Raw genomic sequence first — 49519 nt, 5'->3', positions numbered from 1 at the left:
CATGCATTCTGGTTTATGGAAGAGCTGTTTAGCGCGCCGTTGCACTGGGGCTTTGTGATACTGGGCTGGGCTGGACTGTTCTCGGGTGGTATAGCTGCGCAGATCATTACGCGCTACTCTAACCTGACGGACGTTATCTGGAACAACCAAAGCAAGGAAATCCTTAACAACCGGATTGTTCCCTGAAGCTGATCAGTTATTGATCATTTAATTCCCCCCACTCCCCGCTATTGACAAGGTTCAATAGCGGGGATATTCGTTAAGAAATACATTCTGGAAACGATTTATATTCCTGAAATCCGCAAGACCGGTTTTACAATTTACAAACCATAGCTGGCTTTTTTACAGTTTCTGCGAAAGCACGTTTTTGTACTGACACTTTTCACTGATTCCTCAACATTCAAATTACTCAATCAAGCTGTGAAATTTTTGACAAAGGTCATACTTTTCAGTCATTGATGATATGATCTTAATTGAAAAACGAACAGCAGGAGGTTATATGAGCAACCCAGATTCGAATCATCACCAGTCAACCGATCCGAATTCAAATAATACTGAAGCGAAAAATACTGAAGAAAACACCATGAAATCAAGTACCAATACCAGTCTTGTCATGCCTGTTGCACTACTGCTGGTTTTATTGGTGATTCCGTTTTCGATTAACTCCTTTATGCACATGCTGGCAAACAAAAACCAGTTCGTTCATCCGGTCATCATGAAGATTCCACTCGCCAGCAGTGTTATAACCGCTCCAAAAGAAGCGCAGCAATATCAGAACATTGAAGTCAAGTTACGTGTCGATACGGATCAACTTGCAAAATTCATCAACGAACTTGTTTCCATTTCTTCGGCCGGCACATCGATACAGGGCATTACCGGCTATGTCTCACCTCAAATGCAGGCGGAAATTGCAGGTGAAAATTTCCGTATCGAGAATCCGGGACCGCAACGGCAAATGTATATCCTAAACGACGCAACAGAATGGACCTGGCAAGTTGCACCGCAATCATCCGGTACACAAAAAATAATTTTTAAAATGCATGTTACCTCGACCGAGCGAGACCAGCAAAAAACTCACGAAATCGAGCTTGCTGAAGCCAACATAATCGTTGAATCGAATCCACTTATGTGGATGGTTTACAATTGGTGGATTTTTGCTTTAATAGGGTTGATATTGTTTGGTGGCTGGAAAGCGTTGCGACGCTACAACGTATAGAAAAGACAACAAAGTCCTCCCGAATGACATATTGCTGATGATAACCGGGTTTACCATCAAGTATGCCTTAATCAATCCAGGCAATATAAAAAATGATGGTCACAAAAGTTTCGATACAAGGCAGCATATCAGGTCATCTATAGGAAAGGCGCAAGCTTAATCACATATGGCCACAGACTATTCCGTGTGGCCTGCCCTGCCTTGCGAGCTTATCGATTTTTCTTTTTTTCTGATATCCAGTTACTTCCAGCAAAACTGACTTATCGCCAGTTATTGTAGACAAGAAGGTTTCTTCTTGTGAACCGTATTTTCATCTAAGGTATACAACGCGAAGTGGGCAAGCAAAAGTGAATGAACAACAACTTATTCGTTCGGCTGTGAATCTATGACTTCATAATCATGTGTAATATTCACGGTAGTCTTAAGCATGATAGAAGCTGAGCAATACTTTTCCGCGGACAGATTAATCGCACGTTCGACCTGATGACGATTAAGCCTGTTTCCAGTGAGAATGAAATGTAAATGTATTTGTGTAAACACTTTGGGATCGGTTTCCGCACGCTGAGCCTCGATCTCCACAACACAATCCGTTACGTCCTGACGCGCTTTTTTTAATATGAAAATGACATCAAATGTTGTACATCCACCCAGGCCCATCAATATCATTTCCATTGGGCGCGGACCCTGGTTTTGCCCCCCGGCCTCTGGCGCTCCGTCCATCAGGACCTGGTGACCGCTGCCCGATTCAGCAAGAAAACTGACGTTCCCTTTCCATCGAATACGTGTTCTCATGGTATCTTGTCAAAGAAAAATCGCATGATAGCAATAAAAAAGCCGACGTTGAAACGTCGGCTTGTTAGCACTCGAACTCAGTTTACTTGAGTGACAAAATGAAATCTGCCAGCACTTTGGCATTTTCATCGCTAACCATTGCGTTTGGTGGCATAGGAACCGGTCCCCAGACACCGTTGCTGCCATTTTTGATTTTATCAACCAGATATTCCGAAGCATTCTCTTGCCCGGCATATTTTGCAGCAATCTCTTTCAACGATGGACCGACAAGTTTAGTATCGACATTATGGCAATTCAGACAACCGCTGTTTTTAGCCAGATCTGCATCAGCGTGTACGCCAGTTGCCAACAACAGTGCTGAAGCGGCAGCCATACTAATCAAAATTCCTTTCATCTTTCTTTCTTCCTTATTAAAAATTATACAGGAAACACTATTCTACCCTGAACTTCACAGATATGCAGCAACTCTGTAGATTGGAAATCAGTGGACAAGCGAATATTCTCCTTGCAAATCCATGTAGCAACTGCGCTAACCGAATCTTCTGCTTACAGGGCTCTGTTTATGACATACGGATAATTCAACAAGTTCCACAGTATGGTCTGAAGTTTATTTCCACAAGAAGAATACCCGGCTAACCGGGTGACCTGTCGATACGCGCATACAAATCGTGCGCATCCGATTTCTCCACCAGAACATCCACAAAATCACCGACTTGCAGGGTATCGGGTAAATTGTTGATATATACGAGACCATCAATTTCGGGAGCATCAGCGCTGCTCCTTGCAATCGCCTCTCCTTCCTGGATGGAATCAATCATGACGTTGATTCTGCGCCCGATTTTGCTGGCCAGACGTTGACGGCTGATGCCTTCCTGAAGCTGCATGAATCGGGCGTAACGTTCTTCCTTGACTTCTTCAGCAACAGGATCAGGCAAAGCGTTTGCTGCGGCGCCTTCAACCGGCGAATATTTAAAACAGCCTACCCGGTCAAGCTGAGCATCCTGTAAAAACTGCAGCAATTCCTCAAATTCAGCTTCCGTTTCACCTGGGAAACCGACAATAAACGTACTGCGCAGCGTAATATCCGGACAAATATGTCGCCACTGCTGGATGCGTGCCAGATTGTTCTCGGCACTCGCCGGTCGCTTCATGGCCTTCAGAACCCGCGAATTGGCATGCTGCAGCGGCACATCGAGATAAGGCAGTATTTTTCCCTCGGCCATCAGCGGAATAATCTCATCGACATGCGGATACGGATAGACATAATGCAGCCGCACCCAGACACCGAGTTCCCCCAGCGCACTTGCCAGTTCCGTCAGGCGCGTTTTGACCGGCCTGCCCTGCCAGAATCCCATGCGGTATTTCTTATCGACGCCATAGGCGCTGGTGTCTTGGGAGATGACCAATAATTCTCTGGTACCGGCATTCACCAGATTCTCCGCTTCCTGCATCACCTGATGTATCGGGCGGCTGACCAGATCGCCACGCATCGATGGAATAATGCAAAAAGTGCAGCGGTGGTTACAGCCTTCGGATATTTTGATATACGCATAATGCTTCGGTGTCAGCCGGATGCCCTGGGGAGGAATCAGGCTGGTAAACGGATCATGCGGCTGCGGCAAATGAGTATGAATGGCCGCCATCACTTCTGGCATTGCGTGCGGACCGGTAACAGCGAGCACCTGTGGATGTGCCTCACGGATAATATTACCATCCTTCTTGGCGCCCAGACATCCTGTGACAATGACTTTGCCATTTTCAGCCAGCGCTTCACCAATTGCGTCGAGTGATTCTTCCACAGCGCTGTCGATAAACCCGCATGTATTGACGACAACCAGATCGGCGGCCTCGTAAGAAGCTGAGATCTCGTAACCTTCCGCCCTAAGTTGCGTCAGGATATGCTCGGAATCAACCAGGGCTTTGGGGCAGCCCAGTGAAATAAACCCGACTTTGGGTGATGATTGCGATTGTTTAGGTAGCGACATGAAAATGATGAAGATAAAATACGTGAAGATAAGATGATGGAATTTTAACCGATTCGACTGACTAACTTTACAGAATCTCGCAAAAAAATCTTACGGGTCTAAACTATGCGTCGATACAAATTTGTCACTGGTGTCAGTGTTTTCTTGCTGCTATGGTCGTTGTCTGCCAATCCTACCCATGCACAGATTGACTGTGGAACACTGCAGCAATGGATCACGGTAGACAGCAAGCTTTCGATCAATCAGAAACATGTATTTTGCGGCGAGTGGGATCGCAATCGTCCGAAAGGATTACACTCCAGACCAAACGGTATCAACCCCGATACCGTAGCGGTGTTTACGATACAGGATAAAGCCAACGGGGCCGGCATCTATACGGGGCGCTGGTCACACAAGGATAATCCCAAAAAAAACAAATTTTCTTCCATGTTTCCTGATAACTGCTCGGCCACACAGGTTTTAAATTCGATCGCTCATGCAGTTACGGATACATTCCGATGCCCCGCAGGCGCGCCCGACTGGACACAATGCGGCTTTAATAAACCCCAAATGACAGAATCTGCTGTAGATAATAATGATAAATACTGCAGTCGGAACGACAAATTGTTTACCATTGGCTTTGCACCACCGAGAGACGGTCGGGTCAACACAGCATTTCCACTTTTCGAATGAGACAGGACAACTGCAACTGGCCGGGACGAATAGCGGACGATCCCGCACATGATCTTATTGCCGCGTATTTAACACTGGATATTCAAAAGAGCCCGGCATGGGTCGATGAACTGGTGCAAAAAATCAATGAAATACAATCAGGACGGCTGGCCTCATGGGAACGCACCGGCAATGCCTACTGCCTGTCGGTTTACCCGCAGCATGTCGAAATTGAAGCAAACTACGCTGAAGGAGCAGTCAAAACCCAGCGTATCCCCCTGACAATGTTTGCCGAGGCGGTAAAGGCCTGGCAGGCGATGATTTATCAGCATAACACGGGAAATTAATGCGCAGCCTTTCGCTCCAAAAATTATCGCAAAGGAAAAAACTCCGGTGTTTTGGGTGGTTGCATGGCGGGCTGGTTTACCGTACAGACATCTCCAACCCACTGTGCCCGGGTCTGCGCTGTCGCAAAAACAGGGGCACCCATCACTAAACTGTCGAACTCTGTATGACCTGAAAACTGTTCAGGACTGGTAAAAACTCCTTCTGCAATCCCATCTCCCTGAAACTGCGGGTTGTCGCAAGCCAGTTCCAGCTGAAAACGATCTCCGCTACGGCTGGCATTCTTAACCGAACAGCCTGACTGGCTGTCATAGAAATAGACGGGGATTTCCTGCTTGGCCATAGCAGGCGTGATACATATCTGTGAGACAGCCGCATTATCTTTGATTTCCGGCAATATCAGTCCATATTGTCCGGCCAGGTCGGTAATCTGGCGCATTTGTCCGGATGGAATATGCGGCACTAGCGACAGCAAGTCCGATGTAGTCATGACTTCCCATAATCCGGGGCGAACAGGGTATTGCTCCGCTGCCGCGGGCATCACCGTAAAAACAAAACAAAAGATAAAGAAAAACACTCTACGCATGGCTGATAAAATCCGCATAAGTAAATTCACAGTATCTGAATTTTACGCCGAAAATTTACGGACAGTTACATGAAACTGACATTCTAGACACAGGAACAGGAAATTTCAGGAAATAAATGAAAAAGTTTTTATTGATGCTAATCATGGCCGGATTATCCGGATGTGAAACAGTTCCAGACAAGTATCAACAATCACACACGGATAACAGGCTTGTCGGCACCTGGACAGGTGAATACGTTGAACAAGACGGCTCTGTAAGAAGCTGGACACAAACGCGCAAAGTGGACGGTACCTATTCGATTGAGTTCCTTTTCATGGAACCGGATGGCACTATTGAGCGACAGACTGAAACGGGACGATGGTGGACACAGGACGAATTGTTTCATGAAATTACACCACCGGGGATGAAACAGCCAGACAGCTACCAGTACCGCTTTAAAGACAATCGTTGCATTGAGTTCCTGCTCGTAGCCAGCGATGACGCTTCTGAGGAAATCGGTCAGTACCGGTTTGTCGAATGTCTTTCGAATAAAGTACCATTAGCAGCGTTGATAAACTGATTATTTCCAGAACAATAATTTTTATGCCCAAACTCCATCAGGCTGTTGTCCAAATACACCAGAAAACCGGCCACAAAACGCTTTCATCCGAGCAAAAGAAATTCAATCGCCTCATTAAAAAAATCAATAAGGAAAAAGAACGCCTGCTGCAATGGCAAACGCTGACGCCGGATTTCCAAAAAAAGGTACTGGAAGAATATCAACCGTTGATAGCCTCAGCAGCCAAACTGCAAACCACAATGGTGGTTCGCCTGGATGCGTTTTACAACCGGCGCAGCTTGACGTCTTCTGAGCGAAACAAAATCTCCTACGTCATTTGCGAAATATGTTCGGCGCTGTTTACGCATTCGGATCCGGACAAACTCAAAATGATTTTCAAAAAACACAGCGGTATCGAATCTGATGCCGAACTTCAAGAGTCGGACGATATCATGGCCGATCTGATGGAAGAGATTTTTGAAGCGCAGTTCGGTGACTTGGGTGACGAATTCGATCATACCGACCCGCAGGCATTTGCCCAGCGTATCGCCGATAAAATGAATGAGTCTCATGATGAACCTGGCCAGTCCGCTCATGAAGCACGCCACATCGCAGCGCATAAGGCTGAGCAGGCGCAAATCAGCCAGTCGATTAAAACAATTTACCGTCAGTTGAGCACGGCTGCGCATCCGGATCGCGAAACCGATCCCGACGAACGGGTGCGCAAGACAGAAATCATGAAGCGCGTAAACGCAGCATATAAAAACAAGGATTTATTAAAACTTCTGGCGCTGCAACTTGAATTGGAACAAATAGATCAGGACCATATCAATACCATTGCTGAAGATCGTTTAAAAGCGTACAACAAAATCCTGCAAAACCAGCTTGACCAGCTGCAGATAGAAATCGATCAAGCCGAATTGCCGTACCGCATGTCGGCCAACGCAGCACCGCATGAATCGATTAATCCAAAAAAAATGATTCAACAGTTGGATACGGATATCCGGGCATTGCAACAGAGCATCCATCAGCTTGAAAAAGAGCTCGCATTTTTAACCACGGTCAAGCATATGAAAATCTGGCTAAAACACTATGGAATGCCTGAAAACACCGTTTTGTCGGATAGTCTGTTTGATGACGATCTGGATGATTTTGATTTCCGCTGATGTTTTACCTAAAACGTTCTCTATCACCGATTTGAAGCAGTAGCGCACGCCTGCAAATAATTCCAGGTTATCCTGCTGACATAGGGATCGCCCTTGATTGCGGCATGATTTGAAACGTGATCGGCCTGTTTGATTGTCAGCACAAACCCGTAGCCGTACCTGGGTTTCCCGATCTCCTGCACATCGTTCAGGACCTCCGGTCCCGAGCCAGTGTAGTCGCGAATGGCGTCCGGATTCTGTGGTGAATTGCTGGCGTAAATATAAGGCAGGAATCTTGTGTCGTATGCGAAAATCTGTGTGGCCGTGATGTCCGGATAAATCTGGAGTCGATAGTGATAAAGCTGCATGGATGGCCGGGTTTCCGCATTGAGTGCACGCATCACACAACGCGCCAGTGTGAGAGGATCACCTGCAATCACTGCCTGGTAACGTAACGGTTTGTCCCCTGAAGTAATCAACCCTGCGCATGCGCTAAGCAGCAATGTCATCACCGCAACTGCGGCAAGATAGTTTCTCATGAATGTCCACACTCCAATCTAAATGCTTATCTTAACAGCATGATCCGCAAACAACAGCCGCACCGGACACTATCAAATAAAGTCATGGTGCCGGGCGATCCATCCGTCAATCAGGCTGCGCAAAACATCAGGATGCGCCGCTGGTATCCAGTGTTCAGACTCCATCTCAACAAACTCAATGGCAGGCAGCGCGCCGAACAAATTCCTGGTTTTTTCCGGGTCGGTCATGCTTGTTCCACTGGACTGTATGATCAGACCCGGACAGCGTATCATGGTAACAGGCAGCGGACGCAACAGCGCTATAAAATTCTTGACATATTGCGAAACCGGCGTGACTTTCAAATTCTGCCAGACCGAACCGTGGCGTGACAGCGCCTGTCTTCGCGATTCTACACTGGCCTGGTGTACCGGATAATCCAGTTCCCTGAGATCAACAATTTTAAATTTTCTTCGGCGGAATCCTGCGCGCTCAATGAGATTAAACATGCATACAATGCAATGCAGCAGCCAGGTAATGGATTTCAGCCTTGCCAGTATGCCGGTTACCGCATCCGACGCCATCGGTTCAATCAGAATCAATCCAGTGCTCTGATCTGGATAATGTGCGGCAAAATGCAGCGCAATATTGGCGCCAAGACAATGCCCAACGAGAATGGCTTCCTCGCGCTGCTCATGATCAAGCATTGCAGCAAGATCCTTGGTCCAGTGCTGAATATCGGCCGTTCCACGCCACATGGATTCTCCATTACCACGCAAATCCGGGCGCAATATCGTCCTGTTCCGGGTAAGTTGCGTATGCTCGATAAAATGCCACCAGCGGGTGGAATTACTGGCCGCCCCATGCAGCAACACAATCGGGGCCTTTTTTTGAGGCTCCACGGGCTGCCATCGCCGGTACATTAATGTAACGCCGTCATAGCTGCGGAAGTAGTGTTTCTCGTCCATGCATTTTTAGCCACACCCTTATCTTTGTAATTAATTGCACATGATTTTATAAATCAAGCGTGTCGAAATCACAAGCATTCTATTCATAGAAACAAAATGATGCTGACATTTTCAAGCATCGGCATCCCTAATAAACCGAATACGAATTGACCTGCCATTTTTTGGAGGCTATTCTTTAGTAATGACTTACTAAATTCTCATATAACCAAGAATATACTACCGAGCAGGAAGATACGACAAATATCAACAACAGATTGCAACATCATTAACATTAGTTCTCATCAGCTTTTGGAGTGAAGCCTCATGAAGAATCAGTATTTAATATATTTATATCAATTGATTGTTGCGGCAACTTTCCTGGTCGGAAATTCAATTATAATGGCCGGAGATATTCAACCGCATTGCGCGTACCTGCCGATCGATATCGGTAAGTATGGCAAACAGCCATTCCAGAATCCGCCGGAAATCCGGGCGGAAAACGGCAAACTCGATACCACTTTTTCCGTTCAGTATACCGACGCAAAAACCACCACGCTGGGCGGATGTCCGCTGAAACTGAGAACTTACAACGGCGAGTTAACCGGGCCGACTTTACGTGTCAGCCAGGGTGATGTGATTAACCTGATGCTGAAGAACCGCCTGCCAAAGGAAACGCCCGACCAGATCCAGACCCAGTTTGAACAGGAAAACCTGAACGCCTATCTCGACACCACGCCGGCTTCGTACAATACCACCAACGTACATTACCACGGCATGCATGTATCTCCCGTCGGCAACAGCGACAACGTGCTGCTGGCGATTCCACCGCAAAGCGACTTCGGTTATGAAGTAAAAGTACCGGACGATCACCCGATCGGTTCGTACTGGTACCATGCGCATGCGCATGGTTCGACGGCGATTCAGGTGGGCAGCGGCATGGCGGGAGCACTGATCGTCGAAGACGATCCCAAGACGATACCTGCGGCGCTGAAAGCGGCAAACGCCAACGAGAAGATTTTTGTGTTGCAGACGATCCTGTACGACCAGCAGGGCGAGCTCAACAACATCACCAGCCTGTTTCCCGGTCCGTCGAATCCCACGCCGGAAAACTGCAACGATCAGGGTGAAATGGATACCTGGCACTGCTCGCGCCGCCATATCACCATCAACGGCCAGATCGTTCCGGTGATTACCATGAAACGCGGCGAAGTGCAGCGCTGGCGGCTGATCGACACCGCGTTCCGCGAATCGATTTTCTTTGCTGTCGAAGGCCATGATCTGCACGAGATCGCGCTGGACGGCAATTACCTCGGGCGTGTCGATACCTGGAAAGCAGGCACACCGATTGAACTGCAATCGGGTTACCGCAGCGATGTGCTGATCAAGGCCAACATGAAATCCGGCGATTACCGTATTATTGACCAAACGGCTTCCAGCAAAAAATCGCTGCGCCAGATCAACGAGCCGGAGAATCTGCTCGCCATTCTGAGAATTACCGAAGAAACGGATAACATGGCGCTGCCGACCAGCAAGGAAATGGCGCCGCTCGCACCGTTTGGCGATATCGATCTGCGCAAGGAAGCCGTGGGCGTGCAGGAAGTCGTATTTAAACTCGGTCAGGACGCGAAAGGCGAGAAAAATTACTTCCAGGTCAATTACCGCGCGTTCAACCCGGATCATGTGCGCCAGCTTGAACTCGGTTCTGTTGACATGTGGTCGTTGACGACTGTCGGCGACCCGGCCGCCATTCCCAACGCCATACCGCCGACGCCGCATGTTTTTCACATCCATGTCAACCCTTTCCAGTGGGAGCGAAACGGCCCTGACGGAAAACCGCAGTTGGTCTGGAAAGATACGCTGCTGGTGCAGGGGCCGGCGGTGACCAACATCTACACAAAATACCGCGATTACATCGGGAAGTTCGTCATACATTGCCATATCCTCGATCACGAAGATCTGGGCATGATGGAAGTGCAGGAAGTCGTCAATACGCCGGTTGCACAGGCACATTGATACCGTTTTAGATCTCACTGAAGCGCGCATCGCTACGTTAAAATCGCGCTTAAAATGTTCACATACTTTGTGTATGCTCCGCTTTTCGCTCAATTTCGCCTGGCGCTGTATCTCTTGATCGAGATCTTGAAGGGGCTTATAAATACTGCTCACAATCAACAAACCGCGGTTGGCGACCGATTAAGGCTATTCGAGGTGAGTTATGCGTAACAGAAAAAAATTGTCGCGTTATCAGCGCGTCCAGCAGATCCTGGATCAATCGCAGGGGCCGTGCATCCCGGATTATCAGGGGCTTGGAGCTTTCTGGCGGGACTTGAATACATTTAAAACAGCTGAATTGTATGGTCAGCGTCTGATCGCGCCCGAACCGGATGAATCCGACCATCAGCCGGACAGTCTCAGCGGTAAAAGCTGTTGCGGTGAAGGCGACGGTATGGTTGATTCTCTTGCCGCCAGTGAATCGGCATTGAATCAGGCGCTGGTTCCTGGTGGCAGCGATGCGACTGTGGGCGAATGCTGGCCGACCGGCGGCAAAAATCCGGCCCAGCAGACCGCCAGCAGTCTTGCCAGTAGTACTGACCGAAACGCTGATCAGGGCTATCAGACGCGCAGCGATCGATCAGCCCTGATCAAAGGCCTGCGCAAACAGTTTCCTTTCGACGGCAGCCAGTTTCCGCCCTTACTCTGGCAGGCGGAAAACGCAGTCAGTCCTTCGGATATTGACTTTATCGCAGCGTGGATCGATGACGGCTGCCTCGAATCGGACGACCTTCAAGACAATCCTGAGGAAAGTACCGGCCCTCAAATGCGTTTCGGGCTCACACAGTCCGGCGCGTCAATACTTGCCCTGGCCAAGGGCGATGCGTTGCATACGGTTTCCACCAAGCATTGCAACGCAATCAGCGATGATGTGCAGGGCTTGAAAATCAGAAAAGAGGTGAGCACGCTGTCTGCAAATGAGCTGTCGCTGCTGCGTGAAGCACTGGCCTGTATGTACACCTATGATCCACATATATTTGATGAACGCAGTTTTAACTACTGGGCGCGCATCCATACCGATTCATGTCAGCATGGCTGGGAACAGTTTCTGCCGTGGCACCGGCTTTATCTGTATTTCTTCGAACAAACGCTGCAGGATTACGATGCATGTATCACGCTGCCCTATTGGTCGTGGAGCGATTATGCCGACGTCAACCGTGCTACGTATAATACTGAGCAACTCGATATGGGTGTACTTCCCGAAGCGTACGGCTGCTTTCTCGATGCCGCAGGCCTTGCAGCGCTGAAGGACAGTGGACTGTTCAACGACGGTGAATTGGCTATTCTCGCCAGACTGCAGAAAAAAGGAACAATCTATAATTCCGGCCTACGCTTTCTCAAAGCGGCCAAAATTGATTACACCTTGAAGCTCAGCGTCGGCAAGGTGATGTGGTCGGATAAAGTCAACGCGATTTATGCCCAACTGCGCCGCGCCAATCCACTGTGGTTTCCGAATCGCTGGCCAGGTTCGCTGGGCATTGCAACGCATTATCCCACTGCTGCGGATGTGCAGGGTATTCTGTCGTCAAACAACTGGAACCAGTTCGGCGGCGGCCCTGTGTACGATCATCATTTTGGCTGGCTGGAAGAAATGCATAACGGCATGCATAATTTCTCGGGCGGACAGAATCCCGCGTTTTTATCAGCCGCCAGAGCCATCGGCGTGGATAATCCCGACCCGCAAAACAGTTTCAATCCGAACTACGGCTACATGACGGATAATCGTGTCACCGCTTTTGATCCTATTTTCTGGGCACATCATTCGAATGTCGACCGGCTATGGGCTGTCTGGCAGGAGGCGCATCCCGGTCTTAATCCTGAAGACCTGGACGGCATACTGCCACCCTGGTCGATGAATGTAGGCGATACGCTCAGCACGCGGAAACTGGGTTACGAATATATGCGTGACAGCTACCACTACCCAGTGAGCGGACAGCAGGGATTGCTGCGATTCAACGCTGAAAAAGCCGGCGTTAAACCACAGGTGCTCGATACGTTCCGTAAAGCCGAGATACGCCTGCACCGCATGCATGTCGCCAATCTGTTCAATGCCGTCATTCGCGTATTCCTCAACGCCCCTGACGCCACGGTCGCGACGTCGGTAGACAATAATCCGCATTTTGTCGGCCAGGTCACCACGTTTCACGGTTCGTGTTACGGCGGCCCCGGGCACTGCGATAAACCGCTGCCCAAAACGCGCAGGTTTGATCAACGTCCTTTGCACCATCATGAACCGCGCAACTTCCGTATTGACGCAACCGAGGCGGTGCAGCGCATGCTGGCGAACGGCGAGACTGATATCAGCGTACATCTGGTCGTCATGGGGCTCGATGGCAAACCCATCGATGACGCAGTGTTTATTAACGGTGTTTCTCTTAATTTCATGGACTAGACCTGGAGAAAATAAACATGCAAACGTTTAAAATTCACCCGGCCATCGGCTGCGCGCGCATCGGCAACAGCGACGAATTTTACCTCGCACCCGAGCAGACTGGCGCGCTACCGATCGAATGCGATGAACAGGGACGTGAAATTGTCGATGATAAAGGGCTGCCTGTTCGCGTCAGCCAGTTTAAAGAAACGGGTAACCTTGGCTGCATCAAACGTCAGGCTGCGCGTTTTCGTATTTTTGTATACGAAGAAAACCAGCTGGACAGCGACCGGGAATTGAAAATCGGCGATAAATTCCAGTTTCCGCTAGATACCTCAACGACCGGACCGCAAATGGTGGAAGGCACGGTTGTCGATATCGAATGGACCGCGCATCTGGCCAACAAAAAGGCATCATGGTATGCATTCAGCGAAAATGACGGCAAACATGGCTACAGGCCCGATCATCCCCTGCGCAATCCGCAGGTGACGCAACCTGACCAGCGGCGTCAGTTGATTATCGATCCCGGACCGCGCACAGTTTCCGGCGATAACGGCAAGGCATCATTCTCTCAGAACGACGGCAGCGCTTACCCGCAGCGTTTTCCGCCGCCGGATATTCAACCGTACAGTATCAATTCTCTGGGCGAAATGATGGTCAATGAAGATAGCGATCATCACCGGCGCCTGATCGTGCTGGGCGGTTATGGCCGCTCCGGTTTCAAAGGCGCTGACGGCAGTACGATACCGATCATCAGCAATTACGCCAACAATGACGGCTGGTATGACGATGTCTCCGACGGTCCGGTGCGGGCGAAAATCAGGTACAGCTATATCCATCGCTATACCGACGCACAGGGCAAACCAATCAAAGAAAAGAAATTTTCAACAGTTGACGTGAACGCGCCAGCCTGGCTGCTGGTAGGCTATCCATCGTATGCGCCTGAAATCGAAGACATGATCACCATGGATGAAGCGATTTATGATTTATCGGTGCGCCATTTTGCTTACGAACCAGCGGTGTATGGCGTAGCGCCCTTCGACCGGCAGAGCAATCAACCGCAGACAGCGGAACAATGGGTTGTATGGCGCAGTAATGCCGCATACAATCCGGAATACTACCCCCATTTTTTCAGGGATATCTGGCCTATCTTCAACCGGCCGGACAATTACAGCTTTACATATGATTTTGATCCTTTTGGAGGCGGTGTGCCGCATAACCGCGGCACCGGCGGCAATCTGGATAAAGCGGCCTTGTCGCAGCCGCCTAAAAACGGGCACGATCCTAACCGGCAGCATCGCGAATTTATTTATGCGATTATGCGCAAGCAGGGACAGGAAAATCTTTATACCGTCCCCGACGATCTGAGCCAGCGATACGTTGCATCATTTTCCAACTCGGCTTCAAAGCCGCGCCTGATGCCAATGCTAAACGGTGATAATCCTATCAGCAATACGGTGACGGATAAATTTCTGCGCATGACTGATACACAGTTGTTTTTCCTGAAACAATGGATGGAAGGCAAGTTTATCAATGAATGCGATGAATGGGGAGAAACCAATGCTGCCTGCGAGAATCCCTGGGCCACCCCACCCAGGACCGGCAGCGCGATCGACCGCGGTGTGCTGGGCAACGTTCTGGGCGGTGCGTTCTGCCCTGGTGCCGAAGTCGGATGGATCATGCTCAATCCGGCTATTTACAGCAGCGCATATCGTATCCATCAGGCTGCATACATTGCTGGCGGTCTCAGTATTCCGGCTCCGGTAGCCATCAAAGACGGCAGCCAGGCCGACGACATAGCCAGGGGAATGGAGCCGGGCGATCTGACCAAGTATATGGGGCTGCCATGGCAGGCGGATTTTCACGAATGCACCGATCAGAACATCAATGTCACTTATGAAATGTGGAATGACATTTATCCTGGCAGCACCGGCGATCCGGTGAAACAGAATCTAGCATACAACATACCCTGGTGGCCTGGACACCGGCCAATGGTTATTCAGAAAACGGATGGCGGGCAATACTACTGGTCATCAGGTATTCCGGATAACAATGCCGGGAGTGTGCAGATGGTGCGTGACTGGATCAATCTCGGCTTTATCAAATTTGATTCCAATGACGGCAACCCCGGCTATTATCAGGTAGAACGAAATGACCGGGCACTTGGACTGCAGTTGAAACCTGGAGAACGAACATTGGGCGGTGATATAAAGGCAAGCAAGGGAGATCCTGACAATGAGTAATGTCTCAGCATACGTACCACCTATTCTGGTCGGCACATGGACTTACCGGAGCTTTCTGAGCAATCCCGATGTAAATGCCGGTTTTGATACACTTGAGTTCGGCCGCGGCACTATCCGTATCGATTCGGGGCCGATGCAGACATTCGCCGGTTTGATTTTTGGCCCCGGTTGGGAGCTGAAACTGAAAGGATCAATCGGTTACGGCAATCCATTCAACGTGCAGTTTCAGGGGGTCGGCATCGTGAACGGCGCACAGTGGATATACGATTATCTGGGATATCTGGTTCCTGAATGGCCCAACGGCATTGATCAGCGGCCTGCGCTGGCAGGTTCAATTGTACGCGCAATACCGCACCCTACCGGTCCGAACGGAAAATCAACCGCACCGGCCGGGGTAGTAGCACAATGGATCGCAGTTAAAGAGGACAGCGACAATTAGCGCCAGGCATTTATACGCAGATGTCGTCATTATCGGAGCGGGGGTAGCGGGTTGCGCTGCGGCAATCGCATTACGGCAACAGTTGCCTGATCTGACAGTTCTGCTGCTCGATCGTAAAAATCGGTCGGCGCAATCCTTCACCATTGGCGAAACACTGCCTCCGCAAACAATGCCGCTATTGCAACAACTGGGAATATCAGAAAATTTTGTAGCGCGCTGCGATCTGGTCGCTCTTGGCACCCGGTCCATCTGGGGCAGCGAGCAAATCAATGAGTACCCGTTCTGGTATTCCAGTTATGGCCATGGCTGGCATATTGATCGGGCATCATTTGACGACTGGCTAGTACGACAAGCTGAAAATGCAGGTGCAACTACGCTATTTGGAGTAACTGTGAGCGGCACGCCGGAATATCATCATGGCTGGCATTTGACGGCAAACCATGCCACCGCGCCAGCGTTCACCATTCAATCATCGCTGGTAGTCGACGCAAGTGGAAGCAGCAGTTCTTTCTGCCGCAGGATGGGAATCAGGGCGGACAAACTCGATCAGCTGACAGGAAGTTTTTGTTTTTTTCAGGCCGAGGCGAATGATACCGTGCACGGCGTTGACAGCTTCACGCTGGTTGAAAGCACCGAGATTGGCTGGTGGTATTCAGCCCCCTTACCACAAGGGCTGTGGGTTGCAGCACTGATGACCGACAGCGATCTCGCCCGTGATGAGAATGTATTTGATGAAGCTGGATGGTCCAAGGCCCTGGCACATACCCGTCTTACGCGCACCCGGTTTGATAACAAAAAGCCGTCAATGCCTCTACGGGTTAAACCGGCACGCAGTCAACGCCAGCAACAATTCTGTGGACAGGGCTGGTATGCAGTGGGTGATGCGGCATCCGTCTTCGATCCTCTGTCGTCGCTTGGTATATTCAAAGCGCTACGTCATGGTCTGCTGGTTTCATATGCAATCAGGGATGAATTACAGGACAAACCGAACGCAACACAAAAATATCAGTGGCTGCTTGAATCGGAATTCAGGCGCTATCAGCACATGCACCAGCAGTATTATCAGCTTGAAAAACGTTTTATGCAGGCACCATTCTGGTTGCGGCGGCAGCGACAGGAGTTTGCCAGGCATGCATAGTCATGGCTGAATTCGCTGTAGGCCGCCCCGTAATCAACCGGTTTTAGGGCTCAGCCGAGCGTGAATGCCAGGGCGCCACTTCACCCGCGCTGATCAGCCTGTGCTTACTGATTTTGAAATTATCGAAATTTGCCTGTTCAAGCGCACTAATCAGGTATTCACCGGCCGCGACATGTAACTTGATCTGTCCCTGCCCTACCGAAACAATATGATCGCCGTTTTTCTGCATACGCACACTGAAGCGCGTGCCAAGATCTTCAATAAGTGCCTCACCGACTTTTATACGAAAATCATTTGCCTGCTTTTTCTTGATATCAAAATAAGCACTTCCTTTAAACAACTCTATGCGCAGCGGCTCAAAATCGGTAACAGCGCAAGAACTGCCATGATCGAGCGACACATCTATCTCCGGTGTCAGGGAAACAGTAAGATATTCATGGGCCCCAGTTTCATGAAAACGGATGCTTTGCGGTCTGGACAAATACCAGGAAAACAGTCCCAGCAATACGCAAAGACAGAGAAGCGCAAAATGAAACAGCATCTGCTTCCAGCTGAGTTTAACGGCTTTTGATTTAGAATCGGATTCTTTTTGTTCAGGCATGTTACAAACTAGCTTAAAAACCAAACGATAATTATAACGGGCACGTATTGGCAATTCCAGCTATTCAATCCGGCCTCATCATGCACCATGTACTCATATGACCTCATGTTTACTGTATCAGACCGTTAATGGCTAGATTTCAAATTTTGTGCGTTTGACTGATATATAGTCTGGATCTGATAAGTTGCATGGCATGCAACGCACTTTTTCATTGTTTTACTTAACTGTCCCAGCGTATACTTGGGGTCTTTCAGCGATTCAGCATCCATCGCAATCTGATCAAAATCACGATGAACTGACATTCCAAGTTGCATAAACTCGCTGGGTAACACGCCATTTAGCTGACCCTCGGTTTTGTGAGCCATACGGGTGCCAAGTGACTGTGCATGTTGTGCGACAGCTGTCATATTCTCTTCGGAGAGCGAGTGAAGAATTTTCTGTGTTCCAGACAACAAGGCGCGCATTTCCACAAGAATATGCATACGCTGCATTGCGTTCACTTCAAGAATCTGGCGTTTGTCCAATTCATTGGCTTGAGCGACAACGGCAACCATACTGAAAAAACACGCTATTACAATTTTCATATTATTCCGTAAAGATAAAGTATTTTATTGCGGCTGTATGCAGGCTGACCAATAAACCCCGCAGTCTCTTCGTAAACGCGTTTGCACGATTTGCTAATCATCTTCAAACTCGACCAGTGTGCCGTCCTCCTCCACTTTAATTTCCACTTTATCGCCGCCGGGGTTTGTTATCGTTGCTTCATAAACAGTTATGGTTTTTTTCTTTGATTTTTTCTCGATTTCTTCTATTTTTCCACCTTGCAAATGCGCCGCGATTGTATGCTGGACTCTAGCCGGCACCTTGGCCCACTCAATTTTTTCCTCACTGAATAAACTGGCAGAACCATTTGATGAGAAAAACAGAATTGTTACCGAAACAAATACAAACACGCTAATTTTCATTTTAATTTTCCTTAATAATTACGTTAAATTCGGTATTTTTAGAAAACTCAAAGACAGTCGGACGACAGACAAATAACTGCTGACGCTCTTTCTGTAAATTACACAACAAATTGATTTGATAGCTCGATTTATCTAATGAAAAGATCAGTCAACTGGTATCCAAAACATCGTCGACTGACACCCTGTCCTATGATCGTGTAAACATAAAATAATTATAATTTCACTGATGCTGCTCAGCTTCTGCCGAAAGCCAGTCCTCCAGTTCGTGTCCCGGTTCAAAGCCGCGAGCCTGCGCCTTATAATAAGCGGATACGGCAATTCGGGCGTTTCGGTCTGTTTCGGCCGACGCAGTCAATTCGATTTCTGGCGTGCTGTCATTGATGACAAATAATTTTTTGTTGGTGTTTCTGGTGCGCTTGAGTTGCTTTTTATCTGATTCCATTTCAACTCCTTGCTAAAAACTAAGCCAATCTAATAGTGAACAAAAAAACGCATGCATAACAGTGATAGCGTTTTGATAAAACGGCCGCCAAAAAGCAGTTTTCAGTATACTGCGGGGCAAATAAACGGCCCGTACAAAATAACAGGCGGCAACACCTGCTTTACAACGATGACATCGAAAATGCTTTTTAACAGCCTGTTTGGCGTAAAGCGTGGACGATTACGCCGAGAAAACCTGAGTTCCTTGTAATATGGTTTAACGCGATAGTGAAATAGCCACTACCTTTTAGTACCCAGGTTATTAATTACCGGGCTCACTCGATCCATTTTCACGCTCATCCAGAATATTCTGGCTAGGTGGGTACTGGCCAGGCTTTGGTTCACCACATGCAACTAATAATAGTCCTGCAACAATTGCAACAAACACTGCGTTTTTCATGGTTCCGGTTCCTGTTGATGGAGTTTTAAACAATTAACGTCAATATTGCAAATAGAGGCGTAGAGCCGCGCAACGCGTTGAATACATCAAGCGCACCAGCAATCGAACAAAACATCCAGCTCAGAATCGAACTTACTGATTTTTCGACAATTCGAACTGTAGCTGTATTGTTCTGCAAGCCCGGTTTGAGCAGATGCACAAGCACTCGTTATCAAACGGAAAATCAGCAAAATAAAAAAAGACAAAACCATTATGCATTATTCCTTAATAAGAGCTGCACCACCAAAATAATAAATTGCTCGCAAACACTCTAGGTCAGTCAAAGAAATAAATATATTAGGGAAACCATTATTCTCTTCTAAGTTTAACCATTAGACAGGTCTTCATGCGCCGACCGAATGATCGATACGATACTATTGCTTCCTTTAATTGATTTCGAATAGCAAAGCAGGATTTCACACTATATGAAGTAAGCAGGCCGGGACAATAAAACCGCGCTTGGCACACCCGCCAGCACAAGTGGTTGCCCGAATTGTGGTGGTCTCGGATACAGTTAAAACAGCGTTTCCTGACCGCTCATCGTTTCGACCCGCCGTGCCGCGCCAGTATCTGCTCGCCAAACAGGCTGGCCGTCATTTCGACGGCGATTTCTGCAGTCTGGTTGCGAATATCCAGTGCCGGATTGATTTCCACGAGGTCCAGGGAGCCGAACAGGCCTGTGTCGTAGATCATCTCCATGCATAATTGTGCTTCACGGTAATCGGGACCACCTTTGACCTGCGTGCCGGTACCCGGTGCGATCAACGGATCGAGAAAATCGATATCAAAACTGACATGCAAGTGCCCGCCCCGCGCTTTGACTTTGTCCAGAACCTCATCCATAACCGCACGCATGCCGGTTTCATCAATTCGACGCATATCGTAAATTTCGAGCCCTGCGGTCAGAACAGCCTGTTTTTCAATACGATCGATAGAGCGCACACCAATCAGCTGAAAACTGTCCACGGCAACAGCGGCATTGCCCGGCCCCATGGTGCGCAGCATTTCCGAATCAGGGTCAGTCAGTAGCGCCACGGGCATGCCGTGAAGATTGCCCGAGGGTGAAGTGGCCGGTGTATTGAAGTCTGCATGCGCATCAAGCCAGAGTATTGTCAGCGGAATGTCGCGCTCACGACAATACCGCGCAACACCGGAAACCGACCCGATTGCTATGGAGTGATCGCCACCCAGCACAACAGGGCACTGCCCTGCCGAGAGGGTTTCGTAAACCCTCTCAGACAATGTGCGGAACCATGCCACCGCCGTATCGAAATGACGATAGCCGTTACTGTATACTTCTCCTGCCACTTTTGGCCCTTTAATATCACCCATGTCCACTCCCCGCCCGCACAAACGCTGCAGTACTGTGTGAATACCGGCCACGCGCAAAGCTTCAGGCCCCATGGAACAACCTCGGCGACTGGCCCCCAGATCAGTTGGCATGCCGATCAATGCGGGAATTGTTTTAGCCATCAGACGACAACTCAGGAATGATACGTTCCAGCGCCCAGTCCACCTCGGTTTCCGTGATAATCAGCGGAGGAGCAAAACGGATGGTGGATTCATGTGTTTCTTTAACCAGAATCCCCCGCTGCTTCAACGCATCGCAGAAAGCTCTGACATTACCAGCCTCTGGATGAAAATCCACCGCCATCATTAGTCCACGGCCGCGAATTTCCCGGATGAACGGATTCCGAATGGCTTCAAGTCCATTCATAAAACGTTTTCCCATTTGTTCGGCATTTTCAATCATACCTTCTTCAATCAACACTTTTAGCGCCATTCTCGCCACCGCGCATGCAACCGGATTTCCACCGAATGTGCTGCCATGCTGCCCGGGCTGGAGAACGCCCAGCGTTTCACTGTCGGACAGCACGGCGGAAACCGGATACATACCACCCGACAAAGCCTTTCCAATCAGCGTGATATCCGCCTCAACGTGCTCATGTTCTTCTGCCAGCAGTTTACCGGTTCGCCCCAGTCCGGTCTGTATCTCATCCAGTATCAGAACGACCCGATTGCGGCTGCAGATTTCACGCACCTGCTTCAGATAACCGTCGGGCGGAAGAATGACCCCGGCCTCCCCTTGTATCGGCTCAACCAAAAATCCTGCAGTATTTGGTGTTATGGCCTGTTCCAGGGCTTGCGCGTCACCAAAAGGTATTATCTTGAAACCAGATGTAAACGGACCAAAGTGACGCCGCGAATTATCATCTGTACTGAACCCGACCAGGGTAATCGTGCGGCCATGAAAGTTATTCTCGCATACAATGATTTCAGCCTGGTCTGGAGGAATACCCTTGACTTCATATCCCCATTTACGTACCACCTTCAGGGCGCTCTCAACGGCCTCTGCACCACTGTTCATCGGCAGTACTTTGTGCGCACCTGTCAATGCGCAAATATCCTCATAAAAACCAGCCAGCTGATCATTATGAAAGGCCCGTGAAGTCAACGTCAGTCGTTGAGACTGCTCAACCAGCGCCTTATAAATACGCGGGTGGCAATGCCCCTGATTCAGAGCCGAATACGCAGACAGGCAATCCAAATATTTGCGTCCCTCAATATCCCATACCCACACCCCGGCACCGCGTGACAGTATTACATCCAGCGGCGCATAGTTATGAGCGCCAAGCTCGTTTTCCACGGCCAGCATCTGCTCATGGGATTGTTGACGCGAATAGCTCACCGGCATTTCCATTTCCTTTAAATAAATGGTTATTGTACAGACAGCTACTATCGATTGATGCCTGAAAAGCTTATCACACCCTGTTCAGAAAAGGGATGATACAGATAGCATTTGTAGCGCCATTCGGCACGCACAAGGCTCATACGCGACAAAATGTCACATTGTTTCGATACACTTTGAATGTGATAATCAGGTTGCAAAGGTAAATTCATCGCTCTACCAAAGTTTTTACTGTTTAAGGTTACCCTGCAATCCTGCCTTGACCGGCATTTCACCGGGAACGGACTATTGAGGCGTAATATAAGATACAGAGAACAGAATTCACTACAGCAGAAAAACAGCTGATTGATTGTCTGATAAATTTTATATATACAGGATACGTGTTTGCCCGTATTTAATTTAACAGACATTTCCGATATTTTATTGTTCTCGGCTTTATTAATCGAAACCCCTGAATCTGGTTTTGCGCCAGGCTAATATTGAAGGCACATATGATTATCAAAAATAGCCTGTTACGCTAAAATCGTTGCACCCGGTTTTTTTTGCTGCAACGGCTTATAATGAAAACGACAGATAATAGTTTTAATACGTTTTGACAATCAATTGTGGAGGTCATATGAAACTGATTTTAATACTTGCTTTTTTTATGTGCGCACAGGCGTATGCGTCTGAGGATACGCGCGACCATCCTGATGCTGAAAGCGAAAGTGTACAGGAACATAAAAGTAAAAAACATGACAATGGCAAACGTGGTGACGACCCTGAACATGATGGTATGAAACATGGCAAAGACAGCCACGATGGTGGTCATGGTCACGGACATGGTGGTGACAAACATGGCGACCACGATGACGATCACGGTCATGGTGGCGGCCATGGGAGCAAGGGCATGAAACATGACGGCGACGACCATAGCGGAGGGCATGGCCACGGACATGGTGGTGACAAACACGGCGACCATGGTGACGATCACGGCCATGGCGGCGGCCACGGGCACAAGGGCATGAAACATGACAGCGACGACCATAGCGGAGGGCATGGTCACGGACATGGTGGCGACAAGCACGGTGACGATCACGGCCATGGCGGCGGCCATGGACATGGTCATGGCGGCAAACTGGATGAAACCCGCCTCAAACAATTTTTTGAACCACTGCCTGAGTCCATAATCGATGAGCAGAAAAATGCTGCACTGATCAAGCTTGGAAAAAAACTTTATATGGATCCACGATTATCTGTAAATGACAAGATTTCGTGCAATTCATGTCACAGCCTCAGCAATTTTGGCGTGGATAATGAGCCGACATCTCCGGGCCATGAAGGCAAGCGTGGCGATAGAAATTCCCCAACAACCATGAATGCAGCGCTTCATATTGCTCAGTTCTGGGACGGCCGTGCCGCGGATGTCGAGGAGCAGGCACTGGGACCGATATTGAACCCGGTTGAAATGGGCATGCCCAGCGAAGAAGCCGTTGTCAATAAACTGAAAGGCATCGCCGAATATAAAGCGTTGTTCGCCGAAGCATTTAACAATGAAAAAGATCCGCTGAAATACAAAAACATCGGGGTTGCGATCGGTGCTTTTGAACGGACGTTACTAACGCCGTCACGGTTTGATGATTTTCTCAGGGGTGACAAAGACGCACTCAGTAAAAATGAAAAAAGAGGTTTGAAGAAATTCATTAACATGGGCTGCGTCAATTGTCATAATGGTGCGGTCATTGGTGGCAACTCCTACAAAAAAATCGGCTTGGTAGTGCCCTATGAAACTTCAGATATGGGTCGATATGAAGTCACCGGGCTTGAAAACGACAAAAAAGTTTTTAAGGTGCCGAGTCTGAGAAACATTACCAAAACAGCGCCGTATTTTCATGATGGCTCAGTCGAGACACTGGATGAAGCGATTGAGCTCATGGCTAAACATCAGCTTGGGCGCGACCATGTCGGCCATGGCATGATCAGAGATATCAAAGCCTTTCTGGGCTCTCTGGCCGCCAAAAACGCCGAGTAACCGCTAACTACTCCGAAAGGTGCGCGCTACTGAATAATGTACCACTTCAGCCGTGCGCGCGCCTTATCTTATGTTCGAATCAGTAACGTGTCCGATACCCCAAAAGTACAATAACTTAGTCATTCCTCCTGCGCGATACTTTTTATGATGTACCCGCCTGACTTCTCATCGTGTTCCAGCTCCAACAGGTTGCTGTCCTGTGCCGCCTCGAGGAGCTTTCCAAAAGTTCGAAATCCGTGATAAGTTTCATTGAAGCCCGGTTTACGCCGCTTTAGCGTCTGCTTGACCATTGATCCCCAGACTTTTTCTTCGGCACCGCGTTCCTCGAATAAGTCCTCAACCGTTTCCATAACCATATCCAGCGCTTCCTGCTTTTTGTCTTCTTCGGATTGCGTATTTGCCTGCGGTGAAGCTTTCTTGGCTGTGGATTTGCGCTTTGCCTTGCGCTGTTTCTCTGTTTCGCGAATCAGATCGTCGTAATAAATGAATTCGTCGCAATTGGAAATCAACAGATCGGATGTGGATTTTTTAACACCGACACCGATGACTACCTTATTGTTTTCACGCAATTTGCTAACCAGCGCCGAGAAATCGGAATCACCACTGATGATAACAAAGGTATCAACGTGCGCCTTGGTATAACAAAGATCGAGTGCATCGACAACCATGCGAATGTCTGCCGAATTTTTGCCCGATTGACGCACGTGTGGAATTTCTATCAGTTCAAAGGCCGCTTCATGCATGGCCGCCTTGAATTCTTTGTAACGTTCCCAGTCGCAATATGCTTTTTTTACAACGATATTACCCTTGAGCAATAGCCGCTCAAGCACTTTTTTAATATCGAAAGCAGCATACTTGGCATCCCGCACACCCAGCGCGATGTTTTCGAAATCACAAAACAATGCCATGTTTTGCGTCTTGGGGTCTGCGGCCATATTATCTCCGGTTATTAGACGTACGCGCTGAAGCGTAACACATACTGGTCACTGGTCAAACCACCAGCCGTTGTCGATAACGCTAGACGACTTTCTCCAGTGCAGGCCGGTATTTTTCTCTGGCATTCCCAATCACCGGATCACCGTGGCCCGGAAGGACATGATTGAACTCATAATTCAGCAGATCACTGACTTCCCCGCTATCGACACCGGAATACTTGAGCCAGCCGGGTCCAATATGATAAGGGTGAAAAAACCCCATGGTCTTCATCATTACTTTGGCCAGCCAGTTATGATACTCATCCGGATGGGGTGTATTCTGCAGTGAATCCGCAGTTATCAGGATACCGCCGTTTTGTTCGAGTCTCAAAACGGCTTCGGGCGGCCGAGCTGATTGAAACCAGATCAGCGATGCATTGGTTACGGGTAACCGATCACCAACATCCAGCACGACATCCGCCTGCATGTAACCCGTTTCGGAATCATCAGGAAGATTACTGATTTTGTGTGTATAAACATGGCCTTTCAGCGCATAAACAGTTGCATGATACTGCGATTTGTAAAAAGCATCGTCTCTACCGTGAAATCCGCCAATTCTGATTACAGTGCTTATTTTTCCAAGACTCTCCAGTGCCAGCATTCCCGATTCAGATAACCGTATCGGATTAATCAGGATCAGTTCGTCGTTTTCTTTGATAACTGTCATAGACCGCGAGATATGCATGGGCAAAAACATGGCCATTTTGAGTTGCCCTTTCACAAACCAGACATTTTCAAACAACTGCACGATGCTGCCATGAATTGATGGTGGATGGATGACACATCTTTCCTTTTTCATAATAACCCTGCCAATTGCTTTTTGGGCTCTTCAGTAGAGACACTAGTGTATGTGATGAGTACCTGATGCTGAGCGTATCATTGTAAACGATCCGGTTTGCAAAAAAACCCAATCTCCGTATCCACCAGGTTTTGGACTGTCATGTGGTTATTGTTTATTCAGGCAACGATGCTGTAAAATATCGCGGCGTTCGAACACGAATCGAGGCATGAGGTGTAAACCAAACCAAAAAAACGAAAACAAGTTCATTCCTTGATTAATTGCCTGACCCACTTTTGCTCACACTGATTCCTATTGCCAGTTTGCGTGATCTTCACCAAAACCGGTCCTGGTGATTGATATTCACCGCGAATCAGACTGTTTTTACAGAACATGCATTCCAACCATTTCTGGTTGAATAATAACCGGATGATGCTGGCCATTATCAAGACAGTCCAAGCACAAGTGGTCAATTTGATACAGAATCGTTGAATATAACATGCCAACATAGTTAATTGATCAGAAAAACATGAATAATCAGTTGCACCTGCATATCACACGCATCGTCACGCTGGCTGCCATTCTGTTTGTCATCATTGTTTCGACCGCGTTCCTGTTTTACACGCGAACCGTTCAGCAGAATTTTATGGAAAAATCGATTGAACAGTTGTTTCTGGCAATCAGCAATCCGGCAAAGGTTGCAGCATTTCTCGGAAATAAAGAACTTGCGACTGAAATTGTTGAAAGTTTGTCTAAAAACGATTTCATTTCCACTGCTATATTGACCAGCGTATCTGGCCTGAATATATCATCAAGTGAGCCATTACCCGGCTCCGATAACATTCTGTTTTTTTCACTTCACAACCCGTTTGATTCAACCGAGCGCGTTGGCGAAATTCGAATACACCCCAATCAGCAAATGCTGAACCAGTACGTCAAAAATTCAACACTGGAACAAGTTTTCATTCTGCTTGCTTTGGTTCTGCTTGTCGCAGTACTGATGCTGAATCTGATGCACCGCGTCTTGACCACTCCGATTCAATCAATAGCCGCCAGCCTGCACAGGATTAAACCCGGCGAAACAGGCCAGCTGATTTGTCCCCAGGGACATGAGCATAATGAAATCGGAAAACTGGTAGCCGACATCAACAAACTGCTGACATCAACCCGCTGCACAATCAATCAGGAACGGAAATTACGCAGTCAAGTGGAAAATATGGAAAAGCATTTCAGACTCATATTTGAACGCGCCAGCGCCGGTATTTTCCTGCTTGATAACGGGTTTTATCTGACATCATCGAATCAGGCTTTTCAGAAAATAGCGGGCATTGTCGAAGATGAGCGCAGGAAAAATATGAAACAAATTTATCTTCCTGATTTATTTTATGATTCAAAAATTGTGCATGAAATGCTTCGGGGTATCCAGAAAACAGGGCGGCAAACCGCCTGCGATCTCAGACTCGATGCGACGGTCAATGGTGAAGAGCGCTGGTTGCACTGTTTGTTCTCCACCGTACAAAACGACCTGTCAGAAACAATGATTGAGGGACTCGTCATCGACGTGACGGAAAGAACATTCCAAATGGAGCGTATACTGTATGAATCCGAACATGATCCACTGACCAGGTTGTTCAACAGGCGTGCGGGCATGCAATTATTGGAAATCATGTTGTCCAAGGCAAGAAAGAGCGGTCACCTGTTCATACTGATGCTCATTGATCTGGATGGCTTTAAAGCAGTCAATGACAACTTTGGGCATGATGTCGGAGACAGCGTACTGGTTGAAATCGCCAACAGAATGCAAATGACCATCCGTAAAGAAGACGTCCTGATTCGAATGGGTGGAGACGAATTCATCATCGCGTTTGCCATAAAAAGTTTTGTTCGTGACGAAATCGATCTTTTCATTGATAAACTGCAGAGCCGCTTCAAAATGGATATTCAGGTCAACAATTTTCAAAAGGTCACGATAGGGTCCAGCATCGGAATTGCCGTCTTTCCCCATGACGGCGATAATATTGAAACTTTAATCACCAATGCCGATTCGGCCATGTATCAATCCAAGCGCAGTGGCAAAAACTGCGCATCCTATTATCTGGCGGCATGAAAACCCTGTTCAAATTGGTTCTGTCCCTGTTATTGTCCGGACTCACTGGTTTTTATATTCAAACAGTATTGCTTATTACCACTGATCTGTCTGGCTGGGAATGTCTGGTTTTGTCGCTGTCCTGTGCGGTATGGGTTGGATGGCATTCATGGAAACTGCTTGCGGGCGCACTAATTCATGTCAGCGTTGCCGTATTGACCGGCGCTCTCATTTTTGGTGCATTCGCATTCATTTTCAGTTTTTTCGGAACAATGCTGGTAATGACAGACTCCCGGGAAACGGCGTTCACAGGCATTATAATAATCAGCTTCCTGGGTCTGTTACTCGGCGCCGTCAGTGGATATTTTTATGCAAACAGTCAGAAACGTAATTAAAGCAGTCTTTTTACGCTGCAATCAATTATTCGGGATTTGGTTTTCCATGCCCCCGGGTCAGATAATCTTCTGACTGCATTTCAACCAGCCGTGACACCGTCCGATCAAATTCAAAGCCTGATTGCCCCGACTTAAAAAGTAATTCAGGAGGTGCGTCAGCCGAACACAAAAGTTTAACGCCATGCTCATACAACGCATCAATAAAGTGAATGAAGCGCGTTGCTTCACTGGCATTTTCATGGGTAAATTGCGGAATCGCGACTACAATAACGGTGTGATAGGCCCTGGCAATTGCCAGATAATCTGCCGTTCCCAGTGGACTGGCACAAAGCCGTTTAAATGAAAATACCGCAACACCACGTGCCGACTTCGGTACGAACAGTCTGCGCCCCTGCACGATTAGCTCGCCGCTTGGAACTTTGTGCCGATCTTCCACGCTGCGGTCCGTCAAACGAAAAAAGGCTGCGGACAACGCATTAGTAGTCTCTTCATTGACGGGATAAAAATATGTCTCGACACCTTTAAGCCGGTCGTAACGATAATCCACAGGACCATTCAGTGCGATAATTTCCATTTCCGCTTTGACACGATCGATAAAAGGAACAAACCGGTGCCGGTTCAGCCCGTTTTTATACAAGTCATCCGGCGGTCTGTTTGAGGTGGCCACTACAACAACACCTTGTCTGAATAATTCATCAAATAACCGTGCAACAACCATGGCATCAGCAATATCGGTTATCTGAAGCTCGTCAAAGCATAATAACACGGCATTTCTGGCAATCTGCTGTCCAACGGCAGGCATGGGATCGTCCAGATCAATCTTTCTGCCTTGTTTACTTTGTAACTCAGTGACTGCCTGTTTGCGCTGTTGCGAGGAAAGACCGTGCCAGGCTTTCAGGTGATGCTGAACTTCGAGCATGAATTCGTGAAAATGCACGCGCCGTTTGATCATCACTGGTGCAACGCTATAAAACAAATCCATCAGCATGGATTTGCCGCGACCGACGCCGCCATGCAGGTAAATGCCTCTGGGCGATTCCAGTAAACCATGGTGCCTGCGAAAAAAACGGGCAAACCAGCCTTTTTTCAGGATTCCCGCTGGTGCATAGCCAGAGAGCTCATGATGCAGTCGTTCCAATGCCTCAACAGCACTGGCCTGGTCCGCGTCCGGTCTCAGTTCACCGTCCTGCATCAGTTGCCGGTATTCCGACGCGGGCGTCCTGATTGTGCCTGACTGTTCAGTATGTTTCACGAAGTGACAACAGGCACGGATTTATCCTGCTTAAGTAACCGCATCAGCTGTCAATCCGGTGATAAGCGAAATACTCATGGTACACATGCTCGAATTGATACGGCAGTTATCTTGGTCGATCATAGGCCGCTCGAATATTTTCGAGTATCTGTGTAACGATTTTTCGGGATGCGCCGATATTCAGACGCATGAACCCGCTACCTTGTTTGCCAAACAATATGCCTGGGCTCAAACCAACACCGGCCTGCGCAATGAAAAACTGTTTCAGCGAAGCGTCAGTCATTTTCATTGCTTTACAATCCAGCCACAGCAGGTATGTACCTTCGGACGGTGTAAGACGAATATCAGACAGATGCCTGTCCAGAAATGCCGTGACACAGTCACGTGTTTTACCCAGATAATCGCGCAACGCATCCAGCCATTCGTCCCCTTCCCGGTACGCGATTTCAAAAGCAACGTTACTGAACGGATTGGAAGCGCTGACGTGCCAGGTCTCGAAAATCGAGACAACAGCTTTACGAATTGTTTGATCCGGAATGATTAGCATGGACAGATTCAGGCCAGGAATATTAAATGTTTTGCTCGGCGCCATTGCTGTAATTACGCGTCTTTCACTGCCTGGAAGAGTGGCCAGCACAGTGTGCCTGCATTCCGGATAAACCAGATCGGCGTGGATTTCATCGGACAGAATCATCAGATCATGCTTTTCAGCAATTTGCAATAATCGCGCCAGTTCTTGCGACGTCCAGACTCGCCCGACGGGATTATGCGGAGAACACAGCAACAGCAATTTCGCTTTCTGCGCGCAATACTCAAGGTGATCAAAATCAAACGTATAATGGCCGCGTTCGAATTTCAACGGATTCTCGATAAGCTTTCTACCCGCTCGGGTAACAGCCGAGAAAAACGGAAAATAAACCGGTGGCTGGATAATCACAGATTCACCGGGCTGGGTAAATGTCATGACAGCCGCATTTAGCGAAGGCACGACACCGGGACACATGACAATCCAGTCGCGCTCAATCGCCCAGCCATGGCGCCGCTGCATCCAGTCAATCGCTGCCTGGTAAAGACTGTCAGAAAACAGCGTATAGCCATAAATCGGATGCCCGGCGCGTTCGATTAGTGCCTGCGTAACCGCAGGTGGCGCGGCAAAATCCATGTCTGCCACCCAGGCCGGTATCACATCCGGCTGGCCGAACATGGCCCCGCGACCATCGTATTTGGTGCTGCCGGTACCAGTACGATCAATATTTCGATCAAAAAAATCCGGGCCGATACCGGTACTCAAAGCATCCGCTCCCAGACAGTCACCTCTGACAAGGTATGCTGATGTTTATGGCTTGTTTCGCGGATTACAAACGGAACCGATTGCGGCCCCTGAATCAGTCTAAAATGCCCACCAAGAATTTCTTTCAATCCGTCCAGCGTGGTGAAATTTTCACCGTCACGTTTGTAACCGCCAATCCAGTGCTCTTTCTTGGTATGTTCTGTCAGCCAGGTATAGGGTGAAGCAATCATTAGCAATCCGCCCATATTGATACGCGTATGAATGGTACTGAGCAGCTTGGCCGGCTCATACAGTCGATCAATCAGATTGGCGGCCAGAATCAGGTCGTATTCCGTATAAAGCGGTTTCAAGTTACATGCATCACCCTGATAAAAGTCCACCTTATTTTTAACGCTCTCCAATCCCAAACCGCTCAGGGTGCGTTCCTTGTAGAAAACCAGATCGCCTTCGTCAGTCAGTGTATAACGCAACACGCCCTGCTGTGCCAGTTGCACGCCCTGACCGATAAAGCGTGCGGAAAAATCGATACCGGTAACATGATCGAAATGGCGCGCAAGTTCAAATGTCGATCGCCCAGATGCGCAACCGAGATCAAGTGCCTTATGCGCAGAACGGTCTCCCATCGCCGCAATCGCCAGGTCTGCCAGTGCCTTGGGAAAATTGGGCACGTCAAAATACGTATCGCCATAGTGAAATTCTGCGTATTCCGACAGCAGTTTGTCGGTTTCATAATTCGAGGTTTGAATCACGGCCGGGGCGTCTGAAACAACATAACGAAACCCGGCATGCTGGTAGAAATGCCGGCGAAAGGCGTATCGCGAACTCCGCAACGTCTCGTTGCCGCAGGAAATCCACGATCCGCCTTTGATGAGGTTGTGCTGATTGTCAAAAGTCGGTGTAGTAAAATCATCATACAACGGATGCACATCAAAACCTTCGAACGGATAAGTCGGTGTCTCCGTCCACTGCCAGACATTACCGACAATATCGTAAAACTCGCCCTGCTGAAATTCATTGACCGGACAACTCGAAGCGTAATAATCCAGATGCAGATTACCAGTTGCGGGTTTACCGTGCGGAACTTCAGAAAGACCGGCAACATCGTATAAGCGGTACCACTCATCTTCAGTTGGCAGCCTGAACGGCTTTCCGGTAGTCTTGGCCTTCCAGTTACAGAACGCTTTTGCTTCATGGTAATTGACGTCGACCGGCCAGTCCCAAGGCATTGGTATTTCATCAGTCATGGTACGCATAAACCAGTGCTCTCCCTTTTTGACCCAGAAAGCGGGATGTGTCGCTTTACAAAAATTGCGCCACGAAAGACCTTCTTCTTCCCAGTAATCATCGGTCTGGTATCCATTTGCTTCGACAAAGGACCGATATTCCTGATTGCTGACAAGATACCTGCTGGCCTGAAATGCAGTGATGTCGGCACTATGGTGACCATACTCATTATCCCAGCCGTAGTGCATATGTGAGGATTTACTCTTTCCGGTTTCGATCGTACCGGCCGGTACCGAAACAAGCTCGTTGGCTGGTGCAACGCCGGTTTTTTGGCAAGGACGCCACTGCTCGTGCGGCTGAACATAATCTATGGCATGCTGCCTGATCAGCACAGACGATGTTTCCAGATGAATCTGTTCATGCTCGATACCCATCAGAATCGGCCAGAAAGGGCTTTCCCAGCTAATCGGCAATGTCAGTGGCAGGTCGCTGATCAATTTGTCAACCATTTCGCGCATTCTGCGCCGGTATGCTGTGACTTCCTCGACCGCAGGCCAGTCGTAATGTGTATTGTCCAGGTCATCCCAGCTCATTTCATCCACGCCGACTGCAAACATCGATTCAAACTTGGGATTGATCCGTTCAGTAATCAGGCCTGCCAACATCAGCTTATTGACGAAAAAGGTCGCTGTATGTCCGTAATAAAAAATTAACGGATGGCGCAACGAAATTGATTTTTTGTAATACGCCTCATCATTACGTAACGTCCTAAAAAGTTGTTCATAACAATCGAGCGTAGCATGAAAATACGTGCGAATCTCTTCGCGTTTGGTATTGGCTTCTTCGCCATTGAGCAAAGGCGTTCTCTGAATCAGTTGTGTTGACATATAGTGTTGTAATCATCAAATTATTCAAAATCTGGGCGTTATTATAACCTCTCGAAAAATGGTAATCACTCTCATCCGAAAATTTAGGTCACCAGCAACATTCTGGATTTTTTGCAGCGCGACATATTTCTGCCCGCATAAGGAATTCGGGTGATTATACCGAACCCATCGAAAACGAGAGTATATGGAGGGGTGCTGGAGGAGGTTGGCAATTCGAACTATAATGCACGGAGCAGTTGTAAATTTTCCGCCAGCGCGAGGACATATTATGAATTACCTTTATGTTTTGATTAAGTTTATATGCATACCTGCTGTATTCCTGACAGTAATGCATATATCGCTTGCAAGCGAATCTCCCGGCGTTCAATGTGACACGCAATCTGAAACCAATCACCCGTGTCCATTTGAACTACCCGCTGACACGATATCCAAACTCAAAATTGATGCTGGTTTTGGCTGGGGAATCTTCAATGGCAGCATCTACAATGGCAATAGCGAATACACTGTCACCCAACTCGACATCAGTATGGAGCCTGTCCACGATCACCATACGATGGAGATGACACACGCTAAACACGCTGGATCACATGAACCCAGAATGAAGCAGATCAAAATGAACCTTCAGCCGCTAACCAAGGGCGCTATTTCATTGGCTTTGGACGATGATGTAGTGCATGTACATGACTTCAAATGGAAAGTAGTCAGGATCTATGGCTATAAAGCGCAGAAAGGAAAAAAAACGCAATAGATACGTCATGACACATTTTATCTGTCACGCCCAGAGTGAAGTTCATGCAACAATCTATTAAAAATATCCGCAACATCCTGATTTACACCGCCAGTGTTTCCCTGATTTCCCTGGTTTATTTCATTTACGCTTATTCCAGTTATCCTGTTCCCGAAGAACGCGAAACTTTTCTCTCTGAAGTGGGTGAATTTTTCGGCAAAACAGGCCTGGGTCTGCTTGGGTTCATTTATTTACGTACGGTTTTGAAGTTGATGCTGGGTCAAGGCAAGCTGGCACAGCGATTGCTGCCCGATTATCAGCCGCCTGTTCATTCCTCAGCCCTGGAGCAGCTGCTTGCCTGGATGAACCGTACCCATGTTTATTTCGGTATCGCGGCCATAGCTGTTATGCTGCTGCATATCTCCTTGATGGACATTTCACGCTATAGTCATATTTTATTTTTTCCGGCATTACTCGTACTGATCGTCTGGCAGGGGTTATTTGGTATGTTTCTGGCCTGGCGTTACTCACCTGCCGAATTGAAAAAATTCTCCCATGTGGTGCATGCGCAATTCATTACCGGCATTGCGATTGGGATTTTTGCCTTTTTCGGGCATATTCTCATCGACGACTGATCACTATTAGCAAACAGATGTTTGCAACTGTAGTCATTGCAGTATCGGCGCAACGCATCATGCGAAGAAGTCAGCTGTTGCTGCTATAACGACTTCTGCAACACAGTATCACGCGCCTGCGACAGTAATGCCGGATAATCCCTGCTGTAATGTAATCCACGACTTTCGTGCCTGAGCATCGCGCTACGCACGATCAGGTCGGCAGTGTCGACCAGGTTGCGCAATTCAAGCAAGTCGCTTGACACACGAAAGTGGGTATAAAACTCATTGATCTCTTCGCGCAACAGATCGATTCTGTGCTGCGCGCGCTGCAAACGCTTGGTAGTACGAACAATGCCGACATAACTCCACATACAACGACGCAATTCATCCCAGTTATGCGATATGACAATTTCTTCATCGGCATCGGTGACACGGCTTTCGTCCCAGTCAGGTATCTCGGGCATTGCTGTCGAAGTTTGGCCGTTGATATCCTGCGCGGCAGCACGGGCAACAACCAGACATTCAAGCAACGAGTTGCTGGCGAGCCGGTTTGCGCCGTGTAACCCGGTATGGGCTGTTTCACCTATCGCGTATAAATTTTTCAAATCCGAACGCCCTGCCCGGTCTGTCAAAATACCGCCACAGGTATAGTGCGCCGCCGGCACAACTGGAATTGGCTCCTGTGTCAGGTCTATACCCAGTTTCAGGCAATGCGCGTAAATAGTCGGGAAATGCTGTTGCAGAAAATTTGCCGGCTTGTGCGAGATATCAAGATAAACGCAATCCAGGCCCCGTTTTTTCATCTCAAAATCGATTGCTCGCGCCACAATATCACGTGGCGCCAATTCTGCACGTTGATCATGGGCGGCCATAAAGCATTCACCATTCGGCAATTTGAGCAGGCCACCCTCGCCGCGAACCGCTTCACTAATCAGAAACGATTTGGCGTGCGGATGATAAAGACAGGTCGGATGAAACTGTATAAATTCCATATTGGCAACACTGCAGCCCGCTCGCCACCCCATTGCGATCCCATCGCCCGTCGCCGTATCAGGATTGGTGGTATACAGATAAACCTTGCTTGCGCCGCCAGTGGCTAGCACAGTATTTTGCGCTTTAAACGTACGTACATGTCCGCTGCCGCGGTCCAGTACATACGCCCCCAGGCAGCGCCTGCCAGCAGGATTCTTATTCGTATTGCCGCGGATTTTATCGCTGGTGATCAAATCAATGGCGATATGCTGTTCCAGAATCACGATATTCGAACAGTTGCGCACCTTTTCGATCAATGCTTGCTGAACCGCCTTGCCCGTTGCGTCCCCGCTGTGAATAATGCGCCGCGTACTATGACCGCCTTCCTTCGTCAGATGATAGCCGGTATCGTGATTATCGTCTTTACTAAATTCGACACCCTGCTCTACCAGCCACTTGATAGCTTCTGGCGCATGCTCGGCAACAAACCGGACTGTTGATCCATCACATAAACCGGCACCGGCAATCAGCGTATCCTGCACGTGTTTTTCTGGTGTATCTTCATCGGATAAAGATGCAGCGATACCGCCTTGCGCCCATCCGCTCGCACTGTCATTAAGAGTCAGTTTTGTAACAACACCCACCCGCTGAGTACCCGCCAGATTCAAAGCAAGCGTGAAGCCGGCCAAACCGCTGCCTATAATTAAAGTATCAAAATATAAATTATGCATTCACGCTGATAAAGCATACCTGGTTATTATTCGTATTATGTAAATGCTATCATAGCAGAGTGCACAACCTGCATGCGAAATCTGTAAATTTACAACCGCGACAAACCCTAGTACTCTGGCAATATCATATTGATAGAGTACGAGCCTAGCTGTATTGATCTTTCATGACAAATTGTAGTTATTCGCACGATACTAAATCGATAGTGCCCTGCTGATAGATACCAAAAACATCGTTTTCACCATCTCTCTTTACAAATTCTATAACATTCCATGTTCCACTTAGGGTTGAAGGATTCAGTTTGGCTGCAAACGTTTCTGTCCAGAACTCTATACCTTCCTCACGGTCAGCACTCACTATGGTAAGTTTCACGCTGTCACCAAGCAAAATTGCATTGCCGTGCGCTGCGGACAGTGTGTTTTCATAATCAACCGAGCCAAATAATGCAAAATGGCCGCCTTCTTTTTCGTAAACACCAAACTTGTATTTCCAGTACGGTTCGCCATTTTGGCTAAATACCTGCCAGCAAAATTCGCCACGGAATGTTTCCGCAATAGAGTTAGATACACCCGTCAACATAACAATGACGGATAAAGTCCCGATTATGCGTTTAATTATCATTCTCCTCTCCATAATTTAACAATGTTGCCCTGTTTACCCATCAACAAAACCATCCCATTCAATACGATAGTTCATTTAACAAAGACAAACTCACAGAAAATATTAAAGTATCTGAATTTACAAGGGAATACACCCTATCAGATGACGAAACCAGGCTATATTCATCCGCACATCAATACGGTAAAATCCGCTTTCGGCATTGATTCTGATCATGGGTTATTACCCGCTGTTCGAGACTTCTTGCCTAATCTGGTGCACATATCGCAATAGCTTTGACTGTTGCATATGTCAACATGTTCAACATTTACAAATGCAAATCAAGAAAAGGAATTTTATGACAACCAATATCCCCGGATATACATACGGCAGCGCAGAAGTAGCACGATCTCCGTTATCAATGGACGATTTTGCCAATTTAAAACAGGCAACTTTATTTGGCGACGAAGATGTCCGCTACCTGAAAATGTCGCACGATATTCTGAAAGACCAGGTTGAACAAATTCTCGATGTCTGGTATGGCTTCGTAGGTTCTACGCCGTTTCTGCTTCACTATTTCACCAACAAGTCTGATAATCAGCCAAATACGGATTATCTTGGCGCGGTACGCAAACGATTTGGCCAGTGGATTCTGGATACCGCAAATGCCAATTATGATCAGGACTGGCTGAACTACCAGTATGAAATCGGTCTTCGTCATCACACTACCAAGAAAAATAAAACCGACGGCGTTGATGCTCAACCGATTATCCATCTGCGTTATGTGCTGGCGCTGCAGGTACCCATCACGACAACGCTGCGACCATTCCTGGAAAAAGGCGGTCATTCCAGTGAAGATGTTGACAAGATGCAGGATGCCTGGCGCAAATCCGTGCTCATGCAAGTGATTTTATGGTCGCAACCGTATATTCACGAAGGTCAGTTCTAATCCGAAAGATTCGGGGCAGCATTATTGCTGCTCCCGGGCTCCAGACAACCACTTCAATACTTGAAGCTCTGATTCAATTTCAGCCCTGCAGCATCGGCATTGATGACAAAACCGGAACTGATCTGCAATCTCACCGGCTCTGATGGTGTGTTACATATCCCCCATGCCCGGGATTAACAGGACTAGCGGCCTAAATAGCGCCAGTTCGGTCTGGATGCAAGCACTTTAAAGGAATTGAAATGACTGGTACATCGATATGCCGGCAACTTTGAAAAAGGGTACAATTGGTCTGTTTTGACTACTGTGAATACGTTTTTTTTCGATGCAACGTCTCCGATATACATTGAATTATCTGAGACTGTAGACTAAATAAAATAATAAACCAAAAAAATCCACCATTATGAAATTTCAGACCGATGATTTGCGCATTATTGGTATGCACGAACTTCGTCCACCAGTAGAGCTGCACACCGATTATCCATTGACGGAAACTGCAACAGAAACGGTCTACGCCGCACGGCAGGATGCCCACCGCATTTTACAGGGCAACGATGACCGCTTGCTGGTTGTGACAGGCCCCTGCTCCATCCATGATACCGACGCCGCACTGGAATATGCTGTTCGTTTGAAACATTTGCGCGAAGTTTTCAAGAATCACTTGCATATCATCATGCGCGTCTACTTTGAGAAACCCCGCACAACAATCGGGTGGAAGGGCTTGATTAACGATCCTGATCTGGACAACAGTTTCCATATCAATAAAGGATTGCGAACAGCACGCAAACTACTTCTGGACCTGAACAGCCTGGGTATGCCCGCAGCAACGGAATATCTGGATTTGATCAGCCCTCAATACCTTTCCGACTTAATAAGCTGGGCAGCGATTGGCGCGCGTACGACCGAAAGCCAGGCACACCGCGAGCTGGCTTCTGGAGTATCCTGTCCAATCGGTTTCAAGAATGGCACATACGGCAACTTGAACATTGCCATTGATGCCATAGCTGCCGCCTCGCGTCCACACCATTTTCTTTCAGTCACCAAAGAGGGACGTACTGCAATTTTCGCGACCAAAGGCAATGAAGATTGTCACATCATTTTACGCGGCGGTCGCAAACCCAACTATGATGCGGAAAGCGTAGCCTCGGCCATCGAGGCATTGAACAAAGCCAGGTTACCGGCTTATCTCATGATTGATTTCAGTCACGCGAACAGTCACAAGGATTACCGTCGCCAGACAGAAGTGGCGGCCGACGTTGCATCTCAAATAGCGGCAGGCAATCACGCGATTTGCGGCGTCATGATCGAAAGTCATTTAATCGAAGGTAATCAGAAAATTGACGGCAAGAAACGCGAGGAGCTTGTATACGGGCAAAGCATCACCGATGGTTGCATCAGCTTTGAAACTACCGAACAGGTACTGCAACAGCTCTCTGATGCCGTGGAGGAGCGCCGGGGGTAAAACAATAATACAGAGACTGGAAGGCAATGAGAACCCAACCAGAATAAATTGCCATATCTTCTGAATGCTCCACAGAAATAATTGTTTCTGTACGGTCACTGTTTTGCCGACACAGGCACTCTTCTCTGCAGCATTCTCACGATCAACCAGATCGCCCATGCCGCAAGCAAATGTTTTACAGTGTGTCCGCTAACGATCCCGATCAGATTGTAAATCTCGTGATCGAAAGTTTCTGCCAGTTTGGCCAGCGCATAGAATCCGATTACTCGAATTATTTCATTGCCATGGGTATAACGGGAAGGCAAAAGTATACTTAACAGCACTATCAACAATAGCGAGTAAAACTGAATCACAATATAAAAATTCAGATTCCCGATTCCGCGGAGTTCTCCCAGGTACCAGTAAATCACGCTGGCCATCCCCATAAGCGCAAGTATCGGCAAAAAACCTGTTCCCAGCTTCGGATGAATCCGTTCCGACAATACAGCTGCCAGCAAAGCGGTAACACCTAATGCGATTGGCAGCCTGTCCCAGAGTAGACTGGCATTATCTGGCTCCCAGTGATAATAAGCAGAACCCGGCACTACCATGACAGCACTGACAAACACAAGCAGGTAGGGGAAGTATTCGGCAGTTGTCAAAAAACACTGCTGCTGGCACTCGTTCAATCTCCTGTATGAACGCCAGAGAAACAATAAACCCGCCGATCCACTTAGCAGAATCGCGAGATTTGAAATTACATTCATGAAATTCGGAATGCCGAACAGTAAACGCTGATCGGCAAACTGATGGTAGGCTTGCGGTTGCGAGGTTGGCGGCATAGATACAGCCAGCAACACAACTGCGAATGAAAATATCAACAACAATATTAATCGTCTGCGCGTTGATTGATTGAAAGTACCGGCAGGAATCATACAGCGTATCAACGGTTACTCATACATCTGTGCCACCGCCTCGCCTATCCTGGCGACAGCCAGTACCTCAATACCGGACACCGGTTGTTTGGTTTTGTTGGCCAATGGAATAATTGCGCGCGTAAAACCAAGCTTGGCTGCTTCTTTCAGTCGCTCCTGTCCACGCTGAACAGGACGCACCTCCCCTGCCAGACCAATTTCACCAATTACCACCATTTTTTTTGCCAGCGGTTTGTTTTTTAACGACGAGACAATGGCCAGCAACACCGCAAGATCTGCGCCTGGTTCAGTAATTTTTACGCCTCCGACCGCATTTACGAAAACATCCTGATCAAAACACGGAATTCCGGCATGACGGTGCAAGACCGCCAGCAACATCGCCAACCGATTCTGCTCCAGGCCAACGCTCAGTCGCTTGGGATGTGATGCACGGGCATCATCGACCAGTGCCTGTATTTCAACCAATAGCGGACGCGTACCTTCCTGTGTCACCATAATGCAGGAGCCCGCCACCTGTCCGTCATGATGTGACAGAAATAATGCCGAGGGATTTCTGACTTCACGCAGCCCCTTCTCGCTCATGGCAAATACACCCAGTTCGTTCACTGCACCGAAACGGTTTTTGAATGCACGCACCATACGAAAACTGGAATGCATGTCACCTTCAAAATACAATACGGTGTCGACCATGTGTTCCAGTACACGCGGCCCGGCCAGTGCGCCTTCCTTGGTAACATGTCCAATCAATATCAGCGCAATACCGCTTGCTTTGGCCATCCTGGTCAGTTGAGCTGCGCATTCCCGCACTTGCGCCACCGAACCTGGCGCGGATTGCAGCGTTTCAGAGTATATTGTCTGAATAGAATCAACAACAGCAATATCAAGCTGATTCCCACTCAATACCGTCTGAATTCTGTCCAGTTGAATTTCTGCAAAAAGCGGCACTGACTGCACATTCAAGGCAAGACGTCTGGCACGTAACGCAACCTGTTGAGCTGATTCCTCGCCGCTGATATACAGAACCTGATGTTCAGTCGACAAATGCGCCAATGCTTGCAGCAATAATGTAGATTTGCCAATACCGGGATCCCCACCCAGCAGCACAACACCACCTCGCACCAGACCGCCGCCGAGTACCCGGTCAAGCTCGGAGATACCGGTCGAATATCGAGACTCCTCCTGCACCTCGACATCACTCAGGTTTTCCATTCTGTCAATTTTCGATATCGGACTAAATCGCGTTACCTGTTTTTCGGCTACTGTTTCGACCAGTGTGTTCCATGACTGACAGTGTGTGCACTGCCCTTGCCATTTCAACATCTGCCCGCCGCATTCCGTACAAACATAAATTGATTTCTGCTTTGCCATTGCGCTATCTGGTTTTTTTTACAAAGCTTCGTAAACCTCTGCTGCTTTGAGCGACAGCCCTTGCATGTCCTTTTCAGAAAGAATCGGTTCTCCATCGATAGGCCAGTCAATACTCAGCACAGGATCCTTCCAGAGAATACAGCGCTCATGTTGCGGCGCCCAGTAATCGGTTGTCTGGTACAGAAAATCAGCGTATTCAGACAGCACGACGAAACCGTGCGCAAACCCGGCAGGCACCCAGAGTTGTCTTTTGTTTTCAGCGCTCAGAATCTCGCCAACCCAGTGTCCAAAAGTCGGCGACTTACGGCGCAAATCAACAGCTACGTCGTAAACTTCACCTGCAACCACTCGAACCAATTTGCCCTGTGGCTGCCTGATCTGGTAATGCAGTCCGCGTAGCACCTGTCTGGCTGAACGGGAATGGTTTGCCTGCACAAAGGACACATACTCACCGATCACGTGTTGAAACTCTCGCAAATTAAAACTTTCGAAAAAAAAACCGCGTGCATCACCAAATACTTTCGGTTGTATCAAAAAAACATCGGGTATATCCAGTTGTGTTGCTATCATCGGTCAAGACTCAAATTTTCCGTTTCGGTAGCTGTTGCAGGAAGCATCCTGTAGCTATTCCCTGCCTGTCGAATGGGTGCTTAAGAATGGTACAGATCATATCCGAGGAATTATCATCACTTAAAAAACCGTAGCGGGTTATCGTAGCAAATATACGGTTCGCCAGTCAGAAAAACATTGGTCATCCTGAGATTACTGACAAAAAAACAAACCACAGGCTTTCGGGTAATGATCGTACCAAAAACGCGTAAAACAATCGGTCAATCACGTGCTGAACCAGAAAACATTGTACTATATTACTCCTGATCACATAAAACCCAAGCAAATGCTTCTAGCTTAAAATACTGGCTGTCGTTCATATAAACAGACCCAGACGCACACGTTTTATCGCTGGAAACCACGTAATACCAACTTCATACATATATGATTCACACACAATATTACAAGCGCCTTGCAGAAAAAATGGCATGCTGTCGTAAAACGCTCTTTGTTGCATTGCTGGTAATATTAATTATCGCATCCACGCTGTCAGCTATACCCTTTTACATTCAGAAGATACTGCACGCCGCATTTATTGAAAAAAACACATATGCCATACAGGCAGGGTTTCTGGCAGTGATGCTATTGCTGATCATCCGCAGTCTCGCCGATTATGGCAACAAATACCTGTCGGAAAAGGCGAACAATTGTCTTCTCAAACAACTGAACGCTGATTTATTCAACACAATTCTCAATCTGCCCATATGCCGTTATCAGCAGCTGGACAAACATCTGTCGACGATAAAAGCGCTTACCAGCATCGAAGAAATTTCCCGGTTTACAGTTCATATAATCACCGTACTTGTGCGCGACATACTGATCCTTTTCGGTCTGGTCGCATACCTGATCTGGCTTGATCAGGATTTTGCGCTTTTTATTGCTTTACTGATCCCTTTTGCCATTCTTATGCTGCAAGTCATGAAGGGACAACGCAATGCTTTCCTTCATGCAGAGAAACCGTTGTTTACCGAGCTGGTTAGTCATCTACGGCGTTCAATCGACAATTTTCGACATATACGGTTGTACCACGGCCAACAACAAGAATACCGCCTTTTAAAACAGGCATCGCACTCATTACAAAAAACGATCATGCAGCAGGCCAACTATAGTGCATTTATCCAGACATTGTGCCAACTTGTTCTTGCTTTGATTATTGTTGCCATATCGTATCTGATGATGCAACAGGCGGTCAGAAGCCAATTTTCAATTGATCTACTTGGAGCCTATGTCGCAGCTATATTGTTAATGATGGCACCCATTAGTCGACTGGCGGATTTACCTCGAATATCACGAAACGCACAAAAAGATCTCGATCAGATTTTCTTGTTACTCGACCAACACACCGTTGATCGTCATGATAAACCGGCAATTCCAGCCACAAAAGGCGGTCTTTCATTTGAATCAGCCAGCTTTTACAGCTCGGTACCGGAAAGAAGTTTACAGTACACGATTGATCTAAAAATCAAACCTGGCGAGATCGTGGCATTAGTGTGTCAATCCAGACCAGAACGCGCTTTGCTGATTGATATATTACTCGGCTTCAAGAAACCTTCGACGGGAAAAATATTGCTAGATAATATTCCATATGAAGCCATGGAACACGCTGATCTGCTCGCACATTTTGCCATGGTGTCAAACAAGCCTGTCATCCTGAACAGTACTGTAGCCAATAATATTGCGTACGGATTGACAGAATGCGCCAACGAAGCCAGCATCACTGCCGTTGCCCACATCGCGCGAGCCTCACGCTTTGTTCGTGAAATGCCCGACGGACTGCAAACCCGGGTTGACGAAAACGGTGCAAGCATGACTCGACATCAGTGGCAGAAAGTTGAAGTCGCCCGAGCACTGCTGAAAAACTCTCCGGTTGTGATTATAGATAATCTGTGGTTGCAACCGAATCGACCGCTTTTGAATGAAGCGCTTATGACCTTGATACAGAACCGTACCGTGATTGTACTCCTGCAAACTATACCTGCAACAGAAGAGCATATCGATCGAATTTTTTTACTGAATAACGGCGCTGTAACAGAAAAATAATCAGTGCACTGTTTCGCCATTCGGCGCATACTCAGGAACCCAGCCCGCAAGTTCGATTCGCACCTCCGCATCGTTAAGTGATTTGATTTTTTCAAACCGGGCGACAAACGCCACCAGCCATTGCTCATTGACCTCAGGCGCTTGTGCAATTCGGAGTTTTGTGTGCGGTGTCGGCACGGTGTTTTCATTTGCGGACAATAATTCTTCGTGCAGTTTTTCACCGGGCCTCAACCCGGTATAAACTATGCGAATATCGTCTTCACCCAGACCGGACAGGCGAATCATGTCACTGGCAAGGTCTTTGATTTTTACGGGATCGCCCATATCCATCACGAAAATCTCCCCACCGCCTTTCAACCCTCCCATCAAACCTGCCTGCAAAACCAGCTGTGCAGCTTCGGGAATCGACATGAAATAACGCGTCATTTCCGGGTGAGTGACTGTTATTGGTCCACCACTTGCAATCTGTTTGCGAAATTTGGGTATAACACTACCCGCGCTGCCCAGAACATTGCCAAATCGCACCATTACAAAGCAGGTTAACTGATTGTGATTCCTGGTCGATTGCTGCATTGCCTGGCATACCATTTCTGCCAGCCGTTTGCTGGCACCCATGATATTCACCGGATTGACTGCTTTATCGGTTGATACCAGAACAAACTTCTTTACCTGATAACGGATCGCCGTACTGGCCAAAACATAAGTACCCATCACATTATTCATAACGGCCTGCCAGGCATTTTCATGCTCCATCAATGGCACATGCTTGTAAGCAGCGGCATGGAAAACGACGGTTGGACGGAACTGCCGAAACAACTGATCCATACGCGCACCGTCCTTGACGTCTCCGATCGCAAACGACATTTTAGTATCAGGAAACTTCTTTGCAAATTCCTCCTGCACGCAATACAATGCATATTCGTTACGTTCCAGCAATACCAGATATTCAGGCCGGAATGCAATAATCTGACGACACAGTTCAGCACCGATTGAACCACCCGCGCCGGTAACCATGATAACCTTGTCTGTCAGAAACCCATGCAGCCCCTCATCGTCCAGCACGACAGGCGCACGTCCCAGCAGGTCGTCCAATTGAATTTCACGAATCTGAGAAATAGTTGTCTTGCCATTAATAAGATCCTGATAAGATGGAACAATCATCGCTTTGACGCCCATTTCAGAACACATTTCCAATATATGGCGGCGCAACCGGTGCGAGAGTGAAGGCATGGCAATGATGACATGCCCTACATTTAACTTCTGCACCCAATGCGGTAAATTGTCAATCACTCCCAGCACTCGCACACCATGCAGACGGGTACCCAGCTTTCTGGGATCATCGTCCAATAAACCAACGACATGCCAGTCGTGACTGCTTGCCAGATCCTTGACGAGATTAACTGCTGTACTTCCTGCACCCAATATCAGCACCAGCTTGCCATCATAGTTTTCAAGGCTGTATAAGCGACGCTCTTTCCAGGCACGGTAGATCAGCCGACTGCCACCCATAATCATCAAGAGCAAAACCGGTGCCAGTACACTGACTGAAAGTGGCACCACCTCCAGGAGCCCGCGTTGCCAGATAATAATTGAAACAAAAACAGCGCTTAACAATACCGCAACAGTAATACGCTTCAAATCCGGCAGGCTGGCGTAACGCCACAGCCCTCTATACAAACCGAGCCACAGAAAAGTAACTGCCTGAACCGGCAGTATCCAGGACATTAAATCGAAAAATAACGCAAACGGTAAAACTGAAATTCTAAAATCCAGGTAAAACAGAAAGGCAAGTAACCAGGCTGCTGCAACCGCAAACAAATCATGGGAGAACGCGATAACTGAACGTATACCGAATTTGTTTCCCAGCATTTTAACGCTCACCTGCGTAGGGTTTCTTACTCAGATCTGCCATCAATATCAAGCCCAGATAGATCGTTCCCCATATGAGAACGACAGCTAATTGAATATTTGCAGCCTGACCATTCATCCAGACGGCACTCGCACCTGCCAACAACATCAACCCATATCCAAGCAATGCCGTATTTTTATGCCCCAGACCGCTTTGTACCATTCGTTGATAGTAATGTTCTCGATGCGCCTGCCAGATTTTCTCACCTCGCAGCAATCGTTTTGTTAAGGTCACCGTTGTATCCACAATAAATGGCGAAAAAATTAATAATGGCACCCATAACGACCATAACCCATTCATCCATCCAATCAAACCCATGACGGCTGCCAGAAAACCTGACGGAATCGCACCCACATCGCCAAGAAAAATCCGTGCCGGATGAAAATTATGAAGTAAAAATCCAAGCGATGCTGCCGCCACCGATAAATTGGTTACAGCAAAACCGATATCACCGGATAAAAAAGCCATCAACCCGTAAAAACCGAATCCGAACAATATCATGCCACCAGCAAGACCATCAGAGCCATCCATAAAATTAAACAGATTGCACATCCACAGCACAGCCAGCGTAATGCCTACTACCAACGGCCATTCATGCAAATCGAGCATAAGAGAAAAGCAGCATCCCAGCGCAACCAGAAAATGTACACATAAACGATAGCCGACTGGTACATTCCGGATGTCGTCAACAATCGATATCCCGGCCAATATGCCAATACCCAGCCAGACAGGTACAGGAAGCTGTGCCGATACAGCCAGCCATGCCAAGATCACGCCGGCCAGCAAACCTATGCCGCCGATACGCGGCACAGGTCTGGTGTGCAGTGATCTTGAATTCGGATAATCAAGAACTACAGATGTTTTCCACTGTATGAGCCATGCAATTGAACAATAGGATACAAAAAAAGCTATCAGCAATGCAGCAACAACAGATAGAGGAAAATCCAGAAGCATAAGGATCGGATCATCCCAGATTCGTTTCTAAGCACCGTTTTTCCACTTTACAAGCAGTGGAAAAACGGGTTTAAGGCGTATAAACCGAAAACAATTCCGGATTAACGAAAAAAATTTCTCCAAACCTCAAGGCATAGCGCTTAAGGCATTGGATTCTCTGCATAGCTTTGATGTGCCGCAGATTCAGCGGTCCCGCGTTTGAGATTCACACCCATGTCCGAGAACACTGTTTCCAGTGCATTCAAACACATCACCACATTTTCAACGCGGCTGGATGTACCCATTAGACCAAAACGCCAGACTTTTCCGGCAAAATCGCCAAGACCGGCACCGATTTCCAGACTGTAATCGGCGAGCAATCTGTCCCGAACCGCTTTATCATCGACGCCGTCCGGTATATAAACGGAATTCAGCTGTGGCAGACGGTATTGCTCGTCAACCACATAGTTGATACCCATGGTTGCAAGACCCGCTTTAAAAGCTTCATGATTGCGCCGATGGCGCGCCCATGAACGCTCAAGACCCTCCTCATACAGCATCACCAGGGATTCGTGCAGAGCATACAGTGAATTGGTCGGCGCCGTGTGATGATACGTACGCGTCGATGATCCCCAGTAACCCAGCAGCAGGCCAATATCCATAAACCAGCTATGCACTTTGGTTTTACGATTCTTAACCAGATTGGTCACGCGCTCGGAAAAACTGACTGGCGATAAGCCTGGCGGACATGAAAGGCACTTCTGACTGCCTGAATAAATAGCGTCAATACCCCATTCATCAACCTTGATAGGAGAACCACCCAGCGACGTTACCGTATCAACAATCGTCAAGCAATCATATCGTCGCGCAAGTTCACACAGTGTTTGCGCATCAGACAATACACCGGTCGATGTTTCGGCATGAACAAAAGCCAGAATTTTGGCATCCGGATGTTGCTTGAGCGCATCCTCGACTTTTTGCGGATCAACGGGTTCTCCCCACTTGTCATCTACAACTACCGCTACCCCTCCGTGTCGCTCTACATTTTCAATCATCCGCGAACCAAACACGCCATTACGGCACACCACCACTTTATCGCCCGGCTCTATCATGTTGACGAAACACATTTCCATCCCCACAGATCCAGGGCCGGAAACTGAAAACGTCATTTTGTTTTTGGTTTGAAAAGCATAGCGCAACAAATCCTTGATTTCTTCCATCATATTGGCAAAAACCGGGTCAAGATGACCCAGCGTTGGCCGTGCCATGGCCGATAGCACACGATGGTGCGTATCGGACGGACCGGGTCCCATTAAAATTCGTTGTGGTGGATAAAATGTAGCAATATTCTTTGCAGAACGAAAATCTTCGGTAGTCATGAACAATCCTAGTATTATTGTAAAGTTAAAATGTTTCTTAGCATCATCAAAGGGCTAATTTTAACAAGTGATTGGAAAGTTTACTATAAACCAGATAGTATTCAGTCAATTTTATTTATCTCTCTTGTATGTACCGTATGCAAATAATGCAACAGTTCATATTGTGCCCAGGCACGTATTGAACCAGAAATACCATGAAATGTCTCAGTATCATGCCAGTCGACAAACCGGTTTTTTATAACTTTAAGAAAAGACTCCAAGCACGATTGCGAAGCGGTCATCAGTACACGAAAAGGCGTTTATCGCTCTGCTTCCAGTGTATTCCTTCAACAAATCATCATGTTTATTCGTAACACCCGATCTATCATCACAGCGTTGCTTCTCTTAAGCGCGGCGGTGGTGTACTGGTACTCACGCAATGACGATGAACCCGAGGCCAGTTCTTATCTGACGCGCACACTGGATTATGGCGACATCATTCAGACCATTTCCGCGAACGGTACATTGACACCTGTTGTTCTCGTGAATGTCGGTACCCAGGTATCAGGTACAGTTGCCAAACTGCATGCCGATTTTAACGACCAGGTCGAGACCGGCCAGATTCTTGCGGAACTCGACCCGGCATTGCTGCAGGCACAGTTACAGCAATCCAGGGCCAACCTGCTTAGTGCGCAGACGCAGTACAGTATTGCGCAAAGCAAGCTCAAGCGTCATCGAGAATTGTATGAACAAGGCTTCATCTCGATTGAAGCGCTCGATATCGTCAGGCAGGAACTCGATGCAGCAAATGCACAACTGGCGGTCAGTCAGGCACAGGTTGAAAGAGACAGCGCCAATCTGAATTACAGTATTATCAAATCACCGATATCCGGTGTCGTGATTGCGCGCGATGTTGATGTCGGACAAACCGTTGCCGCAAATTTTCAGACGCCTGTGCTGTTTCAGATAGCCAAAGATTTACGTGAAATGCAGATCAATATCAGTGTTGCTGAAGCGGATATCGGTTTACTGCGCATCGACCAGCCAATCAATTTTACCGTCGACGCCTATCCGGAGAGCACATTCACCGGCAGGGTCAAACAGGTTCGTCTTAACCCGACAATACAGGAAAACGTCGTTACCTATAATGTTGTTGCCATGGTCAATAACATTGATGGTTCACTTTTACCCGGCATGACTGCCAATATTCATTTTGTTGTCAATCAAAAACAAAATGTATTGCGCGTACCAAATGCTGCGCTACGATATCAACCTAAAGCGTCCGAATCCAGTCCAAACAA

General features: G+C 47.9%; 46 protein-coding genes (1 of these 46 running past the window's edge). 20 read left to right on the top strand and 26 right to left on the bottom strand.

Annotated features, from left to right (window positions below; genetic code table 11):
* Together BMY62_RS05890 and BMY62_RS05885 are read left to right on the top strand one after the other, a co-directional pair.
* Nucleotides 1-186, top strand: a 186-nt coding sequence (locus BMY62_RS05890; RefSeq protein WP_218142940.1) for a methane monooxygenase/ammonia monooxygenase subunit C, incomplete at its 5' end; no start/stop codon positions are given.
* Between the two features lie 313 nt (nucleotides 187-499).
* A complete protein-coding gene (locus tag BMY62_RS05885; RefSeq protein WP_090657602.1) occupies nucleotides 500-1216 on the top strand; it encodes a hypothetical protein in 717 nt (238 codons plus the stop codon).
* Nucleotides 1217-1579: 363 nt separating this feature from the next.
* Here BMY62_RS05885 and BMY62_RS05880 read toward each other — a convergent pair whose 3' ends face one another.
* The 3 genes from BMY62_RS05880 to rimO all read right to left on the bottom strand — a co-directional run bounded on the left by BMY62_RS05880 (nucleotide 1580) and on the right by rimO (nucleotide 3993).
* Nucleotides 1580-2008: an OsmC family protein gene (locus BMY62_RS05880; RefSeq protein ID WP_090657600.1), complete on the bottom strand. Its 429-nt coding sequence runs from the start codon at nucleotides 2006-2008 to the stop codon at nucleotides 1580-1582.
* Between the two features lie 82 nt (nucleotides 2009-2090).
* A complete protein-coding gene (locus BMY62_RS05875; protein ID WP_090657598.1) occupies nucleotides 2091-2402 on the bottom strand; it encodes a c-type cytochrome in 312 nt (103 codons plus the stop codon).
* Nucleotides 2403-2640: 238 nt separating this feature from the next.
* Complete coding sequence (gene rimO, locus BMY62_RS05870; protein WP_090657596.1) at nucleotides 2641-3993, bottom strand: 30S ribosomal protein S12 methylthiotransferase RimO; 1353 nt, start codon at nucleotides 3991-3993, stop codon at nucleotides 2641-2643.
* A 105-nt stretch (nucleotides 3994-4098) separates the two neighbouring features.
* Here rimO and BMY62_RS05865 point away from each other — a divergent pair, with 105 nt between their 5' ends.
* On the top strand, nucleotides 4099-4665 hold the full coding sequence (locus BMY62_RS05865) for an EndoU domain-containing protein (protein ID WP_090657594.1): 567 nt from the start codon (nucleotides 4099-4101) through the stop codon (nucleotides 4663-4665).
* Nucleotides 4662-4991 carry a YacL family protein gene (locus BMY62_RS05860; protein ID WP_090657592.1) on the top strand — a complete coding sequence of 110 codons (330 nt, stop codon included), beginning with the start codon at nucleotides 4662-4664 and terminating at the stop codon, nucleotides 4989-4991. Before BMY62_RS05865 ends, BMY62_RS05860 begins: the two co-directional genes overlap by 4 nt.
* Nucleotides 4992-5014: 23 nt before the next feature.
* On the opposite strand, the gene BMY62_RS05855 is transcribed toward BMY62_RS05860, so the two are convergent.
* Complete coding sequence (locus BMY62_RS05855; RefSeq protein ID WP_256207449.1) at nucleotides 5015-5593, bottom strand: DUF3617 domain-containing protein; 579 nt, start codon at nucleotides 5591-5593, stop codon at nucleotides 5015-5017.
* A gap of 98 nt (nucleotides 5594-5691) precedes the next feature.
* Between BMY62_RS05855 and BMY62_RS05850 the strand changes: the two genes are divergently transcribed.
* Both BMY62_RS05850 and BMY62_RS05845 read left to right on the top strand, forming a co-directional pair.
* Entirely contained in the window at nucleotides 5692-6135 is a 444-nt protein-coding gene (locus BMY62_RS05850) for a hypothetical protein (protein ID WP_090657590.1), read from the top strand.
* Between the two features lie 23 nt (nucleotides 6136-6158).
* Nucleotides 6159-7280, top strand: coding sequence for a hypothetical protein (locus BMY62_RS05845; RefSeq protein WP_090657588.1), 1122 nt, complete (start codon nucleotides 6159-6161; stop codon nucleotides 7278-7280).
* 23 nt (nucleotides 7281-7303) lie between these two features.
* Here BMY62_RS05845 and BMY62_RS05840 read toward each other — a convergent pair whose 3' ends face one another.
* Both BMY62_RS05840 and BMY62_RS05835 read right to left on the bottom strand, forming a co-directional pair.
* Complete coding sequence (locus BMY62_RS05840) at nucleotides 7304-7798, bottom strand: hypothetical protein (protein WP_090657586.1); 495 nt, start codon at nucleotides 7796-7798, stop codon at nucleotides 7304-7306.
* 72 nt (nucleotides 7799-7870) lie between these two features.
* Nucleotides 7871-8743, bottom strand: coding sequence for an alpha/beta fold hydrolase (locus tag BMY62_RS05835; RefSeq protein ID WP_090657585.1), 873 nt, complete (start codon nucleotides 8741-8743; stop codon nucleotides 7871-7873).
* A 378-nt stretch (nucleotides 8744-9121) separates the two neighbouring features.
* Between BMY62_RS05835 and BMY62_RS05830 the strand changes: the two genes are divergently transcribed.
* The 5 genes from BMY62_RS05830 (at nucleotide 9122) to BMY62_RS05810 (ending at nucleotide 16965) form a co-directional block, all read left to right on the top strand.
* Nucleotides 9122-10735 (top strand): multicopper oxidase family protein, encoded by a 1614-nt coding sequence (locus BMY62_RS05830; protein ID WP_177170302.1) that lies wholly within the window; start codon nucleotides 9122-9124, stop codon nucleotides 10733-10735.
* Between the two features lie 202 nt (nucleotides 10736-10937).
* A complete protein-coding gene (locus BMY62_RS05825; RefSeq protein WP_090657581.1) occupies nucleotides 10938-13166 on the top strand; it encodes a tyrosinase family protein in 2229 nt (742 codons plus the stop codon).
* Nucleotides 13167-13183: 17 nt separating this feature from the next.
* The gene (locus BMY62_RS05820) at nucleotides 13184-15388 is read left to right on the top strand and encodes a LodA/GoxA family CTQ-dependent oxidase (protein WP_090657579.1); all 2205 of its coding nucleotides are present in this window, start codon (nucleotides 13184-13186) and stop codon (nucleotides 15386-15388) included.
* Nucleotides 15381-15827: a hypothetical protein gene (locus BMY62_RS05815; protein ID WP_090657578.1), complete on the top strand. Its 447-nt coding sequence runs from the start codon at nucleotides 15381-15383 to the stop codon at nucleotides 15825-15827. The genes BMY62_RS05820 and BMY62_RS05815 overlap by 8 nt, the downstream gene beginning before the upstream one ends.
* The gene (locus tag BMY62_RS05810) at nucleotides 15823-16965 is read left to right on the top strand and encodes an NAD(P)/FAD-dependent oxidoreductase (protein WP_090657576.1); all 1143 of its coding nucleotides are present in this window, start codon (nucleotides 15823-15825) and stop codon (nucleotides 16963-16965) included. The genes BMY62_RS05815 and BMY62_RS05810 overlap by 5 nt, the downstream gene beginning before the upstream one ends.
* A 43-nt stretch (nucleotides 16966-17008) precedes the next feature.
* Here the strand turns inward: BMY62_RS05810 and BMY62_RS05805 are convergent, their stop codons facing one another.
* The 7 genes from BMY62_RS05805 to rocD all read right to left on the bottom strand — a co-directional run bounded on the left by BMY62_RS05805 (nucleotide 17009) and on the right by rocD (nucleotide 22145).
* On the bottom strand, nucleotides 17009-17566 hold the full coding sequence (locus BMY62_RS05805; RefSeq protein ID WP_090657573.1) for a FecR domain-containing protein: 558 nt from the start codon (nucleotides 17564-17566) through the stop codon (nucleotides 17009-17011).
* Nucleotides 17567-17691: 125 nt separating this feature from the next.
* A complete protein-coding gene (locus BMY62_RS05800; RefSeq protein WP_090657571.1) occupies nucleotides 17692-18150 on the bottom strand; it encodes a hypothetical protein in 459 nt (152 codons plus the stop codon).
* Nucleotides 18151-18243: 93 nt separating this feature from the next.
* On the bottom strand, nucleotides 18244-18531 hold the full coding sequence (locus BMY62_RS05795; protein WP_090657569.1) for a hypothetical protein: 288 nt from the start codon (nucleotides 18529-18531) through the stop codon (nucleotides 18244-18246).
* A 220-nt stretch (nucleotides 18532-18751) separates the two neighbouring features.
* Nucleotides 18752-18973, bottom strand: a complete 222-nt coding sequence (locus tag BMY62_RS05790; RefSeq protein WP_090657568.1) for a DUF2934 domain-containing protein — start codon at nucleotides 18971-18973, stop codon at nucleotides 18752-18754.
* Between the two features lie 300 nt (nucleotides 18974-19273).
* Nucleotides 19274-19411 (bottom strand): hypothetical protein, encoded by a 138-nt coding sequence (locus BMY62_RS16075; protein ID WP_177170301.1) that lies wholly within the window; start codon nucleotides 19409-19411, stop codon nucleotides 19274-19276.
* Nucleotides 19412-19987: 576 nt separating this feature from the next.
* Nucleotides 19988-20923: an arginase gene (gene rocF, locus BMY62_RS05780; protein WP_090657564.1), complete on the bottom strand. Its 936-nt coding sequence runs from the start codon at nucleotides 20921-20923 to the stop codon at nucleotides 19988-19990.
* A complete protein-coding gene (gene rocD / locus BMY62_RS05775; protein WP_143058760.1) occupies nucleotides 20916-22145 on the bottom strand; it encodes an ornithine--oxo-acid transaminase in 1230 nt (409 codons plus the stop codon). The genes rocF and rocD overlap by 8 nt, the downstream gene beginning before the upstream one ends.
* A 610-nt stretch (nucleotides 22146-22755) precedes the next feature.
* Between rocD and BMY62_RS05770 the strand changes: the two genes are divergently transcribed.
* Nucleotides 22756-24150 (top strand): cytochrome-c peroxidase, encoded by a 1395-nt coding sequence (locus BMY62_RS05770; RefSeq protein ID WP_256207448.1) that lies wholly within the window; start codon nucleotides 22756-22758, stop codon nucleotides 24148-24150.
* Between the two features lie 119 nt (nucleotides 24151-24269).
* On the opposite strand, the gene BMY62_RS05765 is transcribed toward BMY62_RS05770, so the two are convergent.
* Nucleotides 24270-25085: an NYN domain-containing protein gene (locus tag BMY62_RS05765; protein ID WP_090657562.1), complete on the bottom strand. Its 816-nt coding sequence runs from the start codon at nucleotides 25083-25085 to the stop codon at nucleotides 24270-24272.
* A gap of 82 nt (nucleotides 25086-25167) precedes the next feature.
* Complete coding sequence (locus tag BMY62_RS05760) at nucleotides 25168-25923, bottom strand: hypothetical protein (RefSeq protein WP_090657560.1); 756 nt, start codon at nucleotides 25921-25923, stop codon at nucleotides 25168-25170.
* A 508-nt stretch (nucleotides 25924-26431) separates the two neighbouring features.
* Between BMY62_RS05760 and BMY62_RS05755 the strand changes: the two genes are divergently transcribed.
* Together BMY62_RS05755 and BMY62_RS05750 are read left to right on the top strand one after the other, a co-directional pair.
* Entirely contained in the window at nucleotides 26432-28009 is a 1578-nt protein-coding gene (locus BMY62_RS05755) for a sensor domain-containing diguanylate cyclase (protein ID WP_090657558.1), read from the top strand.
* Nucleotides 28006-28383 carry a hypothetical protein gene (locus tag BMY62_RS05750; protein WP_090657556.1) on the top strand — a complete coding sequence of 126 codons (378 nt, stop codon included), beginning with the start codon at nucleotides 28006-28008 and terminating at the stop codon, nucleotides 28381-28383. Before BMY62_RS05755 ends, BMY62_RS05750 begins: the two co-directional genes overlap by 4 nt.
* A 25-nt stretch (nucleotides 28384-28408) precedes the next feature.
* Here BMY62_RS05750 and zapE read toward each other — a convergent pair whose 3' ends face one another.
* The 3 genes from zapE to ovoA all read right to left on the bottom strand — a co-directional run bounded on the left by zapE (nucleotide 28409) and on the right by ovoA (nucleotide 33037).
* Complete coding sequence (zapE, locus tag BMY62_RS05745) at nucleotides 28409-29635, bottom strand: cell division protein ZapE (protein ID WP_256207447.1); 1227 nt, start codon at nucleotides 29633-29635, stop codon at nucleotides 28409-28411.
* Nucleotides 29636-29741: 106 nt separating this feature from the next.
* Complete coding sequence (locus BMY62_RS05740) at nucleotides 29742-30926, bottom strand: MalY/PatB family protein (RefSeq protein ID WP_256207446.1); 1185 nt, start codon at nucleotides 30924-30926, stop codon at nucleotides 29742-29744.
* Entirely contained in the window at nucleotides 30923-33037 is a 2115-nt protein-coding gene (gene ovoA / locus BMY62_RS05735) for a 5-histidylcysteine sulfoxide synthase (protein ID WP_090657555.1), read from the bottom strand. Before ovoA ends, BMY62_RS05740 begins: the two co-directional genes overlap by 4 nt.
* A 328-nt stretch (nucleotides 33038-33365) precedes the next feature.
* Here ovoA and BMY62_RS05730 point away from each other — a divergent pair, with 328 nt between their 5' ends.
* A complete protein-coding gene (locus tag BMY62_RS05730; protein ID WP_256207445.1) occupies nucleotides 33366-33785 on the top strand; it encodes a hypothetical protein in 420 nt (139 codons plus the stop codon).
* A gap of 44 nt (nucleotides 33786-33829) precedes the next feature.
* Entirely contained in the window at nucleotides 33830-34399 is a 570-nt protein-coding gene (locus BMY62_RS05725; protein WP_090657553.1) for a hypothetical protein, read from the top strand.
* An 83-nt stretch (nucleotides 34400-34482) separates the two neighbouring features.
* Here the strand turns inward: BMY62_RS05725 and nadB are convergent, their stop codons facing one another.
* Both nadB and BMY62_RS05715 read right to left on the bottom strand, forming a co-directional pair.
* On the bottom strand, nucleotides 34483-36084 hold the full coding sequence (gene nadB / locus BMY62_RS05720) for an L-aspartate oxidase (protein WP_090657551.1): 1602 nt from the start codon (nucleotides 36082-36084) through the stop codon (nucleotides 34483-34485).
* Between the two features lie 178 nt (nucleotides 36085-36262).
* Nucleotides 36263-36703 (bottom strand): hypothetical protein, encoded by a 441-nt coding sequence (locus tag BMY62_RS05715; protein WP_090657549.1) that lies wholly within the window; start codon nucleotides 36701-36703, stop codon nucleotides 36263-36265.
* Between the two features lie 334 nt (nucleotides 36704-37037).
* Between BMY62_RS05715 and BMY62_RS05710 the strand changes: the two genes are divergently transcribed.
* Together BMY62_RS05710 and aroG are read left to right on the top strand one after the other, a co-directional pair.
* Nucleotides 37038-37628: a protoglobin domain-containing protein gene (locus BMY62_RS05710; RefSeq protein WP_090657547.1), complete on the top strand. Its 591-nt coding sequence runs from the start codon at nucleotides 37038-37040 to the stop codon at nucleotides 37626-37628.
* 400 nt (nucleotides 37629-38028) lie between these two features.
* Nucleotides 38029-39087: a 3-deoxy-7-phosphoheptulonate synthase AroG gene (aroG, locus tag BMY62_RS05705; RefSeq protein ID WP_090657545.1), complete on the top strand. Its 1059-nt coding sequence runs from the start codon at nucleotides 38029-38031 to the stop codon at nucleotides 39085-39087.
* 95 nt (nucleotides 39088-39182) lie between these two features.
* Here the strand turns inward: aroG and BMY62_RS05700 are convergent, their stop codons facing one another.
* The 3 genes from BMY62_RS05700 to rfbC are packed head-to-tail and all read right to left on the bottom strand — an operon-like array spanning nucleotide 39183 to nucleotide 41939.
* Nucleotides 39183-40013: an alkaline phytoceramidase gene (locus BMY62_RS05700; protein WP_256207444.1), complete on the bottom strand. Its 831-nt coding sequence runs from the start codon at nucleotides 40011-40013 to the stop codon at nucleotides 39183-39185.
* Nucleotides 40014-40016: 3 nt separating this feature from the next.
* Nucleotides 40017-41369: a DNA repair protein RadA gene (gene radA, locus BMY62_RS05695; protein WP_090657543.1), complete on the bottom strand. Its 1353-nt coding sequence runs from the start codon at nucleotides 41367-41369 to the stop codon at nucleotides 40017-40019.
* An 18-nt stretch (nucleotides 41370-41387) separates the two neighbouring features.
* Nucleotides 41388-41939 (bottom strand): dTDP-4-dehydrorhamnose 3,5-epimerase, encoded by a 552-nt coding sequence (rfbC, locus tag BMY62_RS05690; protein WP_090657541.1) that lies wholly within the window; start codon nucleotides 41937-41939, stop codon nucleotides 41388-41390.
* Nucleotides 41940-42362: 423 nt separating this feature from the next.
* Here rfbC and BMY62_RS05685 point away from each other — a divergent pair, with 423 nt between their 5' ends.
* Entirely contained in the window at nucleotides 42363-44018 is a 1656-nt protein-coding gene (locus BMY62_RS05685; RefSeq protein ID WP_090657539.1) for an ABC transporter transmembrane domain-containing protein, read from the top strand.
* Here BMY62_RS05685 and BMY62_RS05680 read toward each other — a convergent pair whose 3' ends face one another.
* From BMY62_RS05680 to BMY62_RS05670, 3 genes are all read right to left on the bottom strand, one after another.
* Nucleotides 44019-45887, bottom strand: coding sequence for a polysaccharide biosynthesis protein (locus BMY62_RS05680; protein WP_090657537.1), 1869 nt, complete (start codon nucleotides 45885-45887; stop codon nucleotides 44019-44021).
* A 1-nt stretch (nucleotide 45888) separates the two neighbouring features.
* Nucleotides 45889-46881, bottom strand: coding sequence for an MraY family glycosyltransferase (locus BMY62_RS05675; protein WP_090657535.1), 993 nt, complete (start codon nucleotides 46879-46881; stop codon nucleotides 45889-45891).
* Nucleotides 46882-47021: 140 nt separating this feature from the next.
* On the bottom strand, nucleotides 47022-48239 hold the full coding sequence (locus tag BMY62_RS05670) for a pyridoxal-phosphate-dependent aminotransferase family protein (RefSeq protein WP_090657533.1): 1218 nt from the start codon (nucleotides 48237-48239) through the stop codon (nucleotides 47022-47024).
* A 339-nt stretch (nucleotides 48240-48578) separates the two neighbouring features.
* Here BMY62_RS05670 and BMY62_RS05660 point away from each other — a divergent pair, with 339 nt between their 5' ends.
* Nucleotides 48579-49519, top strand: the 5' portion of a protein-coding gene (locus tag BMY62_RS05660) for an efflux RND transporter periplasmic adaptor subunit (RefSeq protein ID WP_090657530.1). 211 nt of this gene lie beyond the right edge of the window; only the first 941 of its 1152 coding nucleotides appear in the window; its start codon is at nucleotides 48579-48581; the stop codon falls past the right edge of the window.

The organism is Nitrosomonas marina (assembly GCF_900111605.1).
Taxonomy (GTDB): domain Bacteria; phylum Pseudomonadota; class Gammaproteobacteria; order Burkholderiales; family Nitrosomonadaceae; genus Nitrosomonas; species Nitrosomonas marina_A.
Note: the sequence above shows the minus strand (reverse complement) of the source record. Positions and strands in the feature narration are given on the sequence as shown.

Excerpts from the sequence above, each read along its gene's own strand:
- BMY62_RS05885 (WP_090657602.1), top strand. The coding sequence starts at position 500 with ATGAGCAACCCAGATTCGAATCATCACCAGTCAACCGATCCGAATTCA.
- BMY62_RS05880 (WP_090657600.1), bottom strand. The coding sequence starts at position 2,008 with ATGAGAACACGTATTCGATGGAAAGGGAACGTCAGTTTTCTTGCTGAA.
- BMY62_RS05875 (WP_090657598.1), bottom strand. The coding sequence starts at position 2,402 with ATGAAAGGAATTTTGATTAGTATGGCTGCCGCTTCAGCACTGTTGTTG.
- rimO (WP_090657596.1), bottom strand. The coding sequence starts at position 3,993 with ATGTCGCTACCTAAACAATCGCAATCATCACCCAAAGTCGGGTTTATT.
- BMY62_RS05865 (WP_090657594.1), top strand. The coding sequence starts at position 4,099 with ATGCGTCGATACAAATTTGTCACTGGTGTCAGTGTTTTCTTGCTGCTA.
- BMY62_RS05860 (WP_090657592.1), top strand. The coding sequence starts at position 4,662 with ATGAGACAGGACAACTGCAACTGGCCGGGACGAATAGCGGACGATCCC.
- BMY62_RS05855 (WP_256207449.1), bottom strand. The coding sequence starts at position 5,593 with ATGCGGATTTTATCAGCCATGCGTAGAGTGTTTTTCTTTATCTTTTGT.
- BMY62_RS05850 (WP_090657590.1), top strand. The coding sequence starts at position 5,692 with ATGAAAAAGTTTTTATTGATGCTAATCATGGCCGGATTATCCGGATGT.
- BMY62_RS05845 (WP_090657588.1), top strand. The coding sequence starts at position 6,159 with ATGCCCAAACTCCATCAGGCTGTTGTCCAAATACACCAGAAAACCGGC.
- BMY62_RS05840 (WP_090657586.1), bottom strand. The coding sequence starts at position 7,798 with ATGAGAAACTATCTTGCCGCAGTTGCGGTGATGACATTGCTGCTTAGC.
- BMY62_RS05835 (WP_090657585.1), bottom strand. The coding sequence starts at position 8,743 with ATGGACGAGAAACACTACTTCCGCAGCTATGACGGCGTTACATTAATG.
- BMY62_RS05830 (WP_177170302.1), top strand. The coding sequence starts at position 9,122 with ATGGCCGGAGATATTCAACCGCATTGCGCGTACCTGCCGATCGATATC.
- BMY62_RS05825 (WP_090657581.1), top strand. The coding sequence starts at position 10,938 with ATGCGTAACAGAAAAAAATTGTCGCGTTATCAGCGCGTCCAGCAGATC.
- BMY62_RS05820 (WP_090657579.1), top strand. The coding sequence starts at position 13,184 with ATGCAAACGTTTAAAATTCACCCGGCCATCGGCTGCGCGCGCATCGGC.
- BMY62_RS05815 (WP_090657578.1), top strand. The coding sequence starts at position 15,381 with ATGAGTAATGTCTCAGCATACGTACCACCTATTCTGGTCGGCACATGG.
- BMY62_RS05805 (WP_090657573.1), bottom strand. The coding sequence starts at position 17,566 with ATGCCTGAACAAAAAGAATCCGATTCTAAATCAAAAGCCGTTAAACTC.
- BMY62_RS05800 (WP_090657571.1), bottom strand. The coding sequence starts at position 18,150 with ATGAAAATTGTAATAGCGTGTTTTTTCAGTATGGTTGCCGTTGTCGCT.
- BMY62_RS05795 (WP_090657569.1), bottom strand. The coding sequence starts at position 18,531 with ATGAAAATTAGCGTGTTTGTATTTGTTTCGGTAACAATTCTGTTTTTC.
- BMY62_RS05790 (WP_090657568.1), bottom strand. The coding sequence starts at position 18,973 with ATGGAATCAGATAAAAAGCAACTCAAGCGCACCAGAAACACCAACAAA.
- BMY62_RS16075 (WP_177170301.1), bottom strand. The coding sequence starts at position 19,411 with ATGAAAAACGCAGTGTTTGTTGCAATTGTTGCAGGACTATTATTAGTT.
- rocF (WP_090657564.1), bottom strand. The coding sequence starts at position 20,923 with ATGGCTAAAACAATTCCCGCATTGATCGGCATGCCAACTGATCTGGGG.
- rocD (WP_143058760.1), bottom strand. The coding sequence starts at position 22,145 with ATGCCGGTGAGCTATTCGCGTCAACAATCCCATGAGCAGATGCTGGCC.
- BMY62_RS05770 (WP_256207448.1), top strand. The coding sequence starts at position 22,756 with ATGAAACTGATTTTAATACTTGCTTTTTTTATGTGCGCACAGGCGTAT.
- BMY62_RS05765 (WP_090657562.1), bottom strand. The coding sequence starts at position 25,085 with ATGGCCGCAGACCCCAAGACGCAAAACATGGCATTGTTTTGTGATTTC.
- BMY62_RS05760 (WP_090657560.1), bottom strand. The coding sequence starts at position 25,923 with ATGAAAAAGGAAAGATGTGTCATCCATCCACCATCAATTCATGGCAGC.
- BMY62_RS05755 (WP_090657558.1), top strand. The coding sequence starts at position 26,432 with ATGAATAATCAGTTGCACCTGCATATCACACGCATCGTCACGCTGGCT.
- BMY62_RS05750 (WP_090657556.1), top strand. The coding sequence starts at position 28,006 with ATGAAAACCCTGTTCAAATTGGTTCTGTCCCTGTTATTGTCCGGACTC.
- ovoA (WP_090657555.1), bottom strand. The coding sequence starts at position 33,037 with ATGTCAACACAACTGATTCAGAGAACGCCTTTGCTCAATGGCGAAGAA.
- BMY62_RS05730 (WP_256207445.1), top strand. The coding sequence starts at position 33,366 with ATGCATATATCGCTTGCAAGCGAATCTCCCGGCGTTCAATGTGACACG.
- BMY62_RS05725 (WP_090657553.1), top strand. The coding sequence starts at position 33,830 with ATGCAACAATCTATTAAAAATATCCGCAACATCCTGATTTACACCGCC.
- nadB (WP_090657551.1), bottom strand. The coding sequence starts at position 36,084 with ATGCATAATTTATATTTTGATACTTTAATTATAGGCAGCGGTTTGGCC.
- BMY62_RS05715 (WP_090657549.1), bottom strand. The coding sequence starts at position 36,703 with ATGATAATTAAACGCATAATCGGGACTTTATCCGTCATTGTTATGTTG.
- BMY62_RS05710 (WP_090657547.1), top strand. The coding sequence starts at position 37,038 with ATGACAACCAATATCCCCGGATATACATACGGCAGCGCAGAAGTAGCA.
- aroG (WP_090657545.1), top strand. The coding sequence starts at position 38,029 with ATGAAATTTCAGACCGATGATTTGCGCATTATTGGTATGCACGAACTT.
- radA (WP_090657543.1), bottom strand. The coding sequence starts at position 41,369 with ATGGCAAAGCAGAAATCAATTTATGTTTGTACGGAATGCGGCGGGCAG.
- rfbC (WP_090657541.1), bottom strand. The coding sequence starts at position 41,939 with ATGATAGCAACACAACTGGATATACCCGATGTTTTTTTGATACAACCG.
- BMY62_RS05685 (WP_090657539.1), top strand. The coding sequence starts at position 42,363 with ATGATTCACACACAATATTACAAGCGCCTTGCAGAAAAAATGGCATGC.
- BMY62_RS05680 (WP_090657537.1), bottom strand. The coding sequence starts at position 45,887 with ATGCTGGGAAACAAATTCGGTATACGTTCAGTTATCGCGTTCTCCCAT.
- BMY62_RS05675 (WP_090657535.1), bottom strand. The coding sequence starts at position 46,881 with ATGCTTCTGGATTTTCCTCTATCTGTTGTTGCTGCATTGCTGATAGCT.
- BMY62_RS05670 (WP_090657533.1), bottom strand. The coding sequence starts at position 48,239 with ATGACTACCGAAGATTTTCGTTCTGCAAAGAATATTGCTACATTTTAT.